39 protein-coding genes and 1 pseudogene (1 of these 40 cut by a window edge) are annotated in these 48,802 nt (G+C 41.0%); 22 read left to right on the top strand and 18 right to left on the bottom strand.

The genetic code is table 11. The features are described 5' to 3' along the window. A protein-coding gene (locus LQ227_RS17000; protein ID WP_230141915.1) for an AI-2E family transporter crosses the window boundary here: on the bottom strand, nt 1-816 show its 5' portion. 309 nt of this gene lie to the left of the window's left edge; the window shows 816 of its 1,125 coding nt (coding positions 1-816); its start codon is at nt 814-816; its stop codon lies off the left edge, out of view. Nucleotides 817-1,530: 714 nt separating this feature from the next. Between LQ227_RS17000 and mnmE the strand changes: the two genes are divergently transcribed. Together mnmE and LQ227_RS17010 are read left to right on the top strand one after the other, a co-directional pair. After that, on the top strand, nt 1,531-2,889 hold the full coding sequence (gene mnmE / locus LQ227_RS17005) for a tRNA uridine-5-carboxymethylaminomethyl(34) synthesis GTPase MnmE (RefSeq protein ID WP_230141916.1): 1,359 nt from the start codon (nt 1,531-1,533) through the stop codon (nt 2,887-2,889). A 655-nt stretch (nt 2,890-3,544) separates the two neighbouring features. Then, nucleotides 3,545-4,039 carry a protease gene (locus LQ227_RS17010; protein ID WP_230141918.1) on the top strand — a complete coding sequence of 165 codons (495 nt, stop codon included), beginning with the start codon at nt 3,545-3,547 and terminating at the stop codon, nt 4,037-4,039. Between the two features lie 316 nt (nt 4,040-4,355). Here the strand turns inward: LQ227_RS17010 and LQ227_RS17015 are convergent, their stop codons facing one another. From LQ227_RS17015 to LQ227_RS17035, 5 genes are all read right to left on the bottom strand, one after another. Continuing rightward, nucleotides 4,356-4,535 (bottom strand): histone H1, encoded by a 180-nt coding sequence (locus LQ227_RS17015; RefSeq protein WP_230141920.1) that lies wholly within the window; start codon nt 4,533-4,535, stop codon nt 4,356-4,358. A 100-nt stretch (nt 4,536-4,635) separates the two neighbouring features. Further along, the gene (locus LQ227_RS17020) at nt 4,636-4,965 is read right to left on the bottom strand and encodes a hypothetical protein (protein WP_230141922.1); all 330 of its coding nucleotides are present in this window, start codon (nt 4,963-4,965) and stop codon (nt 4,636-4,638) included. A gap of 447 nt (nt 4,966-5,412) precedes the next feature. Beyond that, nucleotides 5,413-6,348, bottom strand: coding sequence for a DUF6268 family outer membrane beta-barrel protein (locus tag LQ227_RS17025; protein WP_230141925.1), 936 nt, complete (start codon nt 6,346-6,348; stop codon nt 5,413-5,415). Between the two features lie 74 nt (nt 6,349-6,422). Further along, nucleotides 6,423-7,289: an SDR family NAD(P)-dependent oxidoreductase gene (locus tag LQ227_RS17030; protein WP_230150078.1), complete on the bottom strand. Its 867-nt coding sequence runs from the start codon at nt 7,287-7,289 to the stop codon at nt 6,423-6,425. Between the two features lie 71 nt (nt 7,290-7,360). Further along, nucleotides 7,361-8,221: an AraC family transcriptional regulator gene (locus LQ227_RS17035; RefSeq protein WP_230141929.1), complete on the bottom strand. Its 861-nt coding sequence runs from the start codon at nt 8,219-8,221 to the stop codon at nt 7,361-7,363. Between the two features lie 428 nt (nt 8,222-8,649). Here LQ227_RS17035 and LQ227_RS17040 point away from each other — a divergent pair, with 428 nt between their 5' ends. The 4 genes from LQ227_RS17040 to LQ227_RS17055 all read left to right on the top strand — a co-directional run bounded on the left by LQ227_RS17040 (nt 8,650) and on the right by LQ227_RS17055 (nt 13,588). After that, nucleotides 8,650-9,501 (top strand): helix-turn-helix domain-containing protein, encoded by an 852-nt coding sequence (locus LQ227_RS17040; protein ID WP_230150080.1) that lies wholly within the window; start codon nt 8,650-8,652, stop codon nt 9,499-9,501. Nucleotides 9,502-9,708: 207 nt separating this feature from the next. Continuing rightward, on the top strand, nt 9,709-10,305 hold the full coding sequence (locus LQ227_RS17045; protein ID WP_230141931.1) for a short chain dehydrogenase: 597 nt from the start codon (nt 9,709-9,711) through the stop codon (nt 10,303-10,305). A 317-nt stretch (nt 10,306-10,622) separates the two neighbouring features. Further along, complete coding sequence (locus LQ227_RS17050; protein WP_230150081.1) at nt 10,623-11,531, top strand: NAD(P)/FAD-dependent oxidoreductase; 909 nt, start codon at nt 10,623-10,625, stop codon at nt 11,529-11,531. A 1,679-nt stretch (nt 11,532-13,210) separates the two neighbouring features. After that, entirely contained in the window at nt 13,211-13,588 is a 378-nt protein-coding gene (locus LQ227_RS17055; protein WP_230150084.1) for a hypothetical protein, read from the top strand. 258 nt (nt 13,589-13,846) lie between these two features. Here the strand turns inward: LQ227_RS17055 and LQ227_RS17060 are convergent, their stop codons facing one another. Next, nucleotides 13,847-17,179: an MBG domain-containing protein gene (locus LQ227_RS17060; protein ID WP_230150086.1), complete on the bottom strand. Its 3,333-nt coding sequence runs from the start codon at nt 17,177-17,179 to the stop codon at nt 13,847-13,849. A gap of 433 nt (nt 17,180-17,612) precedes the next feature. Here LQ227_RS17060 and LQ227_RS17065 point away from each other — a divergent pair. After that, nucleotides 17,613-17,771: pseudogene (locus LQ227_RS17065) on the top strand (Y-family DNA polymerase); the annotation flags it as partial. Nucleotides 17,772-18,153: 382 nt separating this feature from the next. Here the strand turns inward: LQ227_RS17065 and LQ227_RS17070 are convergent. The 8 genes from LQ227_RS17070 to LQ227_RS17105 all read right to left on the bottom strand — a co-directional run bounded on the left by LQ227_RS17070 (nt 18,154) and on the right by LQ227_RS17105 (nt 27,687). After that, on the bottom strand, nt 18,154-18,330 hold the full coding sequence (locus LQ227_RS17070) for a hypothetical protein (protein ID WP_230141941.1): 177 nt from the start codon (nt 18,328-18,330) through the stop codon (nt 18,154-18,156). A gap of 138 nt (nt 18,331-18,468) precedes the next feature. After that, nucleotides 18,469-20,088: a DUF5689 domain-containing protein gene (locus LQ227_RS17075; RefSeq protein ID WP_230141944.1), complete on the bottom strand. Its 1,620-nt coding sequence runs from the start codon at nt 20,086-20,088 to the stop codon at nt 18,469-18,471. A gap of 24 nt (nt 20,089-20,112) precedes the next feature. Next, complete coding sequence (locus tag LQ227_RS17080; protein WP_230141946.1) at nt 20,113-21,684, bottom strand: SusD/RagB family nutrient-binding outer membrane lipoprotein; 1,572 nt, start codon at nt 21,682-21,684, stop codon at nt 20,113-20,115. Between the two features lie 12 nt (nt 21,685-21,696). Further along, complete coding sequence (locus LQ227_RS17085; RefSeq protein ID WP_230150088.1) at nt 21,697-25,194, bottom strand: SusC/RagA family TonB-linked outer membrane protein; 3,498 nt, start codon at nt 25,192-25,194, stop codon at nt 21,697-21,699. A gap of 118 nt (nt 25,195-25,312) precedes the next feature. Further along, on the bottom strand, nt 25,313-26,317 hold the full coding sequence (locus LQ227_RS17090; protein WP_230141950.1) for a FecR family protein: 1,005 nt from the start codon (nt 26,315-26,317) through the stop codon (nt 25,313-25,315). Nucleotides 26,318-26,438: 121 nt separating this feature from the next. Then, complete coding sequence (locus LQ227_RS17095) at nt 26,439-27,005, bottom strand: RNA polymerase sigma factor (protein WP_230141952.1); 567 nt, start codon at nt 27,003-27,005, stop codon at nt 26,439-26,441. Nucleotides 27,006-27,230: 225 nt separating this feature from the next. Then, nucleotides 27,231-27,320, bottom strand: coding sequence for a JAB domain-containing protein (locus LQ227_RS17100; protein WP_371823042.1), 90 nt, complete (start codon nt 27,318-27,320; stop codon nt 27,231-27,233). Beyond that, nucleotides 27,289-27,687, bottom strand: a complete 399-nt coding sequence (locus LQ227_RS17105) for a JAB domain-containing protein (RefSeq protein ID WP_230141954.1) — start codon at nt 27,685-27,687, stop codon at nt 27,289-27,291. The genes LQ227_RS17100 and LQ227_RS17105 overlap by 32 nt, the downstream gene beginning before the upstream one ends. A 709-nt stretch (nt 27,688-28,396) precedes the next feature. Here LQ227_RS17105 and LQ227_RS17110 point away from each other — a divergent pair. From LQ227_RS17110 to LQ227_RS17140, 7 genes are all read left to right on the top strand, one after another. Then, on the top strand, nt 28,397-29,194 hold the full coding sequence (locus tag LQ227_RS17110) for an alpha/beta fold hydrolase (RefSeq protein WP_230150090.1): 798 nt from the start codon (nt 28,397-28,399) through the stop codon (nt 29,192-29,194). Continuing rightward, the gene (locus LQ227_RS17115) at nt 29,184-30,323 is read left to right on the top strand and encodes a PAS domain-containing sensor histidine kinase (protein ID WP_230150092.1); all 1,140 of its coding nucleotides are present in this window, start codon (nt 29,184-29,186) and stop codon (nt 30,321-30,323) included. The genes LQ227_RS17110 and LQ227_RS17115 overlap by 11 nt, the downstream gene beginning before the upstream one ends. 468 nt (nt 30,324-30,791) lie before the next feature. Continuing rightward, on the top strand, nt 30,792-32,318 hold the full coding sequence (locus LQ227_RS17120; protein ID WP_230141960.1) for an FKBP-type peptidyl-prolyl cis-trans isomerase: 1,527 nt from the start codon (nt 30,792-30,794) through the stop codon (nt 32,316-32,318). Nucleotides 32,319-32,739: 421 nt separating this feature from the next. Next, the gene (locus LQ227_RS17125) at nt 32,740-33,846 is read left to right on the top strand and encodes a lactonase family protein (RefSeq protein ID WP_230150094.1); all 1,107 of its coding nucleotides are present in this window, start codon (nt 32,740-32,742) and stop codon (nt 33,844-33,846) included. Between the two features lie 669 nt (nt 33,847-34,515). Then, on the top strand, nt 34,516-34,683 hold the full coding sequence (locus LQ227_RS17130) for a hypothetical protein (protein WP_230141967.1): 168 nt from the start codon (nt 34,516-34,518) through the stop codon (nt 34,681-34,683). A gap of 13 nt (nt 34,684-34,696) precedes the next feature. Next, nucleotides 34,697-35,476, top strand: a complete 780-nt coding sequence (locus LQ227_RS17135) for a type 1 glutamine amidotransferase domain-containing protein (RefSeq protein WP_230150095.1) — start codon at nt 34,697-34,699, stop codon at nt 35,474-35,476. 11 nt (nt 35,477-35,487) lie between these two features. Then, nucleotides 35,488-35,712 (top strand): hypothetical protein, encoded by a 225-nt coding sequence (locus tag LQ227_RS17140; protein WP_230141971.1) that lies wholly within the window; start codon nt 35,488-35,490, stop codon nt 35,710-35,712. A gap of 119 nt (nt 35,713-35,831) precedes the next feature. Here the strand turns inward: LQ227_RS17140 and LQ227_RS17145 are convergent, their stop codons facing one another. Further along, a complete protein-coding gene (locus tag LQ227_RS17145) occupies nt 35,832-36,533 on the bottom strand; it encodes a hypothetical protein (protein ID WP_230150098.1) in 702 nt (233 codons plus the stop codon). 1,108 nt (nt 36,534-37,641) lie between these two features. On the opposite strand from LQ227_RS17145, the gene LQ227_RS17150 reads away from it, so the two are divergent. From LQ227_RS17150 to LQ227_RS17165, 4 genes are all read left to right on the top strand, one after another. Then, complete coding sequence (locus tag LQ227_RS17150) at nt 37,642-38,991, top strand: phosphatase PAP2 family protein (RefSeq protein ID WP_230150099.1); 1,350 nt, start codon at nt 37,642-37,644, stop codon at nt 38,989-38,991. Nucleotides 38,992-39,020: 29 nt separating this feature from the next. After that, entirely contained in the window at nt 39,021-39,587 is a 567-nt protein-coding gene (locus LQ227_RS17155) for a hypothetical protein (protein WP_230150100.1), read from the top strand. Between the two features lie 173 nt (nt 39,588-39,760). Further along, nucleotides 39,761-40,243 (top strand): hypothetical protein, encoded by a 483-nt coding sequence (locus LQ227_RS17160; RefSeq protein ID WP_230150101.1) that lies wholly within the window; start codon nt 39,761-39,763, stop codon nt 40,241-40,243. A 23-nt stretch (nt 40,244-40,266) separates the two neighbouring features. Beyond that, nucleotides 40,267-40,740 (top strand): hypothetical protein, encoded by a 474-nt coding sequence (locus tag LQ227_RS17165; RefSeq protein WP_230150102.1) that lies wholly within the window; start codon nt 40,267-40,269, stop codon nt 40,738-40,740. 19 nt (nt 40,741-40,759) lie between these two features. Here LQ227_RS17165 and LQ227_RS17170 read toward each other — a convergent pair whose 3' ends face one another. Together LQ227_RS17170 and argS are read right to left on the bottom strand one after the other, a co-directional pair. Beyond that, nucleotides 40,760-41,533 (bottom strand): TSUP family transporter, encoded by a 774-nt coding sequence (locus LQ227_RS17170; RefSeq protein ID WP_230150103.1) that lies wholly within the window; start codon nt 41,531-41,533, stop codon nt 40,760-40,762. Between the two features lie 60 nt (nt 41,534-41,593). Then, nucleotides 41,594-43,366, bottom strand: a complete 1,773-nt coding sequence (gene argS / locus LQ227_RS17175; RefSeq protein ID WP_230150104.1) for an arginine--tRNA ligase — start codon at nt 43,364-43,366, stop codon at nt 41,594-41,596. A 320-nt stretch (nt 43,367-43,686) separates the two neighbouring features. Between argS and LQ227_RS17180 the strand changes: the two genes are divergently transcribed. From LQ227_RS17180 to LQ227_RS17195, 4 genes are all read left to right on the top strand, one after another. Continuing rightward, complete coding sequence (locus tag LQ227_RS17180) at nt 43,687-45,138, top strand: arginine deiminase family protein (protein ID WP_230150105.1); 1,452 nt, start codon at nt 43,687-43,689, stop codon at nt 45,136-45,138. 175 nt (nt 45,139-45,313) lie between these two features. Then, a complete protein-coding gene (gene ctlX / locus LQ227_RS17185) occupies nt 45,314-46,231 on the top strand; it encodes a citrulline utilization hydrolase CtlX (protein WP_230150107.1) in 918 nt (305 codons plus the stop codon). 20 nt (nt 46,232-46,251) lie between these two features. Continuing rightward, complete coding sequence (locus LQ227_RS17190) at nt 46,252-46,566, top strand: hypothetical protein (RefSeq protein ID WP_230150109.1); 315 nt, start codon at nt 46,252-46,254, stop codon at nt 46,564-46,566. Between the two features lie 719 nt (nt 46,567-47,285). Continuing rightward, nucleotides 47,286-47,864 carry an alkylphosphonate utilization protein gene (locus LQ227_RS17195; RefSeq protein WP_230150111.1) on the top strand — a complete coding sequence of 193 codons (579 nt, stop codon included), beginning with the start codon at nt 47,286-47,288 and terminating at the stop codon, nt 47,862-47,864. Nucleotides 47,865-48,802 lie beyond the last annotated feature (938 nt).

Here is a 48,802-nt window from a genome sequence, read left to right on the forward strand (position 1 = left end):
GCCTAAAACGGTAATTACCGGCCATAATTCTTGAGATGAAGTGAGCGTAAGCAGCACCCCTATCAAGTTACCAATTAAGGCCCCCACATAAGGGATCAGGTTTAAGATGGCAAAGATTACCCCGATTAATAAGGCATGTTTTATACCGATTAACATCAATATTCCGCCCAATAAAATAGTCATGTAGGTGATCTGAATTAACAGTCCGATTAAGTAGCTTTTAATGATCGACTCGGTTTCATAAATCGCTTCTTTCACTTTTGGATGATCTTCTGTTTTAAACCACATGAAGATAAAGCGCAATAAAATGTCTTTATAAAAAAGCATCAGGTAAATATAAATGGGTAACAAACCGATAAATACAAAAACGCCACTTAAGGTAACGGCAGCACCACCTGCAAGTGAGGTCCCCATGTTCATCAGATCGTCGCTTTTAGTTTGTATGAAGGCTTTTTGCTCTTTATCGTCGTAATGGGTAATGCGACTGATCCAATCGCTTAATGAATTGATATGCTGTGTTACGTTCGCTTTTATCTGTGGAAAATCTTTAACCAAAATGCCAATCTGGTTCGAAAAAAACCAAATAATCAAAGCTACAAACAGTGCCACTAATAAAATGGATAAGATAATGGCTAACGATTCGGGTATTTTTTTTCTTTTTAAAAAGCGATACACCGGTAGCAACATAATGCTGATAAAAAAAGCCATCAACATCGGCATAATAATATCTCTTCCGATTACCATAACGGCAACAATGGCCATCAGACCCAATAATTCTATCGATCGTTTAACGGTCAGGGGTAAATTGTTCGTCATAAAAGCTTATTCTGATTTGAGGTTTAAACACAATCGGAGTGAAAATGTTTTAAGATAAGCTTTAATATTGAAAAGCGGAACGAGTTTATAGTCCGGGGTCGGCAGTCTGGAGTTATTAACAGATTAACCAGTTCGGAGTTAGGTGCTTGTAGTTAGGATTAAACTAATCTATTTCCTTCGATAAGTCACCCTGAGGGATAATTTATTGTATAAAAATCAATATGAATGACGCATATCTTTTTTTTGCCCAGAGGCTCATCCTTGCCTCGGCTCGCCGCCGCCGATGCGGCTCTTTCTTTTTGCTGTCAAAAAGACCAGCGCAGCTAGCTTGAATGCCTTTGAAAAACATAAAGGTGTATGAAAAAACAAAAAACACCGGCTGAAAATTTTTCTTTCAAAGCTAGTGGGTAGGCTGGGTCGGTGGAGCCCGAAAAATTTGTTAGGCCGGATTTAAGTAGAACGGAGATACCGTGCTATGGCCTAGCTGGATGGAAATTCGACGGCGGCTAAAATATTGATTAATAGTTGTTTATAGAATAACGTCAATGGTAGCGTAGTCGAAGGACTATTAGTTTATTTGGCGTTGAGCGTTTGGCGTTTAGCTTCAATTAACCGATTTCTACAATTAACCGATTAACCAATGCTTAAAAAAATTACTTCCCTTACACGATATACCCACAGATTAGCCTTATTTTTGCAGCTTTAATACCCAACATGAATAATCAAGATACCATTATTGCTTTATCTACTCCTTCAGGTTCTGGCGCCATTGGCGTAATCCGTTTATCTGGTCCGGAGGCTATTTCACTTACCAATACCGTATTTGCAGGAAAAGATTTAGAAAAGCAGGCTTCGCATACTTTACATTTTGGACTGGTTAAAGATGGCGATCATATTGTTGATGAAGTGGTAGCGGGTTTATTTGTTGCCCCAAAATCGTATACTAAAGAAAATGTGGTAGAAATTTCCTGCCATGGTTCTAATTATATTATCCAACAGATTATTAACCTGTTAGTTAGTAAAGGAGCCCGTGCTGCCAAACCTGGCGAGTTTACCTTACGTGCCTTTTTAAACGGTGCTTTCGATCTAAGTCAGGCCGAAGCAGTAGCCGATTTAATTGCCTCCAATTCGAAGGCTTCGCATGATGTGGCCATGCAACAGATGCGTGGCGGCTTTGCCAACGAATTAAAAGGTTTACGCGAACAATTGATCCATTTTGCCTCGATGATTGAGCTTGAGCTCGATTTTGCTGAAGAAGATGTAGAGTTTGCCAACCGTGAGCAGCTAAAAAATCTTGTAAACAAAATCAACTACGTTCTGCAACGCTTGATCTCCTCTTTCGAGATGGGAAATGTGATTAAAAATGGGGTTCCAATTGTTATTGCAGGCAAGCCTAATGTGGGTAAATCTACCCTATTAAATGCCCTCCTGAACGAAGAACGCGCTATAGTTTCGGATATTGCCGGAACCACACGCGATACCATTGAAGATGAACTCACCATTGGCGGTATTGTTTTCCGTTTTATCGATACAGCCGGAATCCGCGATACAGCCGATATTATTGAAGCTTTAGGCGTAGAACGTACCTTAGAAAAAATGAAACAGGCCAAACTAATTATTTATATGGCCGATGCTGCTCAAAGTATTTCAGAAATTGAAGAGCAGATTCGGGGGTTAGCGCAATTGGCCATCCCCTATTTAATTTTAGTCAATAAAGCCGACCTCATGGCTGATGCACAACGTAAAGCTTTCGAAGCGTTAGATGTTGTTTTTATTTCTGCTAAAGAGAAACAAGGTATCGATGAATTAAAAACCACTTTATTAGAGCAGGTTAACTTGCATCACATTAATACCAGCGAAACCCTAGTAACGAATATCCGCCATGTAGAAGCTTTAAAACAAACCGAACATGCACTGCAAAGGGTTTTGGCTAATGTAGACAATCCGGTAACCTCCGATTTCTTAGCGATGGATATTAAACAGGCGCTACATTACCTTGGTGAAATTACAGGTACAGTTACTACCGATGATTTGCTGGAGAATATATTTACGAAGTTTTGTATCGGCAAATAATCCCCAAAAACAACCACTAATTTCGACAACTAAAGACAATCAACATATTGGTCATCAATAAGTTATATCAATACGCTTCCCACAATTCCTTGGAGGTTTACCACTATTTTTCGCATTTTGTTGCTCATTTGTTGCTCGAGCGCCTGAAATTTTTCCCAAAAAAATCATGGGTGAAATGATGTCGCTTATCGACACTTAACGACACTAAAAAACATTAAACAACGCTAATAAGCCACTATTTGAGGGGAAATTACCACTGATGTTCTGGGGTCTAAAAGTCCGGTCGACCTGCAGCAGATGCAGCAAAAAAGGATGAAATGAGTAGCAATATAACAGTTGAGCGAATCTGCGAACACTGCGGTAAGACATTCTTGGCAAAAACCACGGTCACAAAGTACTGCAGCCTGAATTGCAACAGGCGGCACTACAAACAAAAAATCCGTAATGTGAAGATTTCTGCCAGCAATGAACAGACGCTTAGTATCCGTACAAAAGCGATCATAAAGGGCCGCGGCTTTCTTTTGCCTGACTATTAAACAAAGGCAGCTGTATCCCATGAAGGAGGAAAAATATTTAATCCCACTGGAAATCTTCCAGTTAAAAATCATCTGTAGCATTTACTCAGCGTCTATCGTTTGTGTTTAAAATACCATGTATGCTAAAACTTAAATTTATTATTCCGGCAGTATTGATCGTACTTGCAGGCTGCAGTCCAAAGGTGCGGAATGCGTCTTCTAACAAGCCCTCAAAAAACCAGGGGGATTCACTTTACCTGGTCCTTGGTATAAAGGATATTATAAAGACAGGAGAAAGGGTCACCTTAAAATTTACGGTACATAATAACCAGTCCACAGAAAAATCATTTTGCAAATGGCACACGCCCTTTGAACCTTTGATGAGCAAATACCTTGATATAAAAGATGACAATGGAAACGAGGTTCCCTATAAAGGCCCTATGGCAAAGCGGATCATGCCCCCTCCCGCAGACAGCTACCTTGCTGTTAAATCAAAAGAGGTACTATCATCAGAAGTTGACCTGTTAAAAGCTTATCAGCTGGAAGCCGAAAAAAAATACACCGTTTCTTATAACTCCAGCGGCATGAGCGGGATAAAAAGCACCAACACAGTTACCTTTAGGTACACCAACTAACCTTATACCTTGTAATTCCGGGGGGCGCAAGTTTTAACTAATGGTCAACTTATCAGATCGTTGAAATACCGATTATTCCGCAACAGGGATAGCAGCGGATACCGGCCCGTGCTTATGGCTTGTAGGTGTATGAGCGGATAGCCCGGCGGTTGCCCAGACAAAATAAAAGTTGACATCAAAATTAAATCAATCTGGCATCACCAGAAAACATATACAGTTGCCTGGGTCTCCCGGCATATATGATGAAGGAAATATTATGCAAACAAAAAGCCACTGATCTATACCAGTGGCTTTATTTCCCAAAACAGTCTCCTGTTTATTTTGCGCTGTTCTTTTTCTCTGTAACCTCAGCCCTGATCTCCTGTGCAAGACTTTTAAGGTCCTGCATTGCTTTACGTACACGTGTACCGGCTGCAGCATTTCCACCATCATAAAATTTCGTCACATCAGCCTCAACTGAAGCGATTACTTCTTGTACCTGTTTGAATTTGTCCATAACTGTTTTTTAAAGGCCAAAGGGCCCGGATATAACTATTTTGTCCTAGGAACGTGTCCAGCCCCAAAACTAAACATTTAAGCGGGAAAGCAAAAAAGAACTATTCAAAACCGATATTCCCCACATCACTGCTTACCCCTATCGCGTTTGCCCGCCAAAGGATAAAGCCCAGCCTGCCGCAGCATTCGGCAACAAAATATTCGATGTCTGCGGGAACGTCATTTACAATACGGTAGCGGATCTTGTATTTAGGATTATAGCTGAGATAAACAACTAGGTCATCATCGGCAAATCCCCTGCCGGACAAGGGCCTGAAGTGAACCTCCTGCAATTCTTTCGCGGTCCGGCTCAATCGGTCGTTCATCACTTTCGCCAATGCTTTTTCAGGTTTAAAATCTGTCTCTAAAATTGCTAATACCGTAACAGTCATAGCACAAAAATATACCGAAAAACCAGACAACAAAACCTTAAGCGCTAAGCTACTGAAAATGAGCAAAAATAATTTACAAGGCTTTAGCAAATGCGAGCAAAATCGCAAAAATAGCGTCGCAGAAGACTTTTATTGCTAACTTAAAGCTGCAGAACATATATTTTCCCAGTGTCTATTTTACTTTTTCACACACGATCTTTCCTCCCCGTTTAAAATAAGAAAGTGAGCTGACCTGGCCAGCCTGATCTCCATTGAAGGTTACCTTCCGTTGCTCTTTGCCATTATCCAATATCCGCTTTTTGGTAAGCTATTTTCTTGAAAATAGCGATATCAAGTTTCTGTTTTGCTAGTAATCCAACAGAAATTAACGTATGGATGTCGTTTTGCTATTGAGAACCAAAGCATTAGCTAGGATCAGAGGATCGACATCGCCCAGATAGGCACATGTTAAAACCGGTAATTGATACCTACTCCTACAGAAATGCCTGTGTTATTAAGTTCAGCCAACGGCATCCGCTCATCAAGGCTGTCAAAAGGGGCCAACTCTACTTTCTGGTTTTTATCGTACAGCCCAAGTTTTTGAACATAGTTACAACCTGCATTAAAGTCTATCGAAAAGTTACGTGCTGGCATGTAATTGTAAAATAAGGAAATTTTAGATTGCTGGGTCTGAAAATATGGAGAGTTCCTTTCCTCAGTTAAACGGTATGTGCCACCCCCAATTCCAAGATTATTGTTGACACCTACGGCATTTTTAGCTGACAGATTGTATTTCAATCTTTGAGAGATAGGCAAAGACCCCGATAGGTTAAGTTTACTGTTAATCTGCCAGTCTATGCCTACTAAAGGCAACAGCAAACTGCCGAAAAACTGTTTTGAATAGACTGCTCCAATGGAATAGGAAAATTTTTCCGATACCTTTACCTTAAATGCAGCAGCGCCGGTGTAGATCATATCCTCTCCTGAAATATCTTTCATGTCGGATGAAAGCGTTGGAATGAAAGATACAGACAGTGAATACCTGTTCGAAAAAGATTTCTGGTAGGTAAGCGGTATTGAAAACGAATGAAAAGCAGACGCTCCAAGGTCTGTCGTACTGCCTGATACAAATAAACCCGTATAACTTATGCCGGTGAGAAAAAAATCAAGTTTTCCATCATTCAGTTTACTGTAGAGTGGAAATATGAGATGGGCGTTTGCCTGTTGCACCTGTATATCTTCATCGTTAACCTTGAAGGGCGAATAAACATAATCGGCTTTAAAATAGCCCAGTTGAAGGGTTGGCGTTTGAGCGGGCTGGTTTACGGGCTTTTCCTGCGCCCGAACATTTAACTTAAAAAGGACTGAAACAATAACTGCTATTATTGATGCTTTGATTTTCATTTTTAATTGATTTTTTATACCTCCTGATCTGTGAGGCCTGGTTAATTTTTGGACAGCTGGATAGATTCCGGTTATCAGATTCGGTCTAATTCTTCCTGAATTGCCTTTCTGGTAATATTGTTGATTATTTTTTCGGGAAGAAGAGACATTAGGAAGGTCTGGATGGCATGTGGCCAATACGGTTCAATACTATTTCTGCCACAGCCTACAATTGAAAGTACGTGCCTGGCATATGTTGCAGCACTTGGGCGCAAAAATGTAATGAGTTTCATGTTACTTCCGGAATTAACACTGCCCGTTATCAACGAAATCACTTCTGTATTCTGCAGTTCACGGGAAAGAGAAATGGAAAAAGCATTATTATATGCTTTTGTAGCTGCATAAACCGCTAAATAAGGCGGTGGAAAGAGTCCTGCATATGATGAAACATTTAAGATAAGCGACTTGCTAATACTCAACTGAGGTAACAGATTACGGGTAAGTTGTGAAGGGAACGATGTATTGAGCGTTATGGTTCTATGAATTTCTTCAGCCTTGAATTCTCCAAATCTTCCGATAGGCCCAATACCTACATTATTCACGAGTATATTGATAGGTAAGTGCTTAATCTGTCCAATATCCATCGGGCTTTCCTTCATCCCATCATATACCAGGCAGACCACTTTACATCTGCTGTTAGCAGCAACTATTTCTTTCTCTACCCCATGCAACTTAGCTGCATCACGGCCATGTAGCACTATATTAAATCCTTTTTCTGCGAGCGCTATAGCAATGGCCTTGCCAATGCCATCAGATGAACCGGTCACCAAGGCAAAAGCATCATTTTTAAGGTATTTTTTAAGGGTTGAGCCCCTAACATAAGGGTAGATAAAACGGATAAGGCTATAAAAAAGCCGCGCAGAGCATAACAATCCGATAATAAAAACAATATGATTTCCCATTTTCTAATTTTTGACCAAAGTTAGCGTTGGGCACTATAGCAGGAAATGGATAAATGGTGGCAGCTATTGGATTATTTACGGTAAGCTAACCTGAATTGAGAAGGAGACCGCCCTTCTGCATTGGAAAAATAGCGGGTAAAATATGCATGATCAGCAAAACCCAAGAGATACGCTATTTCTTTTACCGTCTTATCGGTGGCATACAATAGGCGTTTAGCTTCCGTCATTGTAGCCTGTTGTACCCAAAAACCTACCGGAAAGCCAGTAGTCTGTTTTACTGCCTCGTTTAAATAGGCAGGACTAATATTCAGATCTATCGCATAGTCTGATGTACTTTTGTGTGTTTTGAACTGCCGCAAAAGTAACCGTTTAAAATCCCTAGTTAAAATCTGGGTACGGAGCACTGCGGCCTCTTCATTTTCTAACGGCTGGTAAGCGGATGCGAAAACGCCTACACAGGCACCTATCAGTGAATGCAGAACCTTCGGAATAAAGTTCAATCCTTGCCTGTTTTCATTAATAGAGAGCATTAACCCAATGCACTTATCCAGCGCAATGTTTTCGGGATCGGGCAATGCTAACGGAATACACTGAAAATAATGTTTATCGAAAATTGCCCTATAATCATCATCAATAAAACTGGTATCTACGGTAATCAGCCAGGCTTCTGTGTTATCACATACCGATACACCGTAATGAACCTGCCCTGGCAATACACATAATACAACACTTCCAATCAGTTCAACATCGTTGAAGTCAACTACAATTTTACTAATACCCTTTTTTTGAAAAATAAACAGGTAATGGTCATCTCTCCGGTGCGCGGGTTTGGTATAGGGCACCGTGTTGTCTTTCCCTCCGATAAATTTATTGATACTTATTACCTGATCGGTGATATCTTTTAAGGAATGTGTCGAGATATGATCCATCATAAGTACCCTATTAAAATTATTGCCCAATTATAGCTTAAATATCTTTATTTTGATAATTAAGGTTTTCAATCCTTTGATTTAGCAAATGCTTGTCAACGGATTTTTTGATAAAACAAGTTTTCGAAAGACGGAACTGATGCCACCGCCTTCGTTAACCTTTCGGGTATAGCGCTCGCCAGGCAGGTTGATCACATCGGCCTAATGTATTTATCAGCTCTGACATGCTTTATTCACATCCACAGATAGATCTTCAGAGATCGATTTTTTTAGGCAAACCTGTGACGATGGATGAGTTTTTAGAAGCTACCGCTCAAATTAAAGTAATGGTTGGCCTCCGTAAAATCACCTTATCAGTTAATAGCAGCAGAAAAATTTGTTCTATCTTTACAGGGAGGATCGTCCTCCAAAATATCGCCGACAGCACTTGAATGAATGAAATTAGCATAAGACAAATTAAAGAGCCTGATTTTTCAGCGGGTTTTAGTATTCGAAATGTCGGCACTTTACTCTCTGACAAAGATTTAGTGCAGGAACTTCACAGGCACAGTTTCTTTTTTGCTTTGTTTTTAGAGAAAGGGCATGGGGAACATCACATTGATTTTACCAATTACCCTGTTAATGACTATTCTGTTTTCTTTATGCGACCGGGCCAGGTTCATCAGCTCACGCTAAAACAAGGCTGCAAGGGCTATTTGGTCCAATTTAACCATGACTTTTACGCACCAAAAGGCGCGCCAGTCAATTTCGTTCTGCGAAAAGTAAGCAATAAGAATCACTGCCCGCTTTCAGTTGAGAAATTTGGCAAATTGTTATCGCAATTGTCTCTCATTGATGAAGAATATAGCCAAAAACAAGATCACTACAAAGAAGTAATCAAAGCAGGCTTGGAGATTCTATTTATTGAACTGGCAAGACAGAGCAGGGAACCAAAAGAAATTACAAATGAGGGCAACATGTATTCCCAAAATCAATTGGAAGAACTACTGGAACTATTACAAAACCATATTGTCACGCATAAACAAGTGATACAATATGCCGAAATGATGCACCTTACTACTTTTCAGCTCAATAAAATAACCAAAGAGACTGTTGGTAAGACCTGCTCACAGCTCATTAACGAGCAAATTGTACTCGAAGCTAAAAGGCACCTTCTGGCAACCGGCAATCAAGTCAATCAAATCGCTTTCGATTTAGGTTTTGAAGATCCCTCCTACTTTGCCCGCTTTTTTAAAAAGCATTCAAATTATTCCCCTGAAGCATTTAGAAAGAACTTTAAATAAATCCTGTTCAGTCTAAATTTTAATTCATAATTGGCGAAACTGCGGCTCCTCTGCAAAAAAAAGCAAAAGGTTACGATTTGGTACGAAGAAAATTGTTTGGATTTTAACGCCAAAACTTTAAAAATGTCCTGCAAGACTAGGTATTCGTCCTATTACATACCTATCATCATAGAGTAATTTTGTTAAGAATTAAAAACAAGATAAAATATGAAAATAGTAATTGTAGGTGCATCGGGCACCATGGGGCAGCATTTAGCTGATGTACTGGAAAAGGAAAATCACGAAATAATAAGAGCCAGTCGTTCTTCACAGAATATAAAGGTCGATACGACATCTATAGAATCCATAGAAGAAATGTTTGCGAAAATAGGCGCTTTTGATGCCTTGATTTCTACAGCAGGGGAAACTTTTGTTGGTCCTTGGAAGAATTTGAATAACCAGACCTTCAGAAAAGGAATTGAAGGAAAAATGATGGGACAGATTAATTTAGTATTAATTGGTCAGCAATACATCAATCCAAAAGGTTCATTTACACTTATCACAGGAGCATTAACCAACGAACCGCAAGTTAATTTTGCCAATGCTTCAGCGGCAAACGGAGCCGTAGAAGGTTTTGTAAGGGCAGCTGCAATTGAATTGCCAAACGGCATCCGGATCAATGCAGTGAGCCCAACAGTCATTGAAAACTCGCCCCAATATTTCCCTTACTTCCCGGGAGAGATTCCAACAACGATGAAGCAATTGGAATTTGGCTTTAAGAAAAGTCTGTTTGGTGCCGTAACAGGACATATCATTAAACCATAAATAGCCGGCATGAATACTAAGAGTAAAATTATCCAATCTATCAAAATTTGGGTAGTAATCTACCCCTCGATAACACTATTTTATGTATTATTTGGCACGTACTTGTCTGGAATTCCTTTGTATTTAAGAACGCTGATCTTAACACTGATATTAGTGCCCTGGATGGTATTTGTGGGATTACCACTTGTACATCTTTTGCTGAAAAACATGACTAAGAGTGACAAATCCTGACCAAAGAATTTTTAATAAGCAAAGAGAGGTTGTTACAACGGCATTTGCATTGCCATTATGTTTAACCATTTATAGAAAACAAAGGAATGACCAACAAGAAACAATTTGATGTAATCATCATAGGAGGCAGTTACGCAGGGCTTGCTACAGCCATGGCATTGGGCAGAGCACTGAGAAATGTGCTTATCATTGATGATGGAAAGCCCTGTAACAGACAAACACCATATTCACATAATTTTTTAACGCAGGATGGGAGCACACCAAAAGAAATCTCAACACTTGCAAAACAACAGGTATTAGCATACAATACCATTACTTTTTTTGAGGGTCTTGTTGTTAAAGGTGTAAAAACGGAGAGTGGTTTTGAAGTACAAACCGAATTGGGCCGCGAATTTGCATCAACCAAGATAGTTTTTGCCACAGGAATTAAAGATATAATGCCCGAAATAGTTGGATTTTCTGAATGTTGGGGCATTTCCATTTTACATTGTCCCTACTGTCATGGTTTCGAGGTAAAAAATGAAATTACCGGCATTTTGGGTAATAGTGAATTTGGATTTGAGTTTTCAAAACTTATTTCCAACTGGACAAAAGACCTGACACTTTTCACAAACGGAAAGCCAACGCTGAGTGACGACCAAAAGGCAGGCCTTAAAAAGAATTCTATAGAAATATTAGAAAAAGAAATTAAAGAATTTGAACACCTAAATGGACGACTTGAAAACATCATTTTTAAGGACGGTTCCAAGCAAACAGTTAAAGCTATGTACACCAGGCTCCCCTTTAAGCAGACTTGTACTGTTGCAGAACAATTAGGCTGTGACTTAACCGAAGACGGATATATAAAAGTTGATGCATTTCAAAAAACAACTGCAACAGATGTGTTTGCCTGTGGCGACAATACAACGCGAATGCGGGCGGTTGCAAATGCAGTCGCGGAGGGAACATTAACGGGCATGACAATAAATAAAGAATTGGTTGATTTGCATTTTTAAAATACATGTTTTCTTGCTGGTTTAATTTTGACATTGCGTATTTAGGGAAGTCACGCTAGTAGTACCCGGTTATCGACTTGATAAAAACTACGCTTAAGAAATTAAAATCCAATTACAAAGCAAAATAAATAATCTTCATTATTACCATAATTGGCTGATGTGGCGGACTGGAGCCAGTTAAAATTTTAGTGATAATGTAAAATGACAATTTGTGTTTTTCCATTTGCAGAAATTGTGACTGAAATATATTATTTTCTGCAAATAAGCAAAACTGTTGAAATACCTTTTAAAATCCAGTTCGATGTAATAGATGAAAATGATTTTGATGAAGATGGGAAATAATGGAAAAGATCTTGATACCCCATCAGAACATTATTATTAATTATTTTTCCCTATCTTTAAATAAGAATTTGCGTTAAAAAAATAGAGGAGAGCATTTGGCGCCTTAATGCAAAAAAAAATAGACATAAAACACCTATATACAGAAACTTAAATCGACAGGAAACAGATTGCAGTTACTGTTATGGATCGTTTCATTTTGGGTATTTCTGGTTATCCAATGTATTAGCCTCAAGACCCGACTCTTTGGGCTGATCATTTTTTTCGTCAACGGCCAACAAAATACAAATATATCATATATAATCCTATGGCAAGATTATCCGCGATAGCTTCCGACTATCTCATATTTTACAGCGTTCCCAGATCATCCCTTTCACTTCATCCATCACTTAAGGCGCCGCGAAAAAGCCCCTCCCGCAAAACGATCAGGGCTTTAGACAGCTAAGCCAAACCAAAAAATCAACTGATTTTTTCAAGCAGGGTTAGCAGATCCAACAGAAACTCAAGGTAAATCTCCCCGTCTGATAAAAAGTCGGTCAGCCGCTTTTCTTCGATATCCTCAAAAGACGTATCCACCCAGATTGTCCCATGCATATCTAATCGCAGGCCCTCGATATACTCCTCCAGCTCGACATACGAATCATCTGACGAATTTTATTTCGTCTACTTAGATGAAGATAGGAATGATCCACTTGTGTACTCATTTGATGGGGACAGGTTATATGAAATTGGTTTAACTGATTTTAACTCACTTATTCATTCAACGGAAAAAAAATCTTAGTAGCTTTATCTATCAACTGTATTTCTGCCAAATGAAACGCAGTAATAGACCTATTTTTAATGAATCAATATTCTCTACTTTCTTACATCCAAACACCGATTCTAATCTATCTAAAAACGTTCAAAATTTTTATTCCTTTATTTCTAATCGAAATTTGTCAGGAGCTATTTTTTTATTGAACAAGGAATTGATGTAACAACGAATAGCAATCAAGCCATTCTAAATGCGGCTTTAGTGAGTGACTTGAAGCAACTAATTTATTAGTAAAGCATGGAGCCAATCTCTATACTCAAAATGAAAAAATCATACTTGTCGCTGCAAAATTTGGTGATCCACTTTTTATCCGAGATTTAAATGCTAAATATGAATTCTCTCAGATAAGTAAAAACAAAACGCTTGTAGTAGCTTGCTCAAGAGGCATTAGAACTTCTTCTTTATACCTTATTGATTCCGGAGCAGAAGTTAATGCCTATAATTCATTGTGCTTACAAATAGCTTTACGTAATCATCATTTCTGTTTAGCAACTGACTTGCAAATGATCTTGGAGCTAACAAAAGAGTGAATTCTGGCTTTCTTTTATTGTTTAAAGAAGAAGTAGAGCAACAAGTAACACATGAATATTCAAAAAAGATGCTGTTTGATGATATAAGTTTTCTTGATTCCTTAAGAATCATGTGGACACCAATTTCATTAATCGAATTAGAAGAATGGATCTCAAGGGGAGAATCAAAACTCGAAGGTGAGCCATTGAACTTTTGGAACCTGATTAAAATTGTGCCCCAGAAATGGCAGGAAAAAGAATATGGAAAGGAGGCCGGAGGATTTTGGGTGGTCGCAATCTTCGGTAATGCGGTAGTTTTCTATAATGATATCGAAGATGGGGTTAATATTTCGCCATATGCAGCTTATGGACAGATTAGCGAATATGCATTGTGAACAAGCCAAACTTGATTGGATCATAGAACGACTTTACAATTCATTAAAACAAAATGCTCAACTACCAATGCGCACAAGTGACTTGACAAGCAAAATGTTTGCATATCGATACCTTAAAGATATCGATTACCTGAGCCTGCTTACGAATGTCGATGCGCACCGTTGGTGTGGAATGGATTTACGGAAAAGATTTTTAGAAAATATCCAGCCGTTGCTTAACACATTGCTCACCTTCAGCAGTTCCGTCTATCCTTTGACCTACCTGATGATCACCACCCAGCCCGAAGCAGCCTTTGTCCCATTGCCTGTAAGTATTGTATAGAAGTAGGTACCCACCGGCAGATCGGTCCCGTTATAAGTGCCGTCCCATGGTTTCTGATAACCAACAGAGGAAAATAACCTAGTTCCGCCCCGGTTAAAAACCTCAACCCGGCAATTTGGATACAGGCCGATATTTTGGATATTCCACTGATCATTCACCCCATCCCCATTTGGAGAAAAAGCCGTTGGAGCCTCAACTGCTATACTTCCTGGAATCACCGTCAATATTCCATGTACGTAATCAATCTGGTAATTAAGGGAAGCGGCCCCCGCAATCGAAATAACATAATCACCAGGTACAGAGGCCGGCCCCGCGTTAGTGCTTGCCACCGGCATTCCGATCAGATCCACCGATCCCTCCTGATTGACAAAGCCGCTGTATAGCAGGGTGAGTTCCGGATTGGCCTGCCCATATCTCCTCACCTTATCCTCGGCCGTTATCCTAAGCTTTGCCTTCTCAACATCAACATCGCCAGGAATAAAGTCAATCGCATAATTTCCGGCAACAAGGCTTCCCTGAACTGAAACGGGAATTGCTGCCTTGCTGTATTTGCCAACAGGATCTTTTGGGCGCATACCGGCAGTGATGTCCAGCTCAACGGTTTCGATACGGTCACCGTTTTTCAGCCCTGTGGCGATAAAATTTTTTGTGGATAAGGAATTAGGAAGAGATTTTCCATAAACTTTCTGTATTGCGGCCGGTGTTAGGGTAAGCGGGGCCGGCAGGACATGGCCAATAAGTCCGGCGAGGGATGCTGCACCGGCTCCCGGTGAAACACCACTGATCTGACCCTGGTAGTCACCTACATCAGCGAAAGCCCCCAGACGGATATACAATACTCTTTTTCCCTCCTGCCCAACCGCAACATCCAGTTCGCTTGAAAAGGCTGTATTATCCTCGCTGATCTCATAACCTTCAGGTGCAACCAGGCGGACAGCTGATGAGAGTCTTTTTCCGGAAAGGCTGAATACCGCTGCAGCCGAGGGTGTGCCATAAACCGTACCCAGTACCGGAATATTCCCTTCAAGTGTTAGCGATGGTGCAGCGGGGCTTACATTAATTTTAAAAACGACTGCATCCCCTTCACATCCGTCTCCCGTGGCAGTTAAGGGAACAGCCCTCAGGGTTGCTGTTATCGGGAGCGGTCCACTGTTCAGCGGTAAAAAGGACGCAATATCGCCAGTGCCGCTGGCAGCCAACCCTATATCGGGTCTGTCATTTGTCCATGCAACACGGCCATAACTGCCGTTGAAGGCAATGACGCTGGTAGGCCTGCCCTCGACTGCCTCTATATCTGCTATCCTATCCAATCGCGGCATTGCCATCACCGTTGCACTAACTGCTACCCGCTGGGTTTCAGCCCTGGCAGATTCTATTAGCACCTCACCGAGGATTTCACCTGCTGGAGCATCGGCTGCCGACCTTAAATAAACCTCCGCATCCCTGATCAGGCCATTCTGGTGTTCAAATAAAATGTTTTTCCCAAAACCAGAAAAAGGGTTCCCGGAAAGTTCAAAACCGGGAGGTGCCTTTAACGAAAGTGGAGCAAAAAGATTTTCGCCACCGAGGGTAAAATGCAATAAATTGGGTGACAGTGATGCACTTCCCTGACAGGAAAGGACGCTACCGCTTACGGCCGAAACCGTAATTACCGGAAGCTCATAGACAGTTCCATCCGGGATGGAAAGTGATGAAGAAGCACCACCATCGCTGAGCGCACTGACCTCGCCTTTAAATGTTCCCGCTGTATTATCTGCCCTGAGCCTGATATAAATGGTAACCGGCAAGGTTAAATCAGCGGCAGGCAGTGTGAGCTTGTCACTAAAATCAGTATTGTCCCTGCTAACTTCAAACCCTATCGGCGCGTAAACCGTTACATCGGTGCTAATGCCACTCGCCAAAACACTCACCGTGGTTGCTTCCGAAGGAGTTCCCTTTTGCGTATGCAGTGCTATCGGGTTCCCGCTGACAACCAGACTTCCCGCACCCGATGGATTGACCGTAATCTTAAAATTTACAATACCGGTATTGCAGGTGAGCCCGCCCAAAATAAAATTTCCGTGGGCACTGGACCAAACACCTGCACCCGCACTCGACACCAGTTCATTGGTAACGGTATTGATTACGGAAACGTCTCCGCTGGAGGTGTTGACCACATATAGCCAGTTGCCATCGGCGCTTACGCGGGAGCCATTCGGATAGCTTCCCACCTGCACGCGCTTGACCAGTGAAAAATCGTTAGTATCATATATTTCCACACGGTCCAGCGCAAAAATCGATGCATAGATACGGCTGCCGTCCGGACTGATAGAAAGACCGGAAACTGTTGCTGTGAGTATGGAACTGATTACCGTACCCGTTGCGATATCGACAACGTTGATTCCTCTTGAAAAACCGACATAAAGCCTTTTTCCGTCAGGGCTGCAGACCAGATGATTGGGTTTCCTACTGACCCCGTCTGTAAAAGTCCGGTAAACAACGTTATCCGCTGTATTGATAAGGGAAACGGAATTGCCATCCCCATTGGAAACGAAGAGCGTAGCACCATCGGTACTGAGTGCCATATACGCCGGCCCTGCCCCCACCTGTATGGTAGCGATAAGTGACCGGGTTAAGGTATTGACCACATAAACCGCGTTGGAGTTATTGCTCACCAGGTAGACCCGGCTCCCGTCTGCATTTAAAATCATCCTCGTGGGCTGTCCCGGAAGGGGTATTCTGGTTTCCCTTGCAAAACTTGCAGCCACCTTGAGGCTGAGTACAGGGGACCTCGAGTTGAGGTAATAAAGGATTTCCCCATCCGGGCTGAACAGTACATCCATAGGCTCATTTCCCAGTCCGACAAGAAATGTAGTTTTATTGGTTGCCAGGTTAATAAGTGCGAAACTGTTACTGACCGCTCCGGTGACAAAGGCCTGACCAGATGAAAAGGGTATGGCTTTTATCGAGGCAGTTACTGGGCTGCTGCCATTATTGACCGCTGCAAAGGAAGGTATCGGGCCAAACCCACTTGCCGGAAGTCCCACAGCGGGGTTATCGTTCACCCAGTAATAGTTATTCCCGGCAAGATCGACTGCCTTTGTAGGAGCGCCGTTTGCAACGATCTGATCGGGAACAGACGGGATAGTTCCCCTGATCGCCGCGGTAAGTTTCACTGTCTTTGTCTGTGCCCTGGCTGAAGATGCAGTGACCGTTCCCTCGATCATCCCTGCAGGGGCCTCGGCAGATGAGCGGACATACAATATGATTTCATTTACCTTCCCTCCCATAGCCTCGACGGTTAGACTGCCTGAATAAGCTGTTTTAAGATTTCTTGAAATCTCAAAGCCCGGGGATACCGAGAGCATGATCCCTGAACGGAGATTATTCCCGGAAAGATTTAGCCTTAGAACAGCGGGTGACTGTGAAACACTTCCTTGACAGGCAAAAATGTCATGATAGGATTTGTACAATTCAATAGTCTGCCCAAAGGCACCTGTAGTGAGAAAAACAGTCAGTAGAAATAAAAAGAATGTCTTTAAAGGTTTCATAACAGATGAGAGCTGAAAATTCCCTGCAAAGATAAACTAATTTATCAAAGGCTACCCCCCCAACTTAGGTATGAAGAGATTTACCGACTGGTTTCTAAAAAGGCAGACGGGGTTAAGTACAGGAGGATTGGGTGGAATTTGAATTGAAATTTAAAGCAACAACGATGGCTGTGTTATCGCTCGTCGCAACGAAGTGAAAGCTTACGGCATTGCCATGGGTGCACCATTCTTTAAGATCAGAGAAGAAATTAAAAAACATAACATCGCTGTGTTTAGTAGCCACTATACCGTATATGGCGATATCAGCTCAAGAGTAATGACCAATCTTTAAAGCCTTAAACACAAGCCGAATTGCTCCTGAAAATTCAGCTCAACAAGATGATTTTAAAAATCAAAAAGGTCATGTAAAATGCGCAAACATCAACTTCCAGGTTCGCATTCATTGCTAATATTTCAAAGAAGGAGGTGCTTATTTTTTCTGAAAATGAAAAAGGACTAACGGCGAGGAACCCGAGCCAGTAATTAAAATGAAATAAAGTATTTTACCGTTAGTGTTCTTGGGTAAGCATATCAGTAAGCGGTGGTTTACCCAGCTCGTTGGCTTCAACTGTCAGCATCGTTCGGTTCCAAATGGCAGATACCGCACCTCTGTTTCACCAGCCATGTACCTGCCTTGGTTAGCCGCTTTACGGTAAACCGATAGTGTTATCTTTTTATGGGAATCGACCAGCGTAAAAACAGTTGATCGTTAGGCCACTTTTTGACCATAACATAAAGCCGAGCTTAGCGGCATAAGTGCCGAGTGGCGCTTGTTCCTTGGCATAAGCATAGTTTTTAGGATCATGTCCTGCTTCCAAAGCAGGAAAGAATTCCAGTACGTTTGTTTCCATGTTTTCAAAATTGATTGTTCAAAATTGGCCAGGAAAAAACAGGGTATATCCAATATTGGAGAGATTGGTTAATTGTATGGGAATAAAAATACCCAAACATTAAATGAATGCCTGGGTATTTTATGTTATTGATCAATATTATTTGATTCTGGTAGGTGGAATAGTATCTCGGCTTAATTCTTCACCGGCAGCACCATAGTTGACCACAATGTTATCATCTTCTATGGTAGCCATCGTCGCAACCGGAGCAACCTTCGATAAAATAATATATTTCATGCTTCTGGCTTTAACCCATTTGCCCAATGTTACGCTGTAAACCCCGCCAGCTTTATAATACCAGCCCAAATCTGCTACGCTATTATTATGATAATTAAATTTGAGTGTATTGGTTCCCTGTAAGTAATAGGGCTGATATCCCTTGGTTTGATCAGAACTATCCACCTCTAAAGGATCATAAACATCATAAAAATCGGTATTGGCAATTAAATAACCTTGGGCAGGCGGACCTGGTGTAAACAAACTTCCTCCGTTATGTACAAATACCACATCCATTGGTCTGGTGGTTGATGTAACGGTTGTACCCTTAAATGCGGCAATACCGTAGGCATTACCGCTATTGGCCAGTAATGTACTTGTAATCGACCCGAAGCCATCACCTGCGGTGGTGGAATAGTTAATTGCCCTGATATATTGCGCGGCAGGAATTGGGGTTGAGCCAGAACTATTGATCATTTTACCTGTTCCGCCCACATAAAAATAACCTCCTTTTTTCACCGAGCCGCTGGTTAGGTTAAACTTATAGGTACGTAGCCCGCCAGTGGCCCAACCATTGGCAGGAAAACCTGTTGGTGTTGAGGCACCGGCATTATTTGTAGTTACCACCGAAAATGGCGTAGCTGCGAAATTAATATCTCTTGTCGCAATAAACTGAATGTAATTATTGTTTGCATTAGTTCCTTTGGGATCAGGAATCCACCCTGAGATAATGAAGTCAGGGATTTCCGGCGTTGAACTTAAGGTGATTACATCTTTTATTGTTCTCATATGGTGCTCTGGAACCAGAGTTCCCGTGCTATTCACTTTATTGATGATAATACCATAATAGTTCGCCGAAAATTGGAGCACATTGTTTGCAAATGTTGCATTGGCGTCTGTATGTAAAGTAATATCGCCAAAACCATCGTTTAACTTTTTATCGCCCGATAGTATATCGGTAGGTGTTGGAAGCGGATCAAAACCACCCTTTACAATTGCCAATAAAGTACTTTCGTATCGATCAGGATTAGCAAGAATAAAACTACTGGGCACCCTGTTTTTGGCAATTGTGCAGTTTGAAGCTACTTTTTTAACAGCCGATGGACTTAGGTTAGTGATTTGTAAGTTACCGTTTACGCGTTTTAATACGCCACCTTCTACCTTTATCTGGACAGAATCGCCGGGAACATATTTAGCCGCTTCGGTACCTAAAGGGATTTGAATACCACGCAATTCATTTAACCGGATACGGTCCTGAACAATAAGAACACCTTCGGGCAGGTTTTTACCAGCGTGGTCTGAAATAACGACTGCGGCAATACTATTGGCGCCAAACATGTTGTCTGTACTTAAAGTCACATCCTCACCTTTATAAAGGTTTCTCAAATCGAAAAGCGGAATATAATTACTGACCACACCTCCCGGATAATTCGATTTTTTACAGCCAGTCCATATAAAAGGAACGGTAAATAAAAGAATGCTATATAATAATATCTTTTTCATTTTAATAATTTTAGTAATTCCGGATCAAGGTTTTTGCCACCAAACGTTAGTTGATATTACATCTGGCCCCTGCGCGGCAACGGCAGCCTGGTAATTTGTCGGGTTTGCAGATTGAACATATACCGGGTAGGTCATCCTTGCGGGCATTACACCGCCGTTTCTTAAACCAGGACCTTTTGGCAGCACCGGGTGTCCTGTGCGGCGATACTCGAACCATTGTTGCATGTCTACCAGAAATAACGCATAATATTTCTGTACGTGAATCTGTTCGAGCTTATCTTCAGTTGATCCTGTATTCAACCAGTCAATATCTGCATCATTCACATACTTTGTAAATACGGGGCTGGTAATTGAGGTAGGGAAATTGGGCACCCAATAGTTTATCGCTGCAGTCATACCACCGTAGTAATAGTTTTCTGCTGATCCGCCGATATAACCTTTTAATGCTGCCTCGGCTAAAATAAACTGCACCTCAGCGTAATTCATTAGGATTCCGGTTTGTGCTGACTGTTGCAAAGATCTGGCACCAATTGCTACACTTGAGCTGGTTTGATCATAAGAATAAAAATAGGCCTGTTTAACCACGCCTGCACCAATAGCATAACCACTTGGCACCCCCACAAAGCCGCCGGGCCCCTGCGAGATACCCAATCGGTTGATACCGTTATTTGCATAACCATTGGCAGTGTTGATATCTATACGCGGATCATTCCAATTCGCCAACCGCTCAATGAAAAAACTTCCAATGGCTGGCGATCTAAAATCCTGTACCCTTACGCCATTTACATATGGATTAACGAAGGGGTCTGTTCCGGTTAAACCGGTCCATTTTAAAGTGGCCGATTCTGTATTATTGGTCATGATAGGGTATTTTGCAGGATTGGCATCTACAATCTCTTTAATTTTTGCGATTACCTGCGCAGCCACTTCTGCTTTACCCGAAACCCTTAATAACAACCTTAAATATAGGGAATTGCAGAATTTACGCCATTTAGCAATATCGCCTTTAAAGATTGGATCGCTTGAAGCTGTAATGGCCGTTCCTTCTGTTAATAAAGCATTTGCCTCTTCCAGTTTTTTAAACATATCCAGGTAAATGGCCTGCTGCTGATCAAAGGCGGGTTCTAAAACGCCGCCAGTACCTTGATTGGACTGGAAATAAGGTATATCGCCATAAGTATCAGATAACATGGAGTAGATCCAGGACTGGCACACCAAAGAAATGCCCTGGTACGATTTATTTTCCATACCGGGTTTTCCGGCCAGTTTATAAATGTCTTTAAAATTGGTTAACTGTATGTACCAGGCATTCCACAAATAATCTGAATAGGTATTCCTGTATTCATATCTGAAAACAGTACCATCTCCATCGCTAATACTTACCGTTACCTGCATAAGCTCATTGTTAAAGTTACGGTTACGGATCATCCCAGGGGTAAGGGTATTGACCAAAGCCGGAGCCAATAATTTATCCGGTGTGGAAGTCAGGATATTGATTGGATCAATATTAACCTCCTGAAAATTTTTATCGCAAGCTGAAAGCGCCGTCATCGACATGCCTAAAACTGCAATAACTTTATATAGATTCTTTTTCATTTTTTTAAAAGATTATATGCCTATTGATAAATTGAAACCATAAGTTCTGGTTGAAGGAAACTGACCGATTTCGAAACCGGTAACAATGTCAGAACCGCTAAGTGTACCAAATTCCGGATCGAACATTGGCCATGGCGACCAGATGAACAGGTTACGTCCGTACACACCAAAAGTTGCAGATGAAAGACCTAATTTTCTCAAGAATTTAGGGTTAAACCTATAATTTAAAGAAGCTTCCCTGAATTTGATAAAATCAGTACTGAATGTACTTCCTTCAGCATTATCGGCCCCCATCTGCGAACGGTAATATTCGTCAATATCATAAGCGATAGTCGTGTTTGGTACGTAAGAGCCATCAGCCAGTTGCACCACACCATTACCAATAATACCGTTATATCTACCAGGTAAAGTGCTGGTTAATTTACCTTGCTCGACCATTTTGTAGTTTAACAAAGAGTGCGCAACTGCACCTACCTGAGCATCGAACAATACACTTAAACTCAAACTTTTATAGGCAAAGGTACTTCCGATACTGAATTTATATTTAGGCATGGTATTTCCTAAGTAAACTACATCATTGGTAATTTTTGCAAAGCCGGTTGTTGCATCGTAAACCACGTTTCCCTGCGGATCGCGTACATAACCCCTACCGTATAAATCGCCCATACTACCACCAACCTTCGCTACAATCTGGCCGCCCGCTACCGGACCGGTACGCAGGATGATCGAACTATCAGACAATGCTTTAATGACGTTGGAGTTGGAAGCAAAAGTGGCATTCATAGTCCACTTAAAACCACCTTTTGTAGTAATTGGTGTTCCGTTTAAAGCGACCTCAACACCCGTATTATTTACCTGTCCGGCATTGATCAGGGCCTGGTTAAAACCCGAGGAGCGGTCTACAATCCTGGTTAAAATCTGGTTTTTGGTATTTCCTGCATAAACTGCAACATCAAAGCCTAATCTGCCTTTGAATAAACTTACCTCTGTACCTACCTCATAGGTGGTCGTTTTTAAAGGCTTTAAATTTTCGTTCGGTAAAATAACCGGGTTTACCAATGAACTGTCTGGATAAGTTCCATTAGCGGCTAAAGAATACGTATACGCCGTACGGTAAGGGGTGGTACCCCCACTGCCTACCTGTGAAACCGAAGCTCTTAATTTGGCGAAACTAATTACCTTAGGTAGTTTAAAGAATTCTGAAAGTACAAAACTGGTACTGATTGCCGGGTAGAAGAACCCCACATTATCTGTTCTGGTGGCTGTAGCCAATACACTGCTCCAATCTTTACGGCCGGTAAGTTCTACATACCAGTAATTTTTATAATTGGTCGATAAAACCCCATAAAAACTATTGATCCTGTATCTGCTCGTATCGGGAATAGAAATTAACGGGTATAAATTGTTGGTTAGTTCATATACATTCGGAATGACAAGACCATCGGCACGCAGATCCGATTTATTGTATTTGTTTCTTAACTCGCTACCGCCCACAGTGGCATTGACCGTAAAATCTTTACTGATCTTTTTTTCATATCTTAACAAGAAGTCGATATTGGTTTCTTGTGCCTTAATGTGCTGTTGACGTACAGAACCCTGTGGCAAGCGGCTTCCGGCATCATACGGACGCTCCTGAGCACGTCTTTCTTCAGAATAATCGATACTCGATCTAACTAACAAGCTCAATTCTTTATTGAACTGGTAGCTGGCCTGAACATTTGCTGTAAGGTTGTTACGGCCTGTTCTGTTTATAAATTCATTGACTACTGCATATGGGTTTTCGGGAAATGAACTAAAAGGATATTTGATCGATAAATTTTCTTTACCATTTGCCCAATAATTCTTGATCCAATCGATACTGGCATTCGGCTGCCAGAAAATGAACCAGTACATTAAAGATTGGTTACCATAACCTGCGCCAGGTAAGTTATCGCTAAAACGGTTGCCATAATTGATTTTGGTTGTTATTTTTAACTTCGAGCTTACATCTGTATTGGTTGATAAGGTAATCGTTGTACGCTCAATACCGGTTTTAGGCACAATCCAGGTATTGTTCTGGTTCGTAACCGAAAAACGGGCGGTAGTATTTTTATAACGGCCATCCAAACTTAAAGAATTGGTCAGGTTTTCGCCTGTGCTAAAAAAGTCTCTGATTTCGTTTTTATATGGTACCCATGGTGTTCTGGTTTTACCTGTAGTTTGCGTAACCGGATCGTATTGGAAGAACATCTGACCATCGAAACGCGGTCCGTAAGCCGAGCTGGTTCCGCTTGTACTTGCACCATCGGCAGTTGTACCGTAAGCGTAATAAGGAGCCCCGTCTAAACCCTGGCCATATTCATATTGTAAATCAGGCCAACGGTTTACTTCTTCAAAAGATCCGTTAGAAGTAAATTTGATACCTACTTTTTTACGTTTCGAATTGCCCGATTTGGTGGTGATGATAACTGCTCCGTTTGCACCACGCTGTCCATACAAAGCAGCAGCTCCAGGGCCTTTTAACACGGTTACACTTTCAATGTCTTCCGGGTTGATATCGTTGATCGAACTCCCGTAATCGGCAGGCATATTATCGCTACCGGTACCGTACACACCGTCCGAACTGTTTGCAGTTCTTCTGCCTCCGCTGTTGTTAATGACTACTCCATCTAATACAATCAAAGCCTCATTATCTCCGGTAAGGTTATTCTCACCCCTCAAAATAATTTTATTTGAACCTGCCGGACCGCTGTTCGATCTGATCAGGTTCAAACCCGCAACCTTGCCCGAAAGCGCATCTGTCCAGTTGGTCGATACCGCATCGGTTAACTGTGTACTATCGATTTTGGTTACGGCATAACCCAGTGCTTTTTCCTGTCTTTTAATACCTAAAGCGGTTACCACTACTTCATTTAGTGAATGATCAGCCGCTTTTAACTGAAAATTAACCTTGGTTGTAGCGCCATTGGTTACTTTTACCTGTTGTTTACGTGCTACTTCATAAGAAATGAACCTCGCCTCGATGGTATAGGTACCAGCAGCCACATTCAGGTTAAACTCGCCATTATTATTGGTTTGGCCCAACAGATTTAATTCTACTACTTTAATCGTTGCAGCTGGTACCGGATCGTTGTTTTCATCAACCACCATACCTGTTAATTTCCCTGAAACCATATTTTTTGGGGTAATAACAATACTGCCATTCGCATTGATATTATAATTAAAAGGCAATCCTTTTAATAACAGGTCCATTACCTCATTTACAGGACGTAAACCACGTGCAACGTAAACCTTTTTCTGATCGTTTAACAGGGTATTATTATAAGCAATCGTATTTCCGCTAAGCTTTTCTACATTTTCAAAAGCTTTTTTTAATGTTATTCCGTCTGCTTCGAATAAGATCTTCTTATCCGATTGTGCATTTGCATTATTGCTGATCGAGAGCATACCAACAACAATGAATGTCATCAATATGGTCAGTTTTGAGTGATACTGATGGATGTTTTTCATCCACCCGGTATTAATTTTCATATCTTTACTAAGTTTTACTTTTTCAAATGAGTTTAAACAGTTTTTCCGGGTCCGGAATGTGTTCAGCATTTCGGACTATTTTATTTTTGTAACCTTATACCATATCTACTTTCATAATTTATTGTTCATAAATAATTACCTTGTTTTCATAGATTTTATATTTTGCACCAGACAGCCTGGCAATTACTTCCATAACCTGATTTACAGTACTTTTATTAAATTTTGCGGTAAGTTTCATTGCTTTTAAGGTTTCGCTTTTAATTACGACCTCAACATCATATTCCCTGGCAACCATTTCGGCGATCTCGCTTAACGGTTTACCGTAAAAAAACAGTTTGTATTCCCGCCAGCTGTCAAAATCAGTAGCGTTTACAACAGCTTTGGTGGACGCCCCACTTTCTTTTGTGATGTTTAGCTGCTCGTTTGGCAAAAGAAATTTAACAGGTTCTGCTTTGCCGTTATTTTTTACAATAACCCCCACTTTACCGGTTTGAACGGTTATGCTGATTGCTTTGGCAGACTGGTAAGCATTAATATTGAATGAAGTACCCAAAACAGTTGTGCTTACTTTCCCGGTGTAAACCACAAATGGCTGTTTATTGCGATGCTGCACGTCGAAAAAAGCCTCGCCCTCGAGATAAACTATTCTTTTGCTTGCATTAAAGTTTTGGGCATAGCGGATTTTACTATCGCCATTCAGGTAAATATTTGATCCATCGGGCATGGTTATCAGTCTTTTCTGCCCTTTCGGATTATAAATCTCCTGGTAAGTAATAGCAACAACTGGTTTTGCACGGTTAACGTTAAAGTAGATGACCGGCAACATTAAAATGACGATTGCAGCTGCAATGCTGATGTACCTCCGGTAGTTGATTTTTTTGATTTCTGCAGTTTGCACAGCTGTATTTTTTGCCAGGTGCTGCTGAATGGATGCCCAGCTTTTCTGCTGGTCTGCAGGCTTGTTCAGAAACTGATCTGCTGCTTCGAAGGCCTGTAACGTTTCCCTGAAAAGCTGCTGGTTCTGCTGACTGCTTTCCACCCAGATCAGTAAATCGGTAAGGTCTTCGCTTCGGATCGTTTTCTTGCTGTAATCTTCTATTAATTTATAGTAATGTTGGTCCATTATTCCTGCTGTTCTATGGGTAAGACAGGATAAACGGAGAAGATACGTAGCTAAAAAAGTTAAGTTATGATTAATAAAATGTTAACAAGCCGGATGATGTATACCGAATTAAAACCGGCATTTAAATGGCCGACCGATCGGTTGCCAGCTGCCTGAAGCTTTTTACCGCCTGGTACAACAGTGTTTCTACAGTTCTCACAGAGATACCCAATATCTCTGAAATCATATTTTTTCCCAGCAGGTCGATCCGGCTCATGAGCAGCACCTCGCGCTGACGTTCGGGCAGCAAATTAATTAAGCCGATAATTTCGGTATACGATTCGCGGCTGGCCAGCAAATCATGTGGATTTAAATAAATATCGGGATAACTCAAACTATCCTCGTGATCGCTTAAACTTAACGTGTTTAATTTTACGCGTTGTATTTCATTATACGAAAGATTTTTGGCTGAAGCAAAAAGATATTTTTTAATCGATTTAATCTGCAGGTCATTCCGCTTGTCCCACAATTTCATAAACAAATCTGCAATAAGTTCTTCGGCCTTACTAAAATCCCGTATGTAGATGGATGTGAACTTACATAAGGCCGGATAATACCTATTGAACAAAGTTTCAAGAGCAAGGCTATCGTCATTAACTAACAAAGACATTAAATCTTCGTCACTCTTGCTTACATATATGTCCTTCATGCGAACGCAAAATTAGACAATCAAGGTTACGGCAACATTAAGAAAACTTTGCGTTTAGGTTAGCGATGTATTAATTTGGTTGAATCCAAATTCAAAACATATTTTTGCAGCTTATTCAGTCTTGATACCAAAGGTAAATAACTTCTCCTAATACCGTCAAATTCGTTAGTACTGCTACTATCGATTTAAGTAGGCACAGTGTTACCTACAACCTCCTGTCAATTCCTACATCATTCTCTCATCTAAAAAACTATAAAACCCATATCTTGAAACGATCAGGTGGTCATGCACACTGATCCCTAAGATATCCCCCACCGGACTTCAGTTTTCTGGTCAATGCCAGATCAGCATCACTCGGAGATAACTCGCCACTTGGATGGTTATGTGCCAATATAATTGCACTCGCACAGGCCTTCAGTGCAACCGCAAAAATCACCTTAGGATCAGCAACCGTTCCCAAAAAACCGCCTTGTGAAATATTCACCACACCCAATGCCTTACCCCTCCTGTTGAGCAAAATCACTTTAAACTCTTCCACAAGCTCCAACCTTCCATTATCCCAACGACCTCTCAAAACCTCATAAGCTCCCCTGGAAGAGGTAACCTGTGGCAACTCTGCCATTTTCAATGCCGGACGGTAACTGATCTCAATCTCTGCTACTTTAAAACTTAAATTTTCCATAATTTTTCTGATTTAATTATGGAACCCAGCAAGGTTCAGCTTCTGCCAAAGCAAAAGGAGGAACGGAATAAATGGGTAAGCGGGCAAAGGCTAGGTGTGTTTATGCCGGAAATTCCTTTGCGTGCCAGAAATGAACCTTAAATTGGTCAGAATTAAATAAGAAAAGCACCTATCTTAAAAAAAGTTAAAATTTCTTTACTGTGAAATGGATTGCATGTGTAAAGCCTCTATGGAGGCAACAGCAGATTCAATAATATCATCTTCAAAAATATTTGAAGCTGTTCCTATAATTTTACACCACTAATATTCGCTATTGAGAAACAGCACTCTCATGTACCTTCAACGCTACCGCAAAACCACATTAGAATAAGCGACAGCTCGCAAAAAGTCACCTTCTCAAATATTCACTCATCAAATATCAGGTCCTAAATGGTTTAAGATTCAGCAAGTTATCAACACACGGGCGAGATAACCACCGACGTTATTTTAGTTTTTGCATTGCTACTTTTTATTTATAAAAAACTGATTTACAGATAGATGTATTTTCTGTATCGGCAAATAATCCAGCAAAATAACCGCTAATTTCGATAATTTAACCAATTTTTTTGATGGTGAATCGCCTTACACTGCCATTTTCTATTTAATATTCCCTGTATATACCGTTGCATATCCAGCTTGAAAAATTATTATCTTTACAGACAATCGAAATATGAACGTAATTGAAAGAAACAATGTAATTGTCAAAGGAGCTGGCGCTAATGTGATGATATTCGCACACGGTTTTGGCTGTGATCAGAACATGTGGCGTTTTGTTTATCCTGCTTTCGAGCCTGAATACAAGATTGTATTATTTGACCATGTTGGCGCTGGCAGCTCAGATCTTTCGGCTTATTCCTACAAGAAATACGATAATCTTGATGGTTATGCCCATGATATTATAGAAATTGCAAACACGCTGAAAGTCAAAGATATGGTTTTTGTGGGGCATTCGGTCAGTGCAATCATGGGCCTTATTGCAGCGGATATCGCCCCTGAACTGTTCAAAAGCATTATTCTGGTTAGTCCTTCCCCATCTTATATCAATGATGAGGGATATATCGGTGGCTTCAACAGATCTGAGATTGACGAGTTACTCGAATCATTAGAAAATAACCACCTTGGCTGGTCCATGGCCATGGCTCCGGTTATTATGGGCAATCCCGATAGAAAGGAGCTTGGAGGTGAATTATCCAATAGCTTCTGTAAAACAGATCCCGAAATTGCCAAACATTTTGCCCGTACTACTTTTCTAACCGATAAGCGTGATATACTTCAACAGGCCAAGATACCTTCACTGATTCTTCAATGCAGCAATGACATAATCGCACCTGTGGAAGTTGGCCATTATATGCATGAGCGTATGCCAGACAGTAAACTTGTCATCATGAATGCTACAGGTCATTGCCCAAACTTAAGTGCTCCAGAAGAAACCATTGCTGCCATCACTAGCTATCTCCATGGATTATAAGCTGTTCCCTGATTTGTCTCCACTGGCAAAAGATTTTGAAGATTTTTTTGAGACCTCGCTATGTGGTTTTGTGATCACGGACGGAGAAGGGAAAATTGTCAGCGTAAATAGGCGCACAGCAGAATGGCTAAACAGCACTCCAGATCAATTTCTCGGCAAACGTTTTTCTGATCTCCTGGCTGTTGGTGGTAGGATTTATTTTGAGACACACCTTTGGCCTTTACTGCGTATGCAAGGGTATTTTGATGAGGTAGCTGTTGAACTTGCCAATTCAGGTAATGGAAAAATGCCTATCTACATCAACGGTTATGAAAGAAAAGGAGACAATAACCAACCTCTTTTCATGCGCTTTACCTTATTTAAGGCATCAGACCGAAGGTTGTATGAAGAAAATCTCCAGATTGCTAGACAGCTCGCCGAAGCCAAGTTAAACATCGAACAGAAAAACGCCCAGATCAGAGAACAGTTTATTGCGGTATTGGGACATGATCTGCGTAACCCCTTGGGTGGAATTATGAGCGCAGCTCAGCTGCTTGCAAGAACAGGAGTTAACGAGCGCGAAGAAAGACTTGTCAATATCATACAGTCAGGTTCTAAAAGGATGCATGAGATGATCAACAACATCATGGACTTTGCCCGCGGTCGTTTAGGTGGAGGCATTCCCGTAAACCCTGTAGTAGTTGATCTTGAAAAACTGCTTAACCAGATAAGTGATGAATTAAAGGTAGTGTGGCCAGATAGACAGATTGAGTCCAATTTTGAAATCAGTGAACCCATAGAATGTGATCCCGCGCGAATCTCCCAATTAATATCCAATTTGCTCGCTAATGCAATTACACATGGATCAACCGAAACGCCTGTATTCTTCAAAGCGCTGGTAAACGAAACCTTGTGGGAGATTTCTGTTACCAATAATGGCAATCCAATCCCTAAGGAGGCAATGGCTGGGGTTTTCCATCCATTCCATAGAGAAGATGCACAGTCAAGTCAGAATGGTCTTGGATTGGGATTGTATATTGCCTCTGAGATAGCAAAGGCACATAATGGAACTTTGACCGTGACTTCAGACGACCACCAAACCTGTTTTACATTCCGTGTTCCCGTTGCAATCCAGATCCTACCCAAATAATCGCTTAGGTTGTTCTAGTTCCGTTGGAAACCATTGATATTTCAGAAATATGTATTTTATATGGATGGGCTTTATAGAAAAGTCTGTTAACGGAGTAGAATGCGCAACAGTAAAAGCCAAGCCGGTTAAAAAAATCAACGGGACTGTTTGCCCGACTAAGCCTATGCTTTACCATATAAATAAGAACCGTTTAACAAGCATTTTACGGGCTTCGGTACATTACTATAATACCCTTATAAAACTTTCAGTAAATCATTAAAATTCCGGTAACATATCCGTATTTAGCTGGCATATTTTTCTGATGAAAATTGCCTATATTGTTCATACTTAACAGCCCCTCATCTGCCTCGATTAACTCAGAATAAAATAAAAAAAGGAATAAACATCCATAAATCAACTACAACAAACACAATCAGGTAAAGGGATCAAAACCCTTTCGCCGATACCTTAGTATAAATCTAAAACGCGATGAAAACAGAACTTTTACTGTATCTAGGAAAATGGACATTGCTATTGACGTTGTTCACGCTCAGCACTCAAGCTCAGCAACCACGGAAAACAGGTGTTCAAAAAAAACAGCCTGTAAGCAATACACCAGCAAAAAAGTTAGATATATATGTCGGTGGTGCCACCTATAATGAAAAAACACGTAAGCACACTGCGCTATATTGGAAAAACGGAGTGTCTGTGCCGTTAACCGATGGCCAAACGGATGCTGAAGTTAGGGCCATGGCTGTAGTTGGCAATAATGTGTATGCCGCAGGAACGGTTCACGGTCAGGCTGTATATTGGAAAAACGGACAAATGATCTCTCTTACCAATACTCCCGGGAATTATGGCCGCTCTTCTGGAATGACGGTATCGGGCAATGATGTATACGTTGCAGGCTATGAACGTGATTACCGGAGACAGATATATGATATTGCCAGATATTGGAAAAATGGCGAGCCGGTAGAGCTGCCTACCGGGAATTATCATGGGGGAGCTATAGGCGTAGCGGTCGCCCACGATGATGTCTACGCGGTAGGTGCAGGAGATCCGATGGGCACAAATAATGGACCTAAGGCTGCCTATTGGAAAAATGGACAGCGAACCGAGGCGCGCAATAGCGCATTTTACAGGATACTCGGTATCAGCATTATTGGCCCCGACATTTATATCATGGGAACATCCTCCAAGCAACAGGCCACCTATTGGAAAAATGGACAGCATGTAGAACTTACCAATGCTAAAGATCCATATACGGATTATGCAGCGGCTACTGCTGTGGCAGTGGAGGGTAACGACATCTATATTGCGGGTAACGAGGGAGGCCGGGCAACCTATTGGAAAAACGGGCAACCCTTCATACTCGGAGAAGTTCGCCAGGATTCTCCTTTCTGTACAATAGCGGTATCAAACGGTGATGTATATGTTGCAGGGGGGTACGCTTTTTGGAAAAACAGTGAGAAAGTTGAACTTGCAAAAGGACAGGACGACTGGGCAATAGCCAACTGCGTCGTATTGGTAAAACAAGGTATGGCAAGTTCCACAATACCAAAAACATTAAAGGCATCTACTCCTGCAGTAGAAAAAACTGTATATACCCCACCTTCTCCTCCCGCTCCCCCCACGCCACAGGAGCAGGCTAACAAATTTCTGGCCGACAATAAGAAAAAACCTGGTGTGATTACCACCGCAAGCGGTTTGCAGTATGAAGTACAGAAAGTAGGTACAGGCCAAAAACCGGAACGGGCAGACCAGATAAAATTCAATTTCCGGAGAACAACCATTATCGGTAACCAGATTCAAGACTCCAGTGAAAGTACCAGAACCAATACCATGTTTATTAAAGATGCACTTCCAGGACTTGCCGAAGGCGCCTTACTGATGAATGTGGGAAGTAAATATAAACTTACCTTTCCATACAATCTGGGCTTTGGCTCATTTAAAACCAATGCCCCTGCTGGTTCAATTCTTATTTTTGAAGTGGAATTATTGGAAATAATCAAGTAATACTATGGCAGTGGATAACCATTTAATTTGGCCTCTTTTCTACTAACTGATTAAATAATGATAGAAAATATCTTTAGGTGTCTGATGTTGTACCGATATCAGCAGACAATGTCTGGAAATAAAAGCGAAGCGTTTTTTACGCTAGAATGAAAATCCTGTTCGGCGCGGGAACCCCGGCATTTGCAAAACAACGATATCTGTCTCCATGACTAGTCCTAAAGTAATTGATGCTGAATTATATTAAATGACTTCCGGCAATCCATCACTCGGAATCAGTGAAAGCTTTGGGGAATGGTGATACTATAAACATCGACTTGACGGATCTTACATACGGAAACGGAACGCCTATCAAATTATTTAAAACACAATTCACGCTGGAATCTATTTCAGAATAGTAATTTTGGCAATAGTTAATTTGACCATGCGTAAATATTTTTTAATTCTATACCTTATTTTTTGCTGCTTTAGCTCGAAAGGACAGCAAACAGTTCTTTTCATCGGATCCTATAACCTGGACAAAACGCTTCCGGGAATCTACGTTTACAGCTTTGACAACACGACTGGTAAACTGTCGAAAATGACCGACTATTCAGGTGTACTTAATCCCTCCTTTCTAACGCTGTCCAACGATGGGAAATACCTTTTTGCATGCACAGATTCCAGGGCAGGAGAAAAAGGAAGCGTCAGCAGTTTTAAATTCAACAGACAGCTCACACTAATCAGCCAGCAACCCACGGGAGCCGCAAATCCAGTTCATGTAGCGCTTGATAAAACAGAGCGCTGGTTGCTCAGCGGCAGCTATACCGGAGGTGGTGTAGCTGCGTTTCCTATAAGAAAGAATGGCGAGATCGACAAATCGGCTCAAATCTTCCTCTTCCAGGATAGTAGCGTAAAGCCACAGCAAAAATCCGCGCATATTCACTCGGTCAACTTTTCTCCTGATGGGCAAGTTATTTACCTGCCCGATTTAGGTGCGGACAAAATCCGGGATTTCCATTTTGATGAGTCGAAAAAAATGCCGTTAAGCCAGGAGTCATTTACACGAACCGTTCCCGGAAGTGGTCCTCGACACATGGCCTTTCATCCAGGAGGAAAATTTGCTTATTGTTTGTCGGAACTTTCAGGTGCAGTCACAGTTTACTCCTTAAATGGTAGCCGACTGGACTCCATTCAAGAGATCGACTTACATAGAAAATTGCATCAATTTTACAGTAGTGCAGATATCCATCTCTCTCCAGATGGTCTGTTTTTATATGCATCCAATAGAGGCGAAGAAAATAACATCGCGATATTTCGGGTAAATAATAAATCCGGAAAGCTAACACCAGTTGGCTACCAACCAACGGAAGGGGATCATCCAAGGAATTTCGCAATTGATCCCTCCGGAAAGTTTCTGCTGGTTGCTAATGAATATTCTGGGAATATTACTGTATTCCGGCGTGATACCAGAACTGGATTGTTGACAAAAACCTCAAACGAGATTTTGATAAAGGGCCCATCGTGCTTAATCATGAAATCTTATTATTAAGGCCTATTTTCGGCATTAATAAAAAAACAAACTCTTCCCCTGCTAAGCTCCTCGTATCCCTCCACCAAACCCCCTCTACCATCTAAACTACCCAACCGTCGTCAAGCTCCCCAACCTCCCTAAAGCTTATCTTACAGCCTTGCCCCGCCCTATCAAAACACAGCATCGGATTTTCGTGATCCATCCACGGCCCGAGCAGGTGATATTTTAAAAAAACTACATTGATCAAATCACCTTTGATGTTTAATTTGTTAAAAAGCAACCGGAAAACTACCAATATTGAATACAGCAAATGTGAAATCAGTCCCGTCAAAATTTAATCGAATGATCATGATTATTGGGAGAAGACTTAAGTGCATGTTTCGGAAAGACCAATCAGCTAGCAAGATACTCGATACGCAATGTCATTAAGTTAGGCAGAATTGTGTGAGTCTGAGCCAGCCCGTACTAAGCTAATCGAAGTAAAGGCCTTTTAATTGTAGAAAACAGAAAACGTTTGTCCATCAATACGCACAGGATGACAATGTTTTTTTGTTTCCTCTAAACTTAATTACATTGGGCTGTATCCGCCCATGACTCCGAGATGCGCTTACGTCCATATATATACATAATTTTTCGAACCATTTTAGTGCCAACTTTGTTATCATCTAAACATAAAAAAAGAATATCATGAAAGACCCTAAAGAAAAAAATGAGCACGAACAAGAAGGGCGTGAGGATGCGGCCCGGGAGCAATCATCCGGTAACGAAAACAGCGCGAGCGAAAACACCAATTGGAACGAACACCAACAAGTTGACGAGGAAGGCAATGAAGTTGGTCCAGATGATATCAAATAAAAAATAAAAAGATATGAAAAAGATTCTAATGGTATTGACCTCCCACAGTTCGATGGAAAATACAGAAAGCAAAACCGGCGTGTGGCTGGGTGAATTCACTGATCCCTATTACGAATTCATTGACGCAGGTTATACAGTTACTTTAGCAAGCCCCAAAGGCGGCAGGCCGCCGGTTGACCCGATGAGCGAATTGACCGAACACCTTACCGGCTCCAACCGCAGATTTCAGGATGATGAGCAGGCAAAGGCTGACTTTAGCCAGACCACTGTTCTGGATCAGATCACGCATACTGACTTCGATGCCGTATTTTATCCCGGTGGACATGGACCGATATGGGATTTGGCGGTAGATAATAACAGCGGCCTTCTGATACTGGATTTCCTCGATGCAGGAAAATCTGTTGCAGCAGTTTGCCATGGTCCTGCAGCACTCATCAGCGCGGAAAGACAAAGACCGGGCCTACTTAAAGGAAAGGTTCTCTCCGCTTTCAGCAATGCAGAAGAAACGTTGGTAGGCCGTAGCGGAAATGTTCCCTATGAGCTTCAAACACGTTTGAAAGAACTTGGAGCTGAAGTTAAAACAGCCTTACTGCCCTTCCTTTCCCATGTAGAAACAGACGGATTGTTTATCACAGGGCAAAATCCACTTTCTGCGGGCCCCACTGCGAAAGCCCTCATTGAATTCTTAGCATCTGAGCCATTGCAGAACAACGGTCACAACGATGAGGGACAGCAATGGCAGGAAAGTGCGGAAAAATACCTGGATGAAAAACCCGGTGATCTCAAACCTTAATCGCAAATCATATGACACAGGAGAACAAACAGATCAACCCAGGCGAAGATGAAAACCGCAAGAACATGGGTTTACCTGAAAAAGACGAAACAGCCACCGGTATAAACCAAAACACATCGCTACCTTCGGATGGTCCGGTTGGTCAAAATGAAGGTTCTGAGGCTACAGACCTTACGGCTACCCTCGAAAATGACGATCCTAAAGACATCCGCGAAGATGCGGAGACGGGAAGTTAACAGGTGAAGCAAAACATATCAGCGCTCATGATGTATTCAATAGATTGGTAAAGGTATTGGCCGCTGCCGGCAATCGCCGTATTTGCAAGTCAGTTCTGGTAGGATTTATATACCAATTATCAATCTTCTTTAGTTACTTTAACATCAGTAAAGTGGCCCAATGTGCCCGGGCCTATCCATAACCCAATATTTCCCCGAAGATCTTTACCTTGTTTTAAGTCATTTACAATCAAAGTAGGCTGAGCAGCACCGTTAACATACAGCCTGGCAGTTTCATCCTTTACTACAATTTTTATTTTGATCCACTCCGCAGGCAAAATATCTACATACGCTTCATACTGCCCTGGTGTTTCCTTTCTTAATTTTTCCCAGGGATATCCCGGAATAGAAATATACTGGCTAGCGTGGTTTCTGCGCAATTGATCATTTGCCCGACCATTGGTAGGACGTAAATAAAAAACCTCCATTTTAGAAGCGTCTAAAGCCGCCCTGAACGCAATACCTACAAAGCCACGGGCTGTTTCTCCGGCGTTTGCAAGCGTTTGCCCACTAATTGTAGCTTCAATTACGCCGTTATGAAATTCAATATCCTTCAAAATTGCAAGTGTATTGTCTCCATTGGCCTCCCCTTTTATTTGCAGGGCTAGGGCATTTTTACCTTTATAGGTAGATTTTTCGACAGTTACCTGAAACGGAACTACATCAGATGGCTTTATTGATTTGTGCTGTGCTTTAGATTTCAAACTAAACACTACGCTTAACACCAAAATAAATAACAGCTTTTTAGTCATATGGAAAATAGTCTCAGTATTCTGATCCATCTAAAATAAGAAAAAATAATGTGCCCAAACCAATAAAAGCTGATATATCCGCTGCGATGACCAACTAAAGAAATGGCTGTAGCTGAAGGAACCTGACTGATACGGTTATATTTTTTTGAATACACTACCATAATTTTGGTTTTTTGTTTAAATCCATGTTCAAACCTAGCGGCTTAGCAGCATTGGTGTCCTATTTTGAGCTCAAATGAGCTAAATTGAGCTAATTAAGACCGTTTTTGAGTAAAATGAGCCGTTACAGTTGTAGGCGGCTTTGCAAGGGATCCAGGCAGTTATGGCGGCCAAATATCATTAAGTTAAACTCACCGGCGCGAAAAACAATTTAACCACGACCTGTCCCGATTTTCGGGAGATAGAAAGGATGCACACAGATATAAAAATCTGTGTTTATCTGTGTGCATCTGTGGTTAAAAAAACTTTAACATGATGACATTGGGTGGCTGCCTGCTTAAGGGCAGCATAACAGTAGGCGGTGGCGCCATTCTGCGAAAACAGGCGCTGGCTTTACCTTTTAGGTAGAGAAAAGGTAACCCTGGGGTAAGGTTGGGGTTAACCTAGTAGCAACAAAGGGTAAAGAACAGGTAAAGCAGGGGTAATCAAAAACAGCCCCTTTCGCTGGCTTTCCAGTTATTTACTTGTAAATTTTTACGACAAACAACATCAACACCGTTTAATACGTGATAAAATTCTAGTTAATTGTATTGTGCATACTGTAATTCATTGCAGGGGCAGCTTGCCCAAATTATGGGATAGCTCCGACTGGGGGCAGCCGCAGGATTTTGTAACAAAATACTCGATATTAGCAGGCACGTCATTTATGATACGGTAGCGGATTTTATATTTAGGGTTATAACTGATATAGACCACCAGGATCATCATCGGAAAATTCCCTGCCGGACAACGGTCTTAAATGGACTTCCTGCAACTCCTTCAGTCCTGACCAAACGGTCGTTATTACTTTGACCAATTGATATAAAAGCCACTCATTAATCAAAAGCGTAATGAAAAAATTTTATCTTTAATAATCAGATAAATTAAGATGCAATCAAGAAACTTTCACCTAACAAAGGCGGGAACTATTTTTTGGGTTATGTTCCTCAATATCCTTTTTATTTTCCAAAACCTGCACGCACAAAAGATCGAGGTATTGGACTCGGTTATCATTAAAAATAACTTCTGGAATTCCAAACCGACGAGGATTGCTGCGGTACCAGCACTTTTGCTTGCAGGAAGTGCGGCCACATGGGGAATCAGGAAAGATGTACGTAGTTTCAGGAACCGATACCTTCCTACCTTCCGGTACCACTATGATGATTACCTGCAATACGCACCGGTAGCCACTGTTTTCGGACTAAATGCGGCTGGAGTAAAAGGAAAAAATAAGATGGGCAGAGCTCTGGTGTCCTACGCTTTTTCCGCAGTGATTATGGCCTCTGTTGTAAACACAGTTAAATATACCGCTAAGGTTGAGCGTCCTGATGGAAGCTCAAGAAATTCTTTTCCTTCCGGTCATACAGCCAATTCTTTTATGAACGCCACATTTTTGCATAAAGAATATGGACAATACCGCTCCCCGCTCTATAGCGTAGGCGCGTACACAGCTGCTACTGCAACAGCGGTGGGCAGAGAGCTGAACAACCGCCACTGGATTTCTGATGTTCTTGCGGGTGCAGGAATTGGTATTCTTTCGACCGAACTTGGTTATATTGTGGCAGATAAGATTTTTAAAGATAAGGGAGAACATATAAAATTAACCAACAATCCGGTACCTGTACATCTTAAACCCAGTTTTATGGAATTGAAATTAGGCTATGCCCGCGCCATCAGTAAAGACCTGACAGCAAAATCTGAAGATCTTTTTGCCAGAGGAGGGTTCAACTTCGGTTTAGAAGGGGCATGGTTTTTTAGCCGCAATTTCGGGATTGGTGGGGAGTTTGCTTTTACAAGTTTTCCTATAAACGATAACAACCTAAAATTTAATGATGTAGACATACCTACGGTTAGCGACGGCCATTTTACCCAGCCTATGGGAATCCGTTACATCCATGCCGGACCTTATTTTAGCATCCCACTTGCCCGGAACTGGTTTATAACAGGAAAATTTGGTGCTGGTACTGCTGTTGGGGCCAAGGGAGAAATTATCCTGAATTTAAAGGAAGATTTCCAGGAGGTTTTTGGATCAAAAGAATTGCCTTATTACCGCTACAAACCTGAAAGTTCGTTCAGCTGGTCGGCAGGTGCAGGAATCCAGAAGCAGATCAAAAGAAATGTGGGCATTAAAGCCTATGTTAACTATTTTAATTCAGACAACGACTTTAAACTTGATATTATAGACCAGATCAATACAGATGGCAGCTATGCTTTTAAAGATTACGGATCGGAAAAAGTTAAATTTGACAACCTGATATTGGGTATCGGGCTTACCGCCTACCTCTGGTAAAGTATAAGTAACCTCATTAATCTATCTCCATGGAAACCTTTACCCACATTAAAACTGTTCTAGGCATTATCTTAGGGCTGAGTATAACACACTCATTGAAGGGCGTAGTAAAAATTATTGAGCACCCTGACCGGTTCAAAGTATACACCGTTCATCTCCTGTGGGCTTTTTACATGTTTTTGAGTACAGTATATTTCTGGTGGTTTGAAGTTCATTTAACTGAGATAAAACATTGGGATTTTTTGATTTATCTCTTTTTAGTGATCTATGTAATCACTTATTATACCCTGGCGGCTTTACTTTTTCCCGAAGACATGAAAGACTATAAAGATTTCAGGTCCTATTTCTTATCCCGGAAGAAATGGTTTTTCTATATCCTGGCAATACTATTTTTGTTTGATGCTTTCGATACTTATCTTAAAGGTCCGGGTTACCACATGGAGATGTTAAAGGTGTACCCCATTAGGGAAATTATCCACATTACCGCCTGTCTGGTTGCGGCAAGAACAGACAATAAATGGGTGCAAATAATTACTGTATCCGCATTTATTGTTTTTCAGATCTACTGGATCTTAAATTATTACATGAACGGTTAACCTGGATTTTCATCCTGCTTAAGGGGGTACAAACTACTATAAGAAGTCTCAACATAATTGCACCTTAGTCGCAAAGGATGGGAACTGTCTTCATAAATGTTCTTTACAACTTAAAGTATCAATTAATCTCCTACTTTTATATTTTAAATATATTCGCTCCACGTTAAAAAACAATGATAAAATATATCACTTTTAGCTTTGCCATTTCTGTTATATCATGGATAGTTGGCATGGTTGTGAATGCAGGGTTAATCAAGACACCATTTTATAAACAATACCTTACCAAGCTTAATTTCATTACTGATGAAAACCTGAATAGGTATATCGGGATAGGAATATTCAAATGGATCATTATTCATTCACTGTTTAAATATTTCAATCCCAAACTTTCCCTTAAAAAAAAGATAATGGCGTCGGAATTACCTGACCTGCGCAATGAAATGACAATTGCCGAAATCAGCCACCTCATCGGATTTGTTTTTGTGATGGGTTTTGTTTTGGTAAAAGTAGGTCAAGGCTACTATTTATTTGCCCTGGTCATGCTGATCGTGAATATACTGATGAATTTATACCCCACGTTGTTACAACAGCAGAATAAAAGAAGAATCGATATGTACTGTAAAATACTGGCAATAAGAGGCCAACTAAATAATTGATAACTTTAACTTATTTTTTACAAATGAAACTTATCTGTTCCTTGATAATTGCCGTATATATTGGTGGATTTTTAAGTCCGCTACAAGCTCAGACTACTTCTTTAAAATTAGCAGACGGTTATTATTTAACCGCAAATGATGGGATTAAAGTCTATGATAAAAATCAAAAAGTCTTTTTTTATCTCGACAAAACATCTCTAATCCCCATCAGGCATGTAAAGTCTACCGAAGTAAACAGGGTTGACAACTTAGCAAAGGTGAGATATGAATTGTCTTCATCATTGGATGCTTTTGGAACCTCGGCGTTGGCTAACTTTTCTCCTAATTTCGATAGGACAACCAACATTGCATTGGTGATCAATGGCGAGCCATTATTTGTAGCTGGTTTATTAAACAAAATAACTTCAGGCAGGATGTCATTTTCATCAGGAAAGTTAACCAAAACAGAGGTTGAAAAAATGAAATCTGAGATTGACAAGGCTATAGCAAAGAAGTAGAATAAATAGCTAAAAACATTTATAAGACATACGCTTTCAGAATATCATAAGCAAAGCGTAGAATTGTTCCGAAAACAACGATGAGAAAAAATACGCGGACAAATTTATTCCCTTTAAGCAAGGCCAGTTTTGTACCGAAGAAAGCACCCACTAGGTTAAAAAGCGCCATTGGTATGGCGTATTGAAACAGGATATGCCCTGTGGAGCTGAAATATATTATTGCTGCCAGATTAGTCGCCATGTTCACGATTTTGGCATGGGCACTGGCTCCAATAAAATCGAACCCCAATACAGCAATAAAAACCAAAATCAGAAAAGATCCTGTGCCTGGTCCGATCAAACCATCATAAAAACCGATTAATACCCCAAACAAAGCAGCCATTAAAACCTGTTGCTTAAGTGAATGGTCTTTCTCTTGATGGATACCAAATTGTTTGTTAAAGTAGGTGTAAAGTGCAACTAAAATCAGCACCACGAGGATTACAGGCTTAATGACAGAATTATCTATCCTGCTTACCAAAAACGCGCCCAGCAATGCCGCTAAAAACGCAGTTAGCACACAAGCCGCAAGTACTTTGTAGTTAAAACGAACCTGTTTCGAATATTTAAAAGCAGCCAGCGTTGTACCCGCCATTGATGGGATTTTGGTAGTGCCTAAAAGCGTGGCTACAGGATAATGGGGCAAAATAAGTAAAATGGCGGGAGTTTGTAATAAACCGCCGCCACCTACAATAGCATCTATAAAACCAGCAGCAAAAGCCACCAGGCAAAGTAAAATCAGTTCGTTAACCACTAATTAAATTTTTAAATCAATTCTTCCGAATTCATTACCGCTGGCCTCAGCCAACAGTATCTACATCCGCTCTGGCGAAGTAATGCCCAAAATCAACATTCCGGAATGAATGATATCGGCCGTTTTTTTACTCAGGTTTAAACGGAATTGTTTTACTTCACCTTCTTCTGTTTTTACAATTGGCGGTACCTCGTGGTAAAACTTGTTGAACAGCTTAGCCAGTTCGTATAAATAGTTGGCCAAACTTGCCGGGCTGTAGGCCTTAGCGGCAATAGCAATCTCTGCAGGATATTTTGCCAATTGCAGAATCATTTCCAATTCCACGTCACTAATCCCGCCAAACTCCAAACTCCCAACGCCAAACTTATACTCAGACTTACTCAACAACGATTTAATCCTTGCATGCGTATATTGGATAAATGGACCTGTATTCCCTTGAAAATCGATACTTTCAGCAGGATTGAACAACAAACGTTTCTTAGGTTCTACTTTTAGAAGGAAATATTTTAAAGCGCCTAAACCTATATTTTTATACAGTTCTTCTTTATCTGCTTCACTAAAATCGTTGGTTTTACCCAATTCTTCTGTTTTTTCGCGAGCGGTAGTTACCATGCTCTCAATCAACTCGTCGGCATCTACAACAGTTCCCTCGCGGCTTTTCATCTTACCGTTTGGCAGATCGACCATTCCGTACGATAAATGGTATAAACCTTTTGCCCAGCTTTTGCCCAGTTTCTCTAAAATCAAGAATAACACTTTGAAATGGTAATCCTGCTCATTTCCTACCACATAAATCGATTCATCCATATTGAAATCGTCGTGTTTCATTTCGGCAGTACCTAAATCCTGTGTAATGTAAACCGAAGTTCCATCAGCACGTAAAACCAGTTTCTGGTCTAAACCATCGGCAGTTAAATCGATCCATACCGAACCATCTTCCTTTTTAAAAAAAACGCCTTTGGCCAAACCTTCATCAACCGTACCTTTTCCTAATAGGTAGGTATTGCTTTCGTAGTAGAATTTATCAAAATCTACCCCAAGGTTTTTATAGGTTACATTAAAACCAGCGTAAACCCACTCGTTCATGGTTTTCCAAAGCGAAACTACCTCCTCATCCCCTTGCTCCCATTTCAAAAGCATTTGTTGTGCTTCTTTAATTAATGGCGCATTTTTCTTTGCTTCTTCTTCTGTTTGTCCTTCCGCTTTTAAAGCATCAATCTCTTTTTTGTATTCTTTATCAAAAATCACATAGTATTTCCCAACCAGGTGATCGCCTTTTAAGCCAGTACTTTCGGGTGTTTCGCCATTGCCCCACTTTTGCCAGGCCAACATCGATTTACAGATGTGGATACCACGGTCGTTAACCAGGTTTACCTTTACCACATCGTAACCATAAGCTTTAAGCAGCTCAGAAACCGAGTAACCCAAGAGGTTATTACGCACGTGCCCCAGGTGAAGCGGTTTATTTGTATTTGGTGAAGAATACTCTACCATTACCCTTTTTCCGTTCGGTGCATACACGCCAAAATCAGGCGATAAAATTTCTTCGTTAAATTGTTTTAAGAAATAACTTTCGGCAATGCTTAAGTTCAAAAATCCTTTAACCACATTAAATTTAGTAATATCGGTTACGTTGGCAACCAAATATTCACCAATCTCAGTGGCCGTTTGTTCAGGTGATTTCTTCGAAATTTTGGTAATTGGAAAAACAACAATTGTTGCCTGTCCTTCAAATTCTTTACGTGTTTCTTGTATGTTGATTACACTTTCGGCTACTTCTTCCTTATAAAGTTCAAAAATGGCTTTCTGTGTTTCGGCAATAATAAAATTCATGCGCCAAAAATAGAGAAAAAAGTCCGAAGTCGGGAGTCCGAAGTCCGAAGATTTTTTATCTTAAATTTCAATTCTAACTGTTCTTAAAGGGTTTGGAAAGCTACAGTAGTGCCAGTCGGTTCCGGTAGTCCTTCTTTCCGCTGTAGTCCCGATTGTAGGAATCGGGAGCTGCCACTTCAATAAGGTTTATTAAGCGGGTTCTGTGCAATAGAAAAAAGTCCGAAGTCGGGAGTCCGGGACATAATAAATCTTCGGATCTCTGACTTTCCGACCTCCGACTTTTAAAAAATTCTAATAGATTTGCAATAACTAACTTTTTTATGAGCGAGCAGAACCCCAATTTTAAAGTGAGCGTAAACACCGAAATCGGCAGATTGCGTAAATTATTAATACATAGTCCTGATAGTGGATTAGGCAAAGTAGTACCCTCTAAGGCACAAGATTGGCTTTTCGAAGATATTGTACATTTAGATACCATCCGTAAAGGTGAATACGATTATTATATTAAACTGTTGATGTATTTTCTTGATCCTGAAAAGATTAAGGGAAAACTGGCTGAAATAGATTCGGAAGCATCCAACCGTAATTTTTACAAACCCAACCACCCCTATTTTCACAATTCTCAATCAGTAATCGAGATTCAGAACCTGTTAAGCGAAATGCTGGAGAACGAATCTATCCGTAAAAAACTGGTTGCTGCTGTTTGTGCGATTGAAGGTTGTACTTATAAGGTCCAATTGGAATTAACGGATACCGATCCAAAGCAGTTGGCCGAGATTTTTATCTCCGGAACATTGGCCAACGATACGATGATTTTTGCACCCATCCCCAATTTAATTTTCACCAGAGATGTGGGTACAACGATTAACAACCATATCCTGTTAAACAAACCGGCAAAAAAAGCCCGTGTTCGCGAAACACTTTTAATGCGTTATATTTTCTTCAATCATCCTTTGTTTGAGGCCTACCGCAATAATATCCTCGAAATTCCGGATGTGACCATGCACTTTTTACGCCCAGGCGATGAACCTGCTTTCAGTACCACTTTAGAAGGTGGAGACGTGATGATGGTAAGCCCTAACCACGTATTGATCGGTTGTAGCGAAAGAACTTCTGAACATGGTGCCAACGAAGCGATTAAACTATTGTTCGATCAGGATGTGGTAGAAAAAGTTACGGTTGTAAAAATACCGAGCAAACGCGATTATATGCACCTGGACACTGTTTTTACACAGGTTAAACGCAATACCTGGGTAATTTTGAATTCGATTGCGCATTCTCCGAAATATAATCCTTATGAGCCGATCAACTTTTTAAAGGAACCCGAAAAATTAGAAGCTACCACTGCTATTCAGTTTACAAAAGCCAATCCACAAGAGCCGAAACATTTCGAACATGTAGAGGCTTTATTAAATGACATTAGCCAGAACGATTTAAAAAGTACTGAACCTACCCAAATCATCTACAGTGGAAATAATCAGTTCCCTTACGATTCGCGTGAGCAATGGACTGACTCTTGTAACCTTTTAGCCATTAAAGAAGGCGTTGTTTTAGGCTACGATAGAAACGACAAAACCGTTGAAGCCTTTAAAGCTGCTGGTTTTAATGTGGTGGATGTAAAAGATTTGATCCAGGATTTAGAAAGTGGCAAAGTAAATGCCGAAACCATAACCGATACTTTGATTTTAATGCCTTCGGCAGAATTATCACGTGCACGTGGTGGCTTCCATTGTATGAGTTTGCCGATACTTAGGGATAATTTGGTTCAATAGTTCATTAGCCATTGGTTCATTTGTTGTGGTGCAGATAATAAATAGCAATAACTTTATAATGAACCAGTGAACGAATGAACCAATTAACACAATATCTGGTTTGGAGCTTGGCGTTTAGCGCCAGCTAACCGATTAACCTTGACTATAAACAAATGACTATTGAACTACTGAACTAATGAACCAAACGACCAACCATATCCTCATGATCCGCCCAGTTGATTTTAAATTCAATGAGCAAACGGCCGGAAATAACAAGTTTCAAATTGCATCTACTGAAACCAATGTACAAACAGAAGCCTTAAAAGAGTTTGATGCCTTTGTTGATTTATTAAGAAAAAATAATGTTGATGTAACGGTTGTAGATGATACTTTACAACCTGAAACACCTGATTCTATTTTCCCAAACAATTGGGTCTCTTTTCACGAAGATGGTTCAGTATACCTTTATCCAATGTTTTCTGAAAATCGCCGGTTAGAGCGCAGAAAAGAAATTCTGGACGGCTTGAAAGAAAATTTCGAAGTTAACCACGTCAGCGATTTAAGCTTTTACGAACAGCAACATGCGTTTTTAGAAGGTACCGGAAGCATGGTATTAGACCGTACCAACAAAATTGCTTATGCCTGTTTAAGTGTGCGCACCGATGAAGAAGTGCTGAACAATTTCTGCATGCTCACCGGATATGAACCAGTGGCCTTTCAAGCGGTAGACGGATCGAATTTCCCGATTTACCATACCAACGTAATGATGTGCATCGGCGACCGTTTTGCTGTAATCTGCCTTGATTCGATTAGCGATCCGGAAGAGAAATTAAATGTAACCATCAGCTTAAAAGGCAGTGGAAAAGAAATCGTCGAAATCAGTCTGGAGCAGATGAATAAATTTGCAGGTAATATGTTGCAGGTTACCAACGCAGAAAACGAAAGTTTGTTGGTGATGTCGGAACAGGCTTTTTTATCCTTAACCGCTGAACAGATTGCTGCATTAGAACAATACAGCAGAATCATTTACGCACCACTTTACACGATCGAAAAAAATGGTGGCGGCAGTGCAAGATGCATGCTGGCTGAGATACATTTGCCGGTTAAGCAATGACATATTGCATATCTATTTTAATGGAATCAGATTTAACAGAAAAAGAACTACGATTGGCAGCATTTATGAGTGAAATCTCAGAAAATTGCTATTCTGCAGGTTGGATGCAGAATTTAGAATATGCTTTATGGCACGCGGTAATACAAGGAGAAAGGAAATATGGACAATCCTACATCACCGAAGATGACATCTCCACATTGGTTAAGCTTTCAACAGATGCAAATGCTTGGATAATATTTGATAACGAAAAAGAGGAAACGGCTTTGAGTTTAAAAGAATGGACAGAAAAGTTTAAAAACGATCTGGAGAAAAACAAAGAAATTATAAAAGATTGATAAAAACTATTGTTCGGTAAGCCGCCAACCATGTGGTTATCTACCCTTGCCGTGGTTCCGTGTCTCCACGAACCACTTTTTTTTGCCACGGAAGCTCGGAACACACGGAAAATCTATCGAGTAAGCACACTCGCTATTCAACCTTCAAATAGCAGCCCCCCCCTAGCTACATAAACCTGATCGGAATGAACACGAGTGCAACGAAGTAAAGTGAAGAGCAGGGCTACTGAAACCGATAAAAACAGGAACCTGCTTTCCAAATGATCAGGGACATTCCGTTTCTATCAAACCAAAATTTAAAAGATTTCTCCTCCAAAGAACTTCCTTCGAAACACTGCGTTCGAAATGACGATCCGCTTGATTCCGATTAGTTTTATTACTTTCCTCGCCGTGGTTCGTGTCTCCACGAACCATTTTTATTTTGCCACAGAAGCTCGGAGCACACGGAAAATCTATCGCGTAAGCACACTCGCTATTAACCCCTCAATAGCACCACCACCCCTAGCTACATAAACCTGATCGGAATGAACATGAGTGCAACGATTAAAGTGAAGAGCAGGACTAACCCCAACCTATAAAAACTGGAACCTGCTTTCCAAATGATCAGTAAACAGGCGCTCTCTAATGCCGACGAAATGACAATCTACATTTACTTCTTCCCTTTTACAATCATCTATTCCGATTAGTTTTATTACTTTCGCCAAAAATCCAGTATCAAGATGTCTTTAGCACAAGAATTACAGACCCGTTCGGGTAATAAATGCGAATTATGCACCGCCGAAACCAATTTATCGGTATACGAAGTGCCGCCAACCGGCAATGCCAATAGCGATAACAGTATTTTTGTTTGTAAAACCTGCTTAGATCAGATTGAAAAAACGGAACAGCTTGCACCAAACCATTGGAAAATATTAACGGAAACCATGTGGTCGGAATTTGCCCCGGTACAGGTTGTTGCCTGGAGAATGTTGAGCAGATTAAGAAATGAAGGCTGGGCAGCAGATAGTCTGGATATTTTATACCTGGAAGAGGAAACTTTGGACTGGGCTAAAAAAACCGGCGACCACGAGCAAGATGGAACAGTAGAATTTCATCAGGACAGCAACGGCACGCGTTTATTTGAAGGCGATACCGTGGTTTTGGTTAAAACTTTAGACGTTAAAGGCTCAACTTTGAGCGCTAAACTGGGTACTGTAGTTAAAAATATCCGATTAGTTCACGATAATATCGAACAAATTGAAGGTAAGGTTGAAGGACAAACTATTGTAATTTTAACCAAATACCTCCGAAAAGGATAACAACTTATTTGATGATCGATTAGACTACTCGCTATTAAACCTTAAATAGCAGCACCGTCCTTGCCAACTAAACCTGATCGGAACGAACACGAGTGCAACGAGTAAAATGGAGAGCAGGAATAACTCAAACCTATAATGATAGGAACTTGCTTTCCAAAATATCTATTAAATATTATTCTCCTCGCCGTGGTTCGTGTCTCCACGAACCATTATATTTTTGCCACGGAGGCTCGGAGCACGCGGAAAATCCATCTGACAGATGCATTAGCTATCAATCCCCAAATAACAGCACGGTCCTTGCCGACTTAAACCTGATCGGAACGAACACGAGTGCAACGAGTAAAGTGGAGAGCAGGGCCAAGCCCAACCTATAACAACGGGAACCTGCTTTCCAAAATATCTGTTAATATTATTCTCCTCGCCGTGGTTCGTGTCTCCACGAACCATTGTATTTTTGCCATGGAGGCTCGGAGCACACGGAAAATCCATCTGACAGATGCATTAGCTATCAATCCCCAAATAGCAGTACCGTCCTTGCCAACTTAAACCTGATCGGAACGAACACGAGTGCAACGAGTAAAGTGGAGAGCAGGGCCAAGCCCAACCTATAACAACGGGAACCTGCTTTCCAAAATATCTGTTAAATATTATTCTCCTCGCCGTGGTTCGTGTCTCCACGAACCATTGTATTTTTGCCACGGAGGCTCGGAGCACACGGAAAATCCATCTGACAGATGCATTAGCTATCAATCCCCAAATAGCAGTACCGTCCTTGCCAACTAAACCTGATCGGAACGAACACGAGTGCAACGAGTAAAGTGGAGAGCAGGGCCAAGCCCAACCTATAACAACGGGAACCTGCTTTCCAAAATATCTGTTAAATATTATTCTCCTCGCCGTGGTTCGTGTCTCCACGAACCATTGTATTTTTGCCACGG

The sequence above is a fragment of the Pedobacter sp. Bi27 genome, assembly GCF_918698255.1.
Taxonomy (GTDB): domain Bacteria; phylum Bacteroidota; class Bacteroidia; order Sphingobacteriales; family Sphingobacteriaceae; genus Pedobacter.

Excerpts from the sequence above, each read along its gene's own strand:
- mnmE (WP_230141916.1), top strand. The coding sequence starts at position 1,531 with ATGAATAATCAAGATACCATTATTGCTTTATCTACTCCTTCAGGTTCT.
- LQ227_RS17010 (WP_230141918.1), top strand. The coding sequence starts at position 3,545 with ATGCTAAAACTTAAATTTATTATTCCGGCAGTATTGATCGTACTTGCA.
- LQ227_RS17015 (WP_230141920.1), bottom strand. The coding sequence starts at position 4,535 with ATGGACAAATTCAAACAGGTACAAGAAGTAATCGCTTCAGTTGAGGCT.
- LQ227_RS17020 (WP_230141922.1), bottom strand. The coding sequence starts at position 4,965 with ATGACTGTTACGGTATTAGCAATTTTAGAGACAGATTTTAAACCTGAA.
- LQ227_RS17025 (WP_230141925.1), bottom strand. The coding sequence starts at position 6,348 with ATGAAAATCAAAGCATCAATAATAGCAGTTATTGTTTCAGTCCTTTTT.
- LQ227_RS17030 (WP_230150078.1), bottom strand. The coding sequence starts at position 7,289 with ATGGGAAATCATATTGTTTTTATTATCGGATTGTTATGCTCTGCGCGG.
- LQ227_RS17035 (WP_230141929.1), bottom strand. The coding sequence starts at position 8,221 with ATGATGGATCATATCTCGACACATTCCTTAAAAGATATCACCGATCAG.
- LQ227_RS17040 (WP_230150080.1), top strand. The coding sequence starts at position 8,650 with ATGAATGAAATTAGCATAAGACAAATTAAAGAGCCTGATTTTTCAGCG.
- LQ227_RS17045 (WP_230141931.1), top strand. The coding sequence starts at position 9,709 with ATGAAAATAGTAATTGTAGGTGCATCGGGCACCATGGGGCAGCATTTA.
- LQ227_RS17050 (WP_230150081.1), top strand. The coding sequence starts at position 10,623 with ATGACCAACAAGAAACAATTTGATGTAATCATCATAGGAGGCAGTTAC.
- LQ227_RS17060 (WP_230150086.1), bottom strand. The coding sequence starts at position 17,179 with ATGGGAGGGAAGGTAAATGAAATCATATTGTATGTCCGCTCATCTGCC.
- LQ227_RS17070 (WP_230141941.1), bottom strand. The coding sequence starts at position 18,330 with ATGGAAACAAACGTACTGGAATTCTTTCCTGCTTTGGAAGCAGGACAT.
- LQ227_RS17075 (WP_230141944.1), bottom strand. The coding sequence starts at position 20,088 with ATGAAAAAGATATTATTATATAGCATTCTTTTATTTACCGTTCCTTTT.
- LQ227_RS17080 (WP_230141946.1), bottom strand. The coding sequence starts at position 21,684 with ATGAAAAAGAATCTATATAAAGTTATTGCAGTTTTAGGCATGTCGATG.
- LQ227_RS17085 (WP_230150088.1), bottom strand. The coding sequence starts at position 25,194 with ATGAAAATTAATACCGGGTGGATGAAAAACATCCATCAGTATCACTCA.
- LQ227_RS17090 (WP_230141950.1), bottom strand. The coding sequence starts at position 26,317 with ATGGACCAACATTACTATAAATTAATAGAAGATTACAGCAAGAAAACG.
- LQ227_RS17095 (WP_230141952.1), bottom strand. The coding sequence starts at position 27,005 with ATGAAGGACATATATGTAAGCAAGAGTGACGAAGATTTAATGTCTTTG.
- LQ227_RS17105 (WP_230141954.1), bottom strand. The coding sequence starts at position 27,687 with ATGGAAAATTTAAGTTTTAAAGTAGCAGAGATTGAGATCAGTTACCGT.
- LQ227_RS17110 (WP_230150090.1), top strand. The coding sequence starts at position 28,397 with ATGAACGTAATTGAAAGAAACAATGTAATTGTCAAAGGAGCTGGCGCT.
- LQ227_RS17115 (WP_230150092.1), top strand. The coding sequence starts at position 29,184 with ATGGATTATAAGCTGTTCCCTGATTTGTCTCCACTGGCAAAAGATTTT.
- LQ227_RS17120 (WP_230141960.1), top strand. The coding sequence starts at position 30,792 with ATGAAAACAGAACTTTTACTGTATCTAGGAAAATGGACATTGCTATTG.
- LQ227_RS17125 (WP_230150094.1), top strand. The coding sequence starts at position 32,740 with ATGCGTAAATATTTTTTAATTCTATACCTTATTTTTTGCTGCTTTAGC.
- LQ227_RS17130 (WP_230141967.1), top strand. The coding sequence starts at position 34,516 with ATGAAAGACCCTAAAGAAAAAAATGAGCACGAACAAGAAGGGCGTGAG.
- LQ227_RS17135 (WP_230150095.1), top strand. The coding sequence starts at position 34,697 with ATGAAAAAGATTCTAATGGTATTGACCTCCCACAGTTCGATGGAAAAT.
- LQ227_RS17140 (WP_230141971.1), top strand. The coding sequence starts at position 35,488 with ATGACACAGGAGAACAAACAGATCAACCCAGGCGAAGATGAAAACCGC.
- LQ227_RS17145 (WP_230150098.1), bottom strand. The coding sequence starts at position 36,533 with ATGGATCAGAATACTGAGACTATTTTCCATATGACTAAAAAGCTGTTA.
- LQ227_RS17150 (WP_230150099.1), top strand. The coding sequence starts at position 37,642 with ATGTTCCTCAATATCCTTTTTATTTTCCAAAACCTGCACGCACAAAAG.
- LQ227_RS17155 (WP_230150100.1), top strand. The coding sequence starts at position 39,021 with ATGGAAACCTTTACCCACATTAAAACTGTTCTAGGCATTATCTTAGGG.
- LQ227_RS17160 (WP_230150101.1), top strand. The coding sequence starts at position 39,761 with ATGATAAAATATATCACTTTTAGCTTTGCCATTTCTGTTATATCATGG.
- LQ227_RS17165 (WP_230150102.1), top strand. The coding sequence starts at position 40,267 with ATGAAACTTATCTGTTCCTTGATAATTGCCGTATATATTGGTGGATTT.
- argS (WP_230150104.1), bottom strand. The coding sequence starts at position 43,366 with ATGAATTTTATTATTGCCGAAACACAGAAAGCCATTTTTGAACTTTAT.
- LQ227_RS17180 (WP_230150105.1), top strand. The coding sequence starts at position 43,687 with ATGAGCGAGCAGAACCCCAATTTTAAAGTGAGCGTAAACACCGAAATC.
- ctlX (WP_230150107.1), top strand. The coding sequence starts at position 45,314 with ATGAACCAAACGACCAACCATATCCTCATGATCCGCCCAGTTGATTTT.
- LQ227_RS17190 (WP_230150109.1), top strand. The coding sequence starts at position 46,252 with ATGGAATCAGATTTAACAGAAAAAGAACTACGATTGGCAGCATTTATG.
- LQ227_RS17195 (WP_230150111.1), top strand. The coding sequence starts at position 47,286 with ATGTCTTTAGCACAAGAATTACAGACCCGTTCGGGTAATAAATGCGAA.